Below are 56973 nucleotides of genomic sequence, written 5' to 3' on the forward strand. Positions count from 1 at the left end.
ACGGTGACGACGATCCGGCCGTCGCGCACGTGCGCCGCGTAGGTGTGGACGGGGTCGATGCCGGGCGTGGTGCATCGGCCGGTGTCGAACCTGAACGCGTACTGGTGCAGGGGGCATACGACGAGGTCGTGGTCGATCTGGCCGTCGGCGAGTGGTCCGCGCCGGTGTGGGCACACCGCGTCCAGTGCCCGGACGGTGCCGTCGCCGAGCAGGAACACAGCGATCTGCCGTCCTCCCACGGTGTAGGTACGGCCTTCGCCCGGTGTCAGATCGGTCAGCGTGCCCACCTCGTACTCCCGCGCGGTGGTCCGGTTCTCGGTGGTGGTCATCGGACCGGCACCTGCGGCAGCGGGAGCAGCGGCAGCGCGGGACGGAACTGCGCCGGCGACTTCTGGGCCGTCCGTTCGAGCCAGGGGTCCCGGTATGCCGCGACGGCGGCGCCGATGCGTTCGTCGAGTCCGGTCACGATGTCCTCCTCGTCGCGGACCAGCAGCGCCTGGAGCCGGTCGATGCCGATGCGGGGCACGAAGTCGTAGGTCCGCTCGAGCCATCCGGCGTTCTCGCGGTAGTACTGAATGAACCGGCCGGCCAGGGCGAGGACGTCGTCACCGGACACGGGGCCGGCGAGCAGGTCACCCTTGCGGATGTGGGCGCCGGCGGCGCCGCCGACGTAGATCTCCCAGCGGCCGTCGCCGACCGCGACGACACCGAAGTCCTTGCACAGTGCTTCCGAGCAGTTGCGGGGGCATCCGGCCACGGCGAGTTTCAGTTTGGCGGGAGTCTCGAGTCCCTGGAAGCGTTCCTCGAGGGCGATGCCGAGTGCGGTCGAGTCGCCGAGGCCGAAGCGGCAGAAGTCGCTGCCGACACAGGTCTTGACGGTGCGGAAGCTCTTTCCGTAGGCGTATCCGGAGGGCATGTCCAGGTCGGCCCACACCTTGGGCAGGTCCTCCTTGCGGATGCCGAGCAGGTCGATGCGCTGGCCGCCGGTAACCTTGACCATCGGCACGTCGTACTTGTCGGCGACGTCGGCGATGCGCCGCAGCTGGGCGGGTGTGGTAACCCCGCCCTTCATCTGCGGCACCACGGAGAAGGTGCCGTCGCGCTGGATGTTGGCGTGGACGCGGTCGTTGATGAACAGCGCACCCCGTTCGTCGACCCAGTCCGGACCCCACACGGTGCGCAGCAGAGACGCGAGCGGCATCTTGGCGGTGGCCTCCTCGCGGCCGCCGGGGGCGAGTTCGGCGAAGACCTGGGAGACCGCACGCAGCTCGCGGCGACGGATCTCGGCGATCAGGTCCGGTTTGGTGAGCGGGATGCACGGCACGTACCAGTTCGCGGCGGGGTCCTCGGCGAGGGCGCCGCCGGCGGCGCAGGCGACGATGTCGGCGACCAGGCTCTTGCACGAGCCGCAGCCCTTCCCGGCCCGGGTGCCGGCGCACACCTGCGCGAGGGTGCCGGCGCCGGCGCGGACGCAGGCGACGATGTCGCCCTTGCTGACGCCGTTGCAGTTGCACACCGGGGTTTCGTCCGGCAGGTCGGCGGCGACGTCGGCGCCCTGCGGGTCGCCGAGGTCGAACAGCAGCGCCGCGCGGTCGGCGGGGATCTCGATCCTGCCGTCGAAAGCCTGGGTGAGGGTGGTGGCTCTGCTCACGTCGCCGAGCAGCATGGCGCCGACGAGCCGGTCGTCGCGCACGACGATGCTCTTGTAGACGCCGCTGCGCGGATCGAAGAACTGGACGAACTCGTCGTCTTCGTGTTCGGGTCCCTTGATGCCCATCGCGACGACGTCGATGCCGGCGACCTTGAGGGCGGTGCCGGTGCGCGAGCCCTCGTACGCGGCGTGGGGATTCGTTCCGGTGAGATGTTCGGCGAGGACGACGGCCTGTTCCCAGACGGGTGCGACGAGGCCGTACACCTCGCCGCGGTGCTGGGCGCATTCGCCGACGGCGTAGATGCTCGATTCTTCTTCGCAGCGCAGCTGGTCGTCGACGACGATGCCGCGTTCGACGACGAGGCCGCCGGCGCGGGCGAATTCGGTGTTGGGGCGGATGCCGGCGGTGACCACGACCATGTCGGTGTCGAGGACGGTGCCGTCGGCGAAGTGCACGGCGGTCACGGCGCCGCGGTCGTCGCGCAGGACGGCGGTGGTGCGGGTGCCGGTGTGCACGGCGATGCCGAGCCGTTCGATTTCGGTGCGCAGTACCCGTCCGCCGCGCTCGTCGAGTTGCTGGTTCATCAGGTGGGTGGGCGAGTGCACCACGGTGACGGTCAAGCCCTGGGTGCGCAGCCCGTAGGCGGCTTCGAGACCGAGCAGGCCGCCGCCGACGACCACGGCCCGGACGTCGTCGTGGGCGTCGGCCATCTGCAGCATGCCGTTGGTGTCGGAGAGGGTGCGGAAGCCGAAGACGCCGCGGCCGAGCCGTCCGTCCGGTTCGCGCAGCCCGTCCATGTTGGGGAAGAAGGTGTTCGATCCGGTCGCGACGACGAGCAGGTCGTAGGGGACCTGCCGGCCGGACTCGCACGTGACGGTCTTGCCGAAGCGGTCGAGACGGGTGGCGCGGTCGCCGGCGTACAGGGTCACGCCGTTCGCGCGGTACCAGCTCATGGGATTGAGGACGAGGTCGTCGTCGACGTCGGCCTGGCCGGCCAGCACGTGGGAGAGCATGATCCGGTTGTAGTTGCCGTACGGCTCGTCACCGATCATGGTGATGTCGAACTGGTCCCGGCCGCCGCGCGCGAGGATCTCCTCGACGGTACGGGCGCCGGCCATGCCGTTGCCGACGACGAGCAGGCGCCGGCGCGGGCCGTGGTGGTGCGACGCGGTTGGGGTCATGCGTCCAGGGTTGCCGGGGGCGGTGACGGCTCGGCGGCACCGGGGTTACGCAGCGGTCAGGAAGTGCTCACTGCCGCTGGGGTGAGGATGTCAGCGGGAGGGGGAGTCGCGGCGCGGCATCGCCAGCGGGGCGACGACGGCGAGCACGAGGGCGGGCACGACGAAGCTCGCGACCGGGGCTGCAGCGTAGAGGGGGGTCAGTGCCAGCGGGGCGACGGCGCCGCCGGAGAACCGGAACGCCTGCACCACCGAGACGGCGCCGCCGCGGTTGCGGCCCGAGGAGCCGAGGACGGCGGCGTTGACCCCGACGAGCACGCACTGGGAGGCGATCCCGGCGACGAACCAGGCGGCCGCGACCAGCCACAGCAGTCCGGCGGTGCCGACGACGACGACGAGACCGGCGCCGGCGAGGGCGCCGAGCAGCACGGTGCGGGCGGCGCCGATGCGGTCGATGAGGGTGCCGACGCGGCGGGCGGTGAGGATGCCGGCGACGCCGAAGCCGGTCAGGAGCAGCCCTCGTTGCGTGGGGGTCAGGCCGAAGACGTCCTCGGCGCGGAAGGCGAGCAGGAAGTTCAATCCGCCGAGGGCTCCCCAACCGAGCAGGGCGACGACCCCGATGCGCACCACGTCGGGGCGCAGCGCGTCGCGCAGCCGTGGCGGTGCCTCCCCGGTGGGCGCGGTCAGCTGCCCGGGCAGGCCGATCACGGCGAGGACGGCGGCGGCCGCGGCGATCACGACGAACGCCCACCGCCAGTCGACCTCGGCGGCCAGCCCCCCGACGAGCGGGGCCGAGGTCTGTCCGGCAGCCTGCATCGCCCCGAACAGGCCCAGGGCGCGGCCCAGTCGTGCCCGCGGGACGAGCGCGGCGAGCGCGGCGAGCAGCAGCGGGGTGGTGAAGGCGTTGGCGACGCCCTGCAGGGCCCGGGATGCGAGCAGCAGGCCGAGGGTGGGGGCGAGCGCGGACGCCAGCGACGCGACGGCGTAGACGATGTACGCGGTGCGGACGGTGCGGACCCGTCCCCACCGGGCCCCGAGGGTGCCGGAGACGAGCATGGTCAACGCGAACGGCCCGAGATAGGCGGTGAGGGTGCTCGCGGCCGCGCCGGCGCTCACGCCGGTGGAGGCGCCGATCTCCGGCAGCATCGACGCCACGACACCGCCGCCGAAGGGGCCGAGGAATCCTCCGGCGTAGAGGGCGGCACGCGGCAGCGAGGCGCGTGCCGCCCTCACTGGGTGAAGCCGCCCGGGCCTCGCCGCCGCAGGTAGCGTTCGAACTCGGCGGCGAGGGCGTCGCCGTCGATCTTGGCGATGACCTCGGAGATGTCCGATTCGGCGTCGCCGCGTTCCTCGAGGGCGCGAACGTATTCGGCGATCTCCTCGTCGTCCTCGGTCATCGCGGTGACGGTCTGTTCCCATTCCTCGGCGAGGACCGGCAGTTCGCCGAGCGGGACCTCGAGGTCGAGGACGTCTTCGACGCGGCGCAGCAGCGCGACGGTGGCCTTGGGGTTGGGGGGTTGCGAGACGTAGTGGGGGACGGCGGCCCAGAACGACACGGCGGGCACGCCGGCGCGGACACACGCGTCCTGCAGGACCCCGGCGATGCCGGTGGGCCCTTCGTACCGCGAGCCTTCCAGGTTGAATCGTTTGGCGGCGTCGGTGCTGTAGGCGGTGCCGGTGACGGGGACGGGCCGGGTGTGGGGGGTGTCGGCGAGCAGGGCGCCGAGGATGACGACGGTGTGCACGCCGATCTCGTCGGCGAGTTCGATGATGGCGTCGCAGAAGCTGCGCCAGCGCATGTTGGGTTCGATGCCGCGCAGCAGCACGACGTCGCGCTCGCTGCCGGGGGGTGAGCACACCGACAGGCGGGTGGCGGGCCATTCGATCTCGCGGGTGACGCCGTCGACGAGCCGCACCATGGGACGGTTGACCTGGTAGTCGTAGTAGTCCTCGGAGTCCAGTTCGGCGAACGGTTCGGCGTCCCAGATGAGCTCGAGGTGTTCGACGGCGCCGCTGGCCGCGTCACCGGCGTCGTTCCACCCTTCGAAGGCGGCGACCAGCACCGGGTCACGCAGGGTCGGCACGTCCGGTTCCGGGGTCTCGGCGAACTCGCTTGCACTCACCTGTCCAGCCTACGGCGAGAGCCGGACGGGCCGCCCACTAGTCTGGAGCGCATGTCCACCCCATTGCACTCTGCCTTGCTCGATGCGCTCTCGCAGCGCGTTGTCGTGGGAGACGGGGCGATGGGCACGATGTTGCAGGCCGCGGATCTGAGTCTGGACGACTTCCGCGGCCTCGAGGGGTGCAACGAGATTCTCAACGACTCCCGGCCCGACGTCATCCGGGGGATCCACCGGGCGTACTTCGAGGCCGGAGCGGATGCCGTTTCCACCAACACCTTCGGTTGCAACCTGCCCAACCTCGCCGACTACGACATCGCCGATCGCATCCGGGACCTGTCCGAACGCGGCGCCCGCCTGGCCCGGGAGGTGGCCGACGAGATGGGTCCCGGCCCGGACGGTACGGGACGGTTCGTGCTGGGCTCGATGGGTCCGGGCACGAAGCTGCCCACCCTCGGTCATGCCCCGTTCGCCGTGTTGCGTGACGCCTACACCGAGTCCGCGCTGGGGATGCTCGACGGCGGCGCCGACGCCATCCTCGTCGAGACCTGCCAGGACCTGCTGCAGGCGAAGGCCGCGATCGTCGGCAGCCGCCGCGCGATGGAGCGGTCCGGCCGGCGCATCCCGATCGTCACGCACGTGACGGTGGAGACGACCGGCACGATGCTGCTCGGCAGCGAGATCGGGGCGGCCCTGGCGGCGCTCGAGCCGCTGGGCATCGACCTGATCGGGCTGAACTGTGCCACCGGCCCGGAGGAGATGAGCGAGCACCTGCGGCATCTGTCCAAGCATGCCCGGCTCCCGGTGTCGGTGATGCCGAACGCGGGCCTGCCGGTGCTCGGGGCGAACGGCGCCGAGTACCCGTTGACCCCGGAGGAACTGGCGCAGGCACTGAGCGGGTTCGTCGCCGAGTTCGGGCTGGCGCTGGTCGGCGGCTGCTGCGGCACCACCCCCGAGCACATCCGGCAGGTTGCCGAGGCGGTGCGCGAGACCGAGCGCGCCGAACGCGATCCCCGGCCGGAGCCGGGCGTGTCGTCGCTGTACTCGGCGGTGCCGTTCGAGCAGGACTCGTCGATCCTGATGATCGGTGAGCGCACCAACTCGAACGGGTCGAAGGCGTTCCGGGAGGCGATGCTCGCCGGGGATCATCAGAAGTGCCTGGACATCGCGAAGGATCAGATCCGCGACGGCGCGCACCTGCTGGATCTGAACGTGGACTACGTGGGCCGCGACGGCGCCGCCGACATGGCGGATCTGGCGAGCCGGCTGGCGACGGCGTCGACGTTGCCGATCATGATCGATTCGACGGAGCCGGACGTGATCCGGGCCGGTCTCGAGCATCTCGGGGGCCGGTGCGCGGTGAACTCGGTGAACTACGAGGACGGCGACGGCCCGGGTTCGCGATTCGAACGGATCATGGAGCACGTGGTCGAGCACGGTGCCGCGGTGGTCGCGTTGACGATCGACGAGGAGGGCCAGGCGCGTACCGCCGAGCACAAGGTGCGCATCGCCGAGCGGTTGATCGCGGATCTGACCGGCAACTGGGGCCTCGGCGAGGAGGACATCATCGTCGACGCCCTGACGTTCCCGATCTCCACCGGGCAGGAGGAGGTCCGCCGGGACGCCATCGAGACGATCGAGGCGATCCGCGAGATCAAGCGCCGGCATCCGCGGGTGCACTTCACCCTCGGCATCTCGAACGTGTCGTTCGGACTGAACCCGGCGGCACGGCAGGTGCTGAACTCGGTGTTCCTGCACGAGTGTGTGCAGGCGGGGCTGGACACGGCGATCGTGCACGCGTCGAAGATCCTGCCGATGGCGCGGATCCCGGACGAGCAGCGGGAGACGGCGCTGGATCTGGTGTACGACCGACGGCGCGAGGGATACGACCCGCTGCAGAAGCTGATGACGCTGTTCGAGGGGGTGTCGGCGGCGTCGTCGCGCGAGTCCCGCGCGCAGGAGCTCGCCGCGCTGCCGCTGTTCGAGCGGCTCGAGCGCCGGATCGTCGACGGCGAGCGCAACGGGCTCGAGGCGGACCTGGACGAGGCGATGCAGACGACGCCGCCGCTGGCGATCATCAACGACACGCTGCTGTCGGGGATGAAGACAGTCGGGGAGCTGTTCGGCTCGGGGCAGATGCAGCTGCCGTTCGTGCTGCAGTCCGCCGAGGTGATGAAGGCGGCGGTGGCATACCTCGAGCCGCACATGGAGTCCACCGGCGACGAGGGCAAGGGCCGGATCGTGCTGGCCACCGTCAAGGGCGACGTGCACGACATCGGCAAGAACCTCGTCGACATCATCTTGAGCAACAACGGCTACGAGGTGGTCAACCTCGGCATCAAGCAGCCGATCGCGACGATCCTGGACGCGGCCGTGGACAAGAACGCCGACGTGATCGGCATGTCCGGGCTGCTGGTGAAGTCGACCGTGGTGATGAAGGAGAACCTCGAGGAGCTCAATCACCGCGGGGTGGCGGAGCGGTTCCCGGTGCTGCTCGGCGGTGCCGCGCTGACCCGCTCGTACGTCGAGAACGACCTGGCCGAGATCTACGAGGGTGAGGTGTCCTACGCGCGCGATGCGTTCGAGGGGCTGCATCTGATGGACCGGGTCATGGCCGTCAAGCGCGGCGAGGGCCCGGCCCCGGACAGCCCGGAGGCGGTCGCGGCGAAGGAGAAGGCCGCCGAGCGCAAGGCGCGGCACGAACGGTCCAAGCGGATCGCGGAGAAACGCAGGGCCGCCGAGACGCCGGTGGAGGTGCCGGAGCGTTCCGATGTGGTCGCCGACCTCGAGGTGCCCACCCCGCCGTTCTGGGGCACCCGGGTGGTCAAGGGTGTGGCGCTGGCCGACTACGCGGGCCTGATCGACGAGCGGGCGTTGTTCCTGGGGCAGTGGGGGCTGCGCGGGCAGCGCACCGGGGACGGGCCCACGTACGAGGAGCTGGTGGCGAGCGAGGGCCGGCCGCGGCTGCGGTACTGGCTCGACCGGCTGTCCACCGAGGGCATCCTGGCGCACGCCGCGGTGGTGTACGGGTACTTCCCGGCGGTGTCGGAGGGCGACGACGTGGTGGTGCTGGCCGAGCCGCACCCGGATGCCGCCGAGCGGTACCGGTTCACCTATCCGCGCCAGCAGCGCGGCCGGTTCCTGTGCATCGCCGACTTCGTGCGGTCGCGGGCGGATGCGCGCGCGAAGGGGCAGGTGGATGTGCTGCCGTTCCAGCTCGTGACCATGGGGCAGCCGATCGCGGACTTCGCGAACGAGTTGTTCGCGGCGAACTCCTACCGGGACTACCTGGAGGTGCACGGCATCGGCGTGCAGCTGACCGAGGCGCTGGCCGAGTACTGGCACCGGCGGGTCCGAGAGGAGCTGGTGCTCGCCGGCGGTCACAACCTGGCCGAGGAGGATCCGGCGGACGTGGCCGAGTTCTTCAAGCTGGGCTACCGCGGGGCGCGGTTCGCGTTCGGCTACGGGGCGTGCCCGAACCTCGAGGACCGCATCAAGCTGGTCGAGTTGCTCGAACCGGACCGGATCGGGGTGGAGCTGTCGGAGGAGCTGCAGCTGCATCCGGAACAGTCCACCGACGCGTTCGTCCTGCATCACCCCGAAGCGAAGTACTTCAATGTCTAGCGCGGTGGCCACGTCGACGCTGCGGGCAGTCCTGTGGGACATGGACGGCACGCTGCTCGAATCGGAAACGTTGTGGGACATCGGGATGCGGGAGTTGTCGCTGCACCTGGGCGGGCCCATGACGGACGAGACCCGGCGGGCGACGATCGGCGCGTCGAGCGCGTTCGCGTTGCAGACGGTGTTCGCCTCGCTCGATCTCGTCCCAGACCCCGACGCCCTGGTCGCGGCGAAGTCGTGGCTGTACGGGCGCATGGGGGAGCTGTTCGCGCAGGGGCTGCCGTGGCGGCCCGGGGCCCGCCGGACGCTGGGGGCGGTGCGCGCCGCCGGGCTCGGGTCCGCGCTGGTGACCAACACCGACCGGGCGTTGTGCGAGTTCGCCCTGGACACGTTGGGGCGCGAGCACTTCGACCATTCGGTGTGCGGTGACGAGGTGCCGGCCGGCAAGCCGGATCCGGCGCCGTACCTGCGGGCGGCGCAGCTGCTCGGTCTCGACCCGGCGCAGTGCCTGGCGGTGGAGGACTCGCCCACCGGGGCGGCGGCCGCGGAGGCCGCCGGCTGCACGGTGCTGGTGGTGCCGTCGTTGACGGACGTGCCCGGCTCGCCGCGGCGGGTGTTCCGGGCGAGCCTGGAGGACGTGACCGTCGCGGACCTGCACGCGCTGCACCGGCCGGGGGCCGGCTGAGGTGGCGATCCCGAAGATCGTGTTGTTCTACCGGTTCACGCCGCTGGCCGATCCGGAAGCGATCCGGTTGTGGCAGCACACCCTGGCGGCGTCGCACGCGCTCACCGGCCGCATCCTGATCTCCGAGCACGGCATCAACGCCACCGTCGGCGGCGACATCGCCGACGTCAAGCGGTACGTGCGGGGCACCCGGGCGTATGCGCCGTTCGCCGAGGCCGATGTCAAGTGGTCGGACGGGACCGGGCGGGACTTTCCGCGCCTGTCGGTGCGGGTGCGGCCGGAGATCGTGACCTTCGGGGCGCCGCACGAGGTGAAGGTGGACGAGCACGGGGTGGTCGGCGGCGGGGTGCGGCTGTCGCCGCACGGGCTGCACGAGTTGCTCGGCGAACGCGGTGACGAGGTGGTGTTCTTCGACGGGCGCAACGCGTTCGAGGCGGAGATCGGCCGGTTCCGTGGGGCGGTGGTGCCGGACGTGGCGACCACCCGCGAGTTCGTGTCGGTGCTCGACAGTGGCCGCTACGACCATCTCAAGTCGCGGCCGGTGGTGACCTACTGCACGGGCGGGGTGCGCTGCGAGGTGCTGTCCGCGCTGATGCGCAACCGCGGGTTCGAGCAGGTGTATCAGCTCGACGGCGGCATCGTCCGCTACGGCGAGACGTTCGGCGACGACGGGCTGTGGGAGGGTTCGCTGTACGTCTTCGACGGCCGGATGAACGTCGACTTCTCGGACGCGGCGGCGGTGCTGGGGCGCTGCACGGTGTGCGGGACCCCGACGTCGCGCTACCGCAACCACCCGGAGATCAACGGCCGGGAGCTGAGCCTGGTGTGCGAAGCGTGCGTGCCGGACCCGGCCGGGCCCTGACCGTGGCCGCGCCGCCGCTGCCGGTGCGTGACGGTCTCGGCCCGGACCGGCTGCGGCTGCCGGTGACCGATCCGGCCCGCACGATCCTGGGGTTCCTGCACCGCGCCGAGCCCGGTGAGGACTGGCAGCGCCACGCCGCGGCCGGGGAACTCGTCGACGAGCACGGCCGGCCGGTGACCGAGGACACCGGTTATCAGCCGGGCCGGTTCGTGTACTTCTACCGGGAGCCGCCGCCGGAGGTGCCGGTGCCGTTCCCGGTGACGGTCCTGCACCGCGACGAGGGACTGGTCGTCGTGGACAAGCCGCATTTCCTGGCGACGATCCCGCGGGGCGCACACATCCGGGAGACGGTGGTGGTGCGGTTGCGCCGCGACCTCGGTCTGCCGGATCTGGTGCCGGTGCACCGGCTGGACCGGATGACGGCGGGCGTGCTGCTGTGCACCGTCGACCCGGGGTTGCGGGGGCCGTACCAGCAGCTGTTCGAGCGGCAGCGGGTGCGCAAGGTGTACGAGGCGATCGCCCCCTACCGGCCCGGGCTCGAGTTCCCCCGCACCGTGCGCAGCCGGATCCGGAAGCGGCACGGGGAGCTCACGGCCGTGGAGGAACCGGGCGAGGCCAACTCCGAGACGTGGATCGAGCTGGTGGAGCGGCGCGGCGCGCTGGCCCGGTACCGGCTGCATCCGCGGACCGGGCGCACCCATCAGCTGCGGCTGCACCTGAACTCGCTGGGGGCACCGATCGTGGGGGACAACTTCTATCCGCGGCTGCGGCGCCGCGCGCCGGACGACTTCTCCGATCCGTTGCGCCTGCTGGCGCGGACCGTCGAGTTCGACGATCCGCGCACGGGGCGGCGGCGCCGGTTCGACAGCGGCCTCACCCTCGGGTTCTGACGAGCCGGGCCGGGTCGGCGGGGCACTGGGTGCGGGAGCGTGCCGCGGTCGTGAAACAATGAATCCCCGTGAAGACCTTCGATTCCCTGTTCGCCGAGCTGTCCGAGCGTGCCGTCACCCGTCCCGAGGGGTCCGGCACCGTCGCCGCCCTCGACGCCGGGGTCCATGCCCAGGGCAAGAAGGTGATCGAGGAGGCCGGTGAGGTGTGGATCGCCGCCGAGTACCAGAGCGACGAACAGCTGGCGGAGGAGATTTCGCAGTTGCTGTACTGGGTGCAGGTGCTGATGGTCGGGCGGGGACTGAAGCTCGAGGACGTCTACAAGCATCTGTGACGGCGCGCCGCCGGGCTGTTGCCCGTGGCCGGCCGTCGTGCCCGCGAGACCTCCCGCACGTTTCCCCGCCCCTTGGTGTTCGCACCGTCGCCGAAAGGACCGTCCATGCTGCGCGTCGCAGTTCCGAACAAGGGCTCGTTGTCCGAGTCCGCCGCCGAGATCCTGCGGGAGGCCGGATACCGGCGCCGCACCGACTCACGCGATCTGACCGTCATCGACCCGGTCAACGACGTCGAGTTCTTCTTCCTGCGGCCGAAGGACATCGCCATCTACGTCGGGTCCGGTGAACTCGACCTGGGGATCACCGGCCGGGATCTGGCGCTGGATTCGGCGGCGCCGGTCACCGAGCGTCTCGCGCTGGGATTCGGGTACTCCACGTTCCGGTACGCGGCGCCCAAGGGCCGGGACTGGAAGGTCGAGGATCTGGCCGGTCTGCGGATCGCCACGTCGTATCCGAACCTGGTGCGCCGAGACCTGGCGGCGCGGGGGATCGAGGCGACGGTGATCCGGCTCGACGGTGCGGTGGAGATCTCCATTCAGCTCGGGGTCGCCGACGCGATTGCCGACGTCGTCGGCTCCGGGCGGACGCTGCGCCAGCACGATCTGGTGGCGTTCGGCGAGTCGCTGTGCGACTCGGAGGGTGTGCTGATCGAGCAGGAGGGCGCGAGCCGCGGGGATTCGGTGCGCAACCAGCTCGTCGCCCGCATCGAGGGCGTGGTGTTCGCGCAGCAGTACGTGATGCTCGACTACGACTGCCCCAAGCCGGTGCTCGCGGAGGCCGTGCAGATCACGCCGGGGCTCGAGTCGCCGACGATCTCCCCGCTGGCCGACGACTCGTCGGTGGCGGTGCGGGCGATGGTGCCGCGCAAGGGCCACAACGCGGTGATGGATCGGCTCGCCGAGATCGGGGCGCGGGCGATCCTGGCGACGGACATCCGGTCGTGCCGCGCGATGCGCGGCGTCGAGTAGCCGCGGCCGGGCGCCCGGCGCGTCAGCGCCCGGGGCAGGTGCCGGGGGCGGCGGTGTCGGCGAGACGCTGTTCGGTCCAGGTGAGCAGGTCGGGTACGAGGGGGGAGTCCTCGGCGACGAGCCCGAGGTGGTCCCGCCCGGGATAGCTGCGGTAGTCCAGAGCCCAGTTCTCGGCGCAGCGGTCGCGGACGTAGCGGTCCTGCACGGCGGCGGTCACGAGGGGGTCGGTGGCGCCCTGCGCGAGCAGGACGGGCACGGTCATCGGGCCGGTGGGGACGTTCTCCGCGAGGCGACGGCCGAGGGGGCCGGTGGTGGGGTCGGTGCGCAGCACGGGCCGGTCGCGGGTGAGCGAGAGTGCCGACAGGACCGAGACGTAGACGGCGGGTTCGGACAGGCACCTCGTCGCCATCTCGCGCACGAGGGTGCGGGCGGCGGGCCGGATGTAGGTGTCGCCGTCGACGTCGTCGTAGACCGCGGTGTAGGCGGCGAGGACGTACGAGGCGAACACACTGCCGCCGGGAACGGTGTCGAGACTGGTGGTCAGCGCGACGGTGTCGCTGGCGGGGGCCATCGCGGCGACCCCGGCGACGGGTGTGTCCGGGGCGTAGGTGGGGGCGAGCAGCCCGGCCCACAGGGCGGCGTGCCCGCCCTGCGAGTGCCCCCACACGACGGTGTCGTCGGCGAGGTCGAGGTCGTCGAGCTGGTGGGCCGCGCGCACAGCGTCGAGCACCGAGCGTCCTTCGCCCTGCCCGATCAGGTACGGGTGCGGGCCTGCGGTGCCCAGGCCGACATAGTCGGTGGCCACCAGGACCCAGCCGCGGTCGAGGAGCGCGGATCCGGCGGGCAGGGCGCCGGCGCCGAGCGGGTCGTCGAGGAGGGTGGGCGCGCAGGGTTCGGCGAAACCGGTGGTTCCGTGGGCCCAGGCGATCACCGGTCGCGGTCCGGGCGGGGTGTTCTTCGCGACCACGACCAGGGCGCTGGCCACGGCGGGCTGGTCGTCGTCGCGGGTGGTGGTGTAGAGGATGCGCCAGGCCTCGGCGCCGTCGGGGACGGCGCGGGTGAACGGTTCGGCGCGCAGCAGCGCGCCGGGATGACCGGGCACCTGGTCCGGCGCGGTGTAGAACGCGTCGACGACGGGGGAGCCGGCGCGCAGGCGGACCGCCACGCCGGCCGCGGCGACGGCCACGAGCAGCGCGAGCACCGCCACGGCCGGTCGCCGGTACCGGGCCGGGGTGCGGCGCGGCGCCGTTGCGGTGGGGTCGGGGGTGCGGCCGCCGAGGGCGGCGAGTCCGTCGCCGATGCGGGCGAGGCCGAAGAACACGGTGCGGATGCCGAACAGGAAGGCGACGACGAGGAGCGTGACGTCGGGCCAGCGCCAGGCGAGGACACCGAAGACGATGTCGGCCAGGCCGAGGACGGTGGTGGTGAGTCGCTCGTCGAGGTCGCCACGGACGGCGCGGACCAGACGTAGGGCGCCGCCGACGACGAGGGCGAGCGCGACGGCGGGGGCGAGCAGATCCAGGGCCCGGCCGAGCCAGGCGAGGACGACGATGCCGAACCCGATCCAGGCGAGTGCGGTGGCGGTGGCCGCCGCCCCGGCCTGGGAGCGGTACGCGGCGAGGAGGTCGGCGGTGCCGGCGGTGATCGCGGCCAGCCCGATGAGCAGGCCCAGCGCGGACAGTGAGGTCAGCGGTCTCGTCGTGAGGAGCAGGCCGAGCAGCAGGCAGACGAGTCCGAGGAGCACGGACGTCCACCACGGTGCCGCGCGCAGCGCGGCGGTGGCGGCGCGGGCTCTGCGGCGGGGGCCGGTCGTGGGCATGTCGTCCTCCCTGACGCCGACCGAAATGTCCGGTCGAGTGTGGCACGATCGGCGGGCGCCCGCCCGGTGATCGGGGGTCGACGACTAGGCGCGGTCAGCGGGGGCGGACCTGCACGGTCTGCGCGATCCGTCCGACGGCGCCGTCCTCGTCGTAGAGCACGCCGGCGGTCATGCCCACCCCGTCCGGGCCGGTGGAGGTCTCGGCGCTGATGCCGACCCATTCGCCGGTCGGTTCCCGGAACAGGTGCACGGTCAGGTCGGTGTTGAGGAATGTCCACTCGGCGGGGTCGAGTTTGGACCCGACACCGTTGGCGACGTCGGCGACGGTGAACAGCCGCTCGACGGGGGTGGGGGATTCGCCCTCGACGAGGGCGACGTCGGTGCGCAGCCACGCGGCCGACGGCCCGGGCGCCCCGATGGGGGTGATCGTGCGCCAGTCCAGGGTGCGCACGAACCCGGTCTGCCAGAAGTCGGCGTCGGGGTGTTCGACGGTGCCGCGAGCGGGGGGTGGCAGCGGCGCGTCGGCGGCGTGGGCGACCGCGGGCAGTTCGGTGGTCTGCATGCGCCAGGCGGTGCCGCGGGCCACGGCCCGGGCGGTGCCGTCGGGGCCGGCGGCCCACAGTTCGGCGACGACGAGTTCGACCTTGCGGCCGGGGCGGTCGATGCGGGTGCGGACCTCGATCTCGGTCAGCGGCACCGGGCCGAGCAGTTCGACGCAGATGCGGGTCAGTCGGGCGTCGGGGCGGCGGCCGTGGCGGTCGAGGGCGCGGGCCAGCAGCGCCGACGGCGGGGCGCCGTGCTGCATCGTCGGTGCCCACGTGCTGACGGTGTGCGCGGTGGGTTGGAAGCGTTCGATGTCGGCGCCGGGGTTGCTGCCGTCGATCGGCACGAAGTACGCCGCGTCGCTCACTCGTTCGTCTCCTCCTCGGTGCGCCCCGCACCGGCGTGTTCGTCCGGTGGGTCCGGATAGGGCGGGGCGGTGCCGCCGAATGCCGGGCACCGCACCCGATGATCGCACCACCGGCACAGCGGTCCCGGGTTGGGCCGGAAGTCGCGTGCGTCGGTCGCGGTGCGCACGGCCGCCCAGAGGGCGCGCACGGTGGTTTCGAAGCGGCGCAGCTCGTCCTCGTCGGGGGTGTAGTCGAGCACCTGTCCGTCCGCGAGGTACAGCAGCCGCAGCCGCGCCGGCACCACCCCCCGGGTGTGCAGCATCACCAGGGCGTAGAACTTCAGTTGGAACAGCGCCGCCGCCTCGCCGTCGGGCCGGGGGGATCGGCCGGTCTTGTAGTCGACCACGCGCAGCAGGCCCTGCGGGGAGATGTCGAGCCGGTCGACGAAGCCGCGCAGCCGCGGCCCGTCGTCCAGGTCGGTCTCCACCCGCAGCTCGCACGCCTCGGGGGTGAATCCGGTGGGGTCTTCGAGGGTGAAGTAGCGGGCGAGCAGGGTGCGGGCCTTGGCGAGGAACCGGTCGCGCTGGTCCTCGCCGATCACCTCGGCGAGGGCGGGTTCGTGCTCGACGAGCCGCTGCCAGGCCGGTGCCACCAGTTCGGTGGCCGGCGCGGGCAGCCGGTCGGCGGCGGGCAGGGTGAACAACGCTTCGAGGGCTGCGTGGACGAGGCTGCCGCGCAGCTGGGCTCGCGACGGGATCTCCGGGATGCGGTCGATGGCCCGGAACCGGTAGAGCAGGGGGCAGCGTTTGAAGTCGGCGGCACGGGACGGCGACAGCGCCGGGGGCCGCGGCGCCGCGGGCCGGTCGTCGGTGGGGGGCGTGGTCGCGGCCGGGTTCACACCTGGCAGGGTATGGCCCGGGACCGACACGGTGTCGGTACCGCTGGAGCGGACGAAGGTGGATACGGCGATGGCAGCAGGTGGACTCGGGCGCAGCGGACCGTTCGAGGTCGGTGACCGGGTGCAGCTCACCGACGCCAAGGGCCGCAAGTACACGGTGGTGCTCGAGGCCGGTAAGGAGTTCCACACCCACCGCGGTGGGATCCTGCACGACGCGCTGCTCGGCGCGGACGAGGGCAGCGTCGTCACCTCCACGAACGGCACCCCGTATCTGGCGTTGCGGCCGCTGCTGACCGATTATGTGCTGTCCATGCCGCGTGGAGCGCAGGTGATCTACCCGAAGGATGCCGCGCAGATCGTGCACGAGGGTGATGTGTTCCCCGGTGCCCGGGTGCTCGAGGCCGGTGCCGGTTCGGGCGCGCTGACCTGTTCGCTGCTGCGGGCGGTGGGACCGACCGGCCGGGTGGTCTCCTACGAGGTGCGCGAGGATCACGCCGAGCACGCGGTGCGCAACGTCGAGACCTTCTTCGGGCAGCGTCCCGAGAACTGGGATCTGACGGTGGGGGACGTCGCGGACTACGACCTGGACCGGCACGGTCCGGTCGACCGGGTGGTGCTGGACATGCTGGCCCCGTGGGATGCGCTGCCGACGGTGGCGAAGGCTCTGGTGCCCGGTGGGGTGCTGATCGTGTACGTGGCGACGGTGACTCAGCTGTCGAAGGTGGTCGAGGCGCTGCGGGAGCAGACCTGCTGGACGGAACCGCGGTCGTGGGAGTCGATGGTGCGCGGCTGGCACGTGGTGGGTCTGGCGGTGCGGCCGGAACACCGGATGCAGGGGCATACCGCGTTCCTGGTCAGCGCCCGCCGGCTCGCCGAGGGCACCGTCACGCCGAAGCCGCAGCGCCGGCCGAGCAAGGGCTGATCCGGGCCGGGCGCCGAGGGCTCGGTCACGGGCAGGTCAGGGACCCCATCGCCAGGATCTGGCAGGTGCTCTCGTCCGCCAGGTGCCAGGTTCCGTCCGCCCGCTCGAACGTCAGCGGTATCGGGGCGCCGCCGTGCGGGCCGGTGACCTGCGCGGTCGCCGTGACCGTGTCGCCGTCGACAGCGGCGACGGTGTCGACGTCGGCGGTGAGTGGGTAGCCGGCGAGCATCCCGTTGAACTGTTCGAGCAGCGCGGCCCGTGCCGCGCCGTTCTCGACGATCGCGGTCTTGTCGGCCGCGGGCACCGCCGGGTCGAAGAACGTCGCCAGCACGGCGTCGAGTTCGGCCGCGGACGCCGCGGCGGACGGGGCCGGGGTGGACGACCTGTCGGCACCGGTGGAGTCGCCGGTGCCGCAGGCCGGCAGCGCGGTCAGGGCGGTGGCGGCGACGGCGGCAGCTGCCCACCTGGTGCGAGTGGTCACGGAAGTCCTTTCGACCCGACTGGGAGAAAGGCAAGGCTAACATCGGTCGCGGCGTCGCGGGTTGCCGCCGCCGTGAGGAATCCGACACGCATTCGCAGCATGCCGATTTCGCGTCGCACCACACAGTGGGCCGTCTGCCGGTAGCGTGGAATGACCGATAGTGGAGGGAGTCGCACATGAGCTCGACAGAGAACCCGGATTCGGTTGCGGCGGCACAGGAACTCGAAGCGCTGCGCGCCGAGGCGACCGCCCTGCGGCGGCGGCTCGTCGAACCGTCCGAACAGGTCCGTGACCTCGAGGCCCGGATCGACTCCCTGACCGTGCGCAACGGCAAGCTGATGGACACCCTCAAAGAGGCCCGCCAGCAGCTGATCACCCTGCGCGAGGAAGTCGACCGGCTCGGTCAGCCCCCCAGCGGTTACGGGGTGCTGCTCGGCATCTACGACGACCAGACCGTGGACGTGTTCACCTCCGGCCGCAAGATGCGGGTCACCGTGTCCCCGAACCTCGAACCCGATTCCTTCGTCTCCGGGCAGACGGTCCGGTTGAACGAGGCGCTGACCGTCGTCGAAGCCGGCGGCTTCGAGCGGGTCGGGGAGATCACCACCTTGCGCGAGGTCCTCGACGACGGCACCCGCGCCCTCGTGGTCGGACACGCCGACGAGGAACGCATCGTGTGGCTGGCCGCGCCGCTGGCCGCCGCGGCGGCTGCCGCGGCCGGCATCGTCGAGGTCGGCGAGGGCGACGACGACACCGAAGCGTCGTTCAAGCTGCGGCCGGGCGACTCGCTGCTGGTCGACAGCAAGGCCGGGTACGCCTTCGAGCGCATCCCCAAGGCCGAGGTCGAGGACCTCGTCCTCGAGGAGGTTCCCGACGTCGACTACAACGACATCGGTGGCCTCGGCCGGCAGATCGAACAGATCCGCGACGCGGTGGAACTGCCGTTCCTGCACAAGGACCTGTTCCGTGAGTACGCGCTGCGCCCACCCAAGGGGGTGCTGCTGTACGGCCCGCCCGGCTGCGGCAAGACCCTCATCGCCAAGGCCGTCGCCAACTCGCTCGCCAAGAAGATCGCCGAGGCCCGTGGCGAGGATTCGAAGGAGGCCAAGTCCTACTTCCTCAACATCAAGGGCCCCGAACTGCTCAACAAGTTCGTCGGCGAGACCGAACGCCACATCCGGTTGATCTTCCAGCGGGCGCGGGAGAAGGCGTCCGAAGGCACCCCGGTGATCGTGTTCTTCGACGAGATGGACTCGATCTTCCGCACCCGCGGCTCCGGGGTGTCCTCCGACGTCGAGACCACGGTGGTGCCCCAGCTGCTGTCGGAGATCGACGGTGTCGAAGGTCTCGAGAACGTCATCGTGATCGGCGCGTCCAACCGGGAGGACATGATCGACCCGGCGATCCTGCGGCCCGGCCGGCTCGACGTGAAGATCAAGATCGAACGGCCCGACGCCGAGGCGGCACTGGACATCTTCTCCAAGTACCTCACCGAGGGGCTGCCGGTGCACGCCGACGACCTCGCCGAGTTCGGCGGGCACCGCGGTGCGTGCGTGCGCGCGATGATCGAACGGGTCGTCGACCGGATGTACGCCGAGAGCGAGGAGAACCGCTTCCTCGAAGTGACGTACGCCAACGGCGACAAGGAGGTCCTGTATTTCAAGGACTTCAACTCCGGGGCGATGATCCAGAACATCGTCGACCGCGCCAAGAAGTACGCGATCAAGTCGGTGCTCGAGACCGGGGCCCCGGGCCTGCGGGTGCAGCACCTGCTCGACTCCATCGTCGACGAGTTCGCCGAGAACGAGGACCTGCCCAACACCACCAACCCGGACGACTGGGCACGGATCTCCGGCAAGAAGGGCGAACGCATCGTCTACATCCGCACCCTGGTCACCGGTAAGAACGCCAGCGCCAGCCGGGCGATCGACACCGAGTCCAACACCGGCCAGTACCTGTGACGCCGTCCCGGTGGGGCCGCCGCGTGGAGCGGTGGCCCCACCGGGACCCGACGCGACCGGCAGGAGGGTGAGCGTGCCGCTGCCCCGTGCCCTCGCCCGGTTCAACCGGGTGGTCACCAACCGGCTCGCCCGGCCCGTCGCCGGGTACCTGCCGGGCACGGCGGTCGTCGAGCATCGCGGCCGGCGCAGCGGACGCCGCTACCGCACCCCGGTGCTGGTGTTCGGCCACGCCGGCGGCTACCGCATCGCGCTGACCTACGGTCCCCGGACCGACTGGGTGCGCAATGTGCGTGCCGCGGGCGGCTGCACCCTGCACCACCGCGGCCGCCGCATCGACCTCGTCGACCCCGTCGTCGGTCGCGACCCGGCGGCGGGCTGGGCGCCGCCCGGGGTCCGCCGGGTCCTGCGCGCGACCGGCTCGGTGGAGTTTCTCGACACCACCGTCGCCCCGCCGTCCACCCGTCCCGGCCCGCCCGGCCCGGCGCCGATCGCCTAACCTCGACGTCATGCAGCGGATCATCGGCATCGAGGTCGAGTACGGGATCTCCTCACCCAACGAGCCCACAGCGAACCCGATCCTCACGTCCACCCAGGCGGTGCTGGCGTACGCGGCCGCCGAGGGCGTGCCCCGCGCCAAGCGCACCCGCTGGGACTACGAGGTCGAGTCCCCCCTGCGCGACGCCCGCGGCTTCGACCTGGGCCGGTTCAACGGCCCGGCCCCGGTCATCGACGCCGACGAGGTCGGCGCCGCCAACATGATCCTCACCAACGGTGCCCGGCTCTACGTCGACCACGCCCACCCGGAGTACTCCGCGCCGGAGGTCACCGACCCCCTCGACGCGGTCATCTGGGACAAGGCCGGCGAACGAGTGATGGAGGCCGCCGCCCGGCACGCCTCGAGCGTGCCCGGAGCGCCGCGCCTGCAGCTGTACAAGAACAACGTCGACGGCAAGGGCGCCTCGTACGGCACCCACGAGAACTACCTCATGGCCCGCGACACCCCGTTCTCGGCGGTGGTCGCCGGGTTGACCCCGTTCTTCGTCTCCCGGCAGGTGATCACCGGTTCCGGCCGGGTCGGCATCGGCCAGTCCGGCGACGAGGCCGGCTTCCAGCTGTCCCAGCGCGCCGACTACATCGAGGTCGAGGTCGGCCTCGAGACCACCCTCAAACGGGGCATCATCAACACCCGCGACGAGCCGCACGCCGACGCCGACAAGTACCGGCGCCTGCACGTGATCATCGGCGACGCCAACCTCGCCGAGATGTCGACTTACCTCAAGGTCGGCACCACCGCGCTGGTGCTGGATCTGATCGAGGCCGGCGTGGACCTGTCGGATCTGCAGCTGGCGCGGCCGGTCACCGCCGTGCACCACATCAGCCACGATCCCACGCTGCGCAAGACCGTGGCCCTGACCGACGGCCGGGAGCTGACCGGTCTGGCCCTGCAGCGGATCTACCACGAGCGGGTCGCGAAGTTCCACGACGGCACCGACGACAAGCGGGTCCGTGACATCCTCGACAAGTGGGCGATGGTCCTCGACCTGCTCGAACGCGACCCCATGGACTGCGCGCACCTGCTGGACTGGCCGGCGAAACTGCGCCTGCTCGAGGGGTTCCGCAACCGGGAGGGCCTGGCGTGGTCGGCGCCGCGGCTGCACCTGGTGGACCTGCAGTACTCCGACGTGCGCCTGGACAAGGGCCTGTACAACCGGCTCGTCGCCCGCGGCTCGATGGAGCGCCTGGTCGCCGAGCAGGATGTGCTCGACGCGGTGCACACCCCGCCGTCGGACACCCGCGCGTTCTTCCGCGGCGAATGCCTGCGCCGGTTCGGCGCCGACATCGCCGCCGCCAGCTGGGACTCGGTGATCTTCGACCTGGGCGGCGAATCCCTGGTGCGCATCCCCACCCTCGAGCCGCTGCGCGGCAGCCGCGCGCACGTCGGCAAACTGCTCGACTCGGTGGATTCGGCGGCCGCACTGGTCGACGAACTGACCAGCTGACCCGCCCGGGCGGGCGCGACACGCGCGTAGTCGCGCGGAGTGTCGCATCTGCTCGGTAGGGTGGAGGTCCGAGCAGTCGGTGCTCGCGCCGGTCGCGGCCGGGGCGGGCACCACGAACGAACGAGGAGGTCGACCGCTATGGCTCAGGAGCGGACCACACGCGGTGGCGGAGGCGACGACGACGAGGTCGTCGGCGACGGCGGTGCCGGTCAGGAACGACGCGAGAAGCTCGCGGCCGAGACCGACGACCTGCTCGACGAGATCGACGACGTGCTCGAGGAGAACGCCGAGGACTTCGTGCGTGCGTACGTGCAGAAGGGCGGCCAGTGACAGCGGAGCGTTCGCCGATCCCGTTCCCCGTCCACGCGCCGCACATGCCGTTCGGTTCGCCGCTGTCCTCGTTCTCCGACCACCTGCGCCTGCACGCGCCGGAACTGCTGCCGGAGAATCGTCCCGGGCTGCGCGGCGCCGATGCGGATATCGCCCCGCACGGCACCACGATCGTCGCGGTGACGTTCGCCGGCGGGGTGCTGATCGCCGGTGACCGGCGCGCCACCATGGGCAACATGGTCGCCAGCCGGGACGTGCAGAAGGTGTTCGTCACCGACAGCTACTCCGCGGCCGGGATCGCCGGCACCGCCGGCCTGGCGGTCGAGCTCGTGCGCCTGTTCGCGGTGGAACTCGAGCACTACGAGAAGATCGAGGGCGTCCCGCTGACCTTCGACGGCAAGGCCAACCGGTTGTCGTCGATGGTGCGCGGTAACCTCGGGGCCGCGATGCAGGGGCTGGCGGTGGTGCCGCTGCTGGTCGGCTACGACCTCGAGGCGCCGGACCCGCAGCACGCCGGCCGGATCGTGTCCTACGACGTGGTGGGGGGCCGTTACGAGGAGCGGGCCGGCTACCACGCGGTCGGCTCGGGTTCGTTGTTCGCCAAGTCGTCGCTCAAGAAGCTCTACCGCGCCGACGCGGACGAGGCGGCGGCGCTGCGCACCGTCGTCGAGGCCCTCTACGACGCCGCCGACGACGACACCGCCACCGGCGGCCCGGACACCGCCCGCGGCATCTATCCCACGGCGGTGGTCATCACCGCCGACGGCGCCGTCGAGGTGCCGGAGCAGACGTTGTCGGAGCTGGCCCGCACCGTCGTCGCGGACCGCACCGTCACCGAGTCCGGGCAGGGAGGTGCGCTGTGACGCTGCCGTACTATGCGTCCGCCGAGCAGATCATGCGCGATCGCTCGGAACTGGCGCGCAAGGGCATCGCGCGGGGCCGCAGCGTGGTCGTGCTGATCTATGCCGACGGGGTGGTGTTCGTCGCCGAGAACCCGTCGAAGGCCCTGCACAAGGTCAGCGAACTGTACGACCGCATCGGGTTCGCCGCGGTCGGCAAGTACAACGAGTTCGAGAACCTGCGGCGCGCCGGGATCGTGCACGCCGACATGCGCGGCTACTCCTACGACCGGCGCGATGTGACCGTGCGGTCGCTGGCCAACGCGTACGCCCAGACTCTGGGCACCATCTTCACCGAGCAGCCCAAGCCGTACGAGGTGGAGATCTGCGTCGCCGAGGTCGGCCGCGCCGAGTCCGCCGACATCGCGCAGCTGTATCGCATCACCTACGACGGGTCGATCGTCGACGAACCGCAGTTCGTGGTGATGGGCGGGCACACCGAACCCATCGCCACCGCGTTGCGTGAGTCGTACCGGCCGGGGCTGTCCCTCGCCGAGGCGGTGCAGGTCGCGGTGCAGGCGTTGCAGCAGGTGCCCGCCGCCGGGCCCGAGAACGGCACCCGGGTGCTCGGCCGCGCCGAACTCGAGGTGGCGGTGCTCGAGAAGGCCCGTCCGCGCCGCGCGTTCCGCCGCATCACCGGCGTCGCGCTCGACCAGTTGCTGCCCGGCAGTGACACCGCGCCCGGCAGCGACACCGGGCCGGGCAGCGACACCGCCGGAGCGGACGGAGCGGAGCCCGCTCAGGGTTCCTGATCGACGGGCCGGTAGACGGTCAGCGCGCCGGGGGCGCTGCGGAATTCGAACCGCGTGCCCTCGGCGAGGACCTCACCGTCGGTGGCCAGGGCGACCCGCCCGTCGCGCACCCGCACCGACAGCGCCGGCGCATCGCGCCGCACGTGGATCGGCGACCCGGCGAGGCTGCCGGTGACCGCCGCCGCGAGCAGCCGCGTCCGCGACCAGTGCAGGTCGGCCCGCAGATACCGCACGTCCAGGGTCCCGGTGTCGAGACGGGGCCGTGACATCGGCACCCGATCGTCCGGCGCGTACCGCCCGTTGCCGACGAACAGCAACCACACCGCGGTGGGCACCCCGTCCAGGGACACCCGCAGCGGGCTGGCGGTCGCGAGGACCGCGGCCAGCGCCGCCGCGGCGGCCGGCCATTTACCGATCCGTGGTTCCCAGCGTTCGCGCAGCCGCACCGAGTCCGGATAGCCGCCCACGCTGGCGGTGTTGACAAACACCGGGCCACCGTCCGGGCCGGACCCGTCGGCACCGTCCGGGCCGGACCCGTCGACCTGTACCCGGCCGAGGTCCACCCGCTGGGCCTGTCCGTGCTCGATCGCGCGCACGGTCTGCTCGAGGTCGAGCAGACCGGCATCGCGCGCGAAGTGGTTCAAGGTGCCGCCGGGGAACACCGCCAGCGGCAGGCCGTGCGACGCGGCCGCGCCGGCCGCGGCCCGCACGGTGCCGTCCCCGCCGTGTACGCCGAGCGCCGCGGGGGCGTGCTCGGCGACGTGCCGGTCGAGTTGGACGGTGAACTCCTGGTCCGGGTCGAGGACGATCACCCGTGCCCGGGGCAGCGCCGCGGCGATCACGTCCGCGTCGTCGTCCCGGCCCGCGTCGGGATTGACCAGCACCAGCAGGTCCCGGCCCTCGGGGAGGGCGGGGGCCGGGGCGGGTGGGCCCAGCCGGGCGGGCTCTTCGGTGCGGACCGCCCACCAGCGGCGGGTGGCCAGGGCCACCGCCGTGCCGAGGGCGACGCCGGTGACCACGTCGGCCGGCCAGTGCACCCCGGTGTGCACCCGGGAGTAGGCGACCGCCGCGGCCACCGGCGCGAGCACGGCCCCCGTCAGGGGGGATTCGAGGGCCATGCCGGTGGCGAAGGCCGCCGCCGACGCCGAATGCCCGGACGGGAACGACGACGAGCGCGGCGTCGGCAGCGAGCGGCGCAGCGGCCCGTCCTGCCGGGCGGGGGGACGGCGGCGCGGCAGTAGCGGCTTGAGCACGCCGTTGGCCAGGGCGCTGGCCCCGCCCAGGGCCAGCAGGCCGCGGACGGCGCCGCGCCGGGGCCGTCCGCCGATCGCGGCGCACGCCGCGGCGCAGCCCAGCCACAGCCGACCGTGGTCGGCGGCGCGGCTCAGGCCCCGCAGCACGGGGTCGGCGGGGGAGGGCCGCAGGGCGGCGCTGCCGGCGAACAGGGACCGGTCCAGACGTGTCAGCGGGGCGTGGGTGAACATCACGGGTTCGACGGTAATCCCGTTGCGGCTCATGCTCGGTGATTCCGCGCGGTACTGTCGAAGTGTGCAGCGACGAATCATGGGCATCGAGACGGAGTTCGGGGTCACGTGCACCTTCCACGGGCACCGGCGGCTGAGCCCGGACGAGGTCGCCCGGTATCTGTTCCGTCGGGTGGTGTCCTGGGGGCGCAGCTCGAACGTGTTCCTCCGCAACGGGGCGCGCCTGTACCTGGACGTCGGGTCGCATCCGGAGTACGCCACGGCCGAGTGTGACGACCTTCTCCAGCTCGTCGAGCACGACCACGCCGGCGAGCGGGTGCTCGAGGAACTGCTGATCGACGCCGAGCAGCGCCTCGCCGAGGAGGGCATCGGCGGCGACATCTACCTGTTCAAGAACAACACCGACTCGGCCGGCAACTCCTACGGCTGCCACGAGAACTACCTCGTGGTGCGGGCCGGGGAGTTCTCCCGCATCTCGGACGTGCTGCTGCCGTTCCTGGTGACGCGGCAGTTGATCTGCGGTGCCGGGAAGGTGCTGCAGACCCCCAAGGCCGCCACGTTCTGCCTGTCGCAGCGCGCCGAGCACATCTGGGAGGGCGTGTCGTCGGCGACCACCCGGTCCCGGCCGATCATCAACACCCGCGACGAGCCGCACGCCGACGCCGAGAAGTACCGGCGGTTGCACGTGATCGTCGGTGACTCGAACATGTCCGAGACCACCACGATGCTCAAGGTCGGCTCCGCGTCGCTGGTGCTCGAGATGATCGAGGCCGGGGTGGCGTTCCGCGATTTCGCGCTCGACAACCCGATCCGGGCCATCCGGGAGGTCAGCCACGATCTGACCGGGCGCAGGCCGGTGCGTCTGGCCGGTGGCCGGCAGGCCAGCGCCCTCGACATCCAGCGTGAGTACCACGGCCGGGCGGTGGAGTACCTGCGCACCCGTGAACCCGATCCGCACGTCGAGCAGGTGGTGGATCTGTGGGGCCGGGTGCTCGACGCGGTCGAGTCGCAGGACTTCGCCAAGGTCGAAACCGAGGTCGACTGGGTGATCAAGCGCAAGTTGTTCCAGCGGTACCAGGACCGCTACGACCTGGAGCTGTCCGATCCGAAGATCGCTCAGCTGGACCTGGCGTACCACGACATCAAGCGCGGGCGCGGGGTGTTCGACCTGCTTCAGCGCAAGGGCCTGGCCACGCGGCTGACCGACGACGAGTCCGTCGACGCGGCCGTGCACACCCCGCCGCAGACCACCCGGGCGAAGCTGCGCGGGGACTTCATCGCCGCCGCACAGGACGCCGGCCGCGACTTCACCGTGGACTGGGTGCACCTCAAGCTCAACGATCAGGCGCAGCGCACGGTGCTGTGCAAGGACCCGTTCCGCTCGGTCGACGAACGCGTCGAACGGCTCATCGCCTCGATGTAGGAGTGCCCCGGGGTCGCCCGCCGGGGGGCGGCGTCCGGTAACCGGGTCGGCCGGCGGGCGGGGGATTAGGCTGCACCGCGTGGCGAATTCCAAAGTCGAGCGGCTGGTGAACCTGGTCATCTGCCTGTTGTCCACCCGCCAGTTCCTCACCGCCGAGAAGATCCGCGCCTCCGTCGCCGGATACGACGACTCGGGCAGCGACGAGGCGTTCAGCCGCATGTTCGAACGCGACAAGAACGAGCTGCGCGATCTGGGGATCCCCCTCGAGACCGGCATGCCGTCCCGGTTCTCCACCGTCGAGGGCTACCGCATCAACCGCGACGCCTACGAGCTGCCCGAGATCGAACTGACCAGCGCCGAGGCGGCGGCGGTCGCGGTGGCGGCGGCGCTGTGGGAATCGCCGGAGCTCACCTCCGCGGCGCAGGGCGCGCTGCTCAAGCTGCGCGCCGCCGGGGTGCAGGTCGATGCCGATCCGGCGGGCGCGATCACCGCGATGCCCACCCGCAGTCGCGGGTCCGAGCCGGTGCTGGGGCGGTTGCTCGCTGCCGTCGACGCGCGCCGCGCGGTGCGGTTCCGGCACCGCAGTTCCCCGACCGACCCGTGGACCGAACGCACCGTCGAGCCGTGGGGGGTGGTCACGGTGCACGGTCGCTGGTATCTGGTGGGGTTCGACCGGGACCGGGGGGCGCCGCGCACCTTCCGGCTCTCCCGGATCGACGACGACATCACGGAGTTCGGTCCGGCCGGGGCCGTGCGGATCCCCGAGGGGGTGGACCTGCGGGCGCACGCCCGCGCCGCCACCGTCGCCGGCGACGTGACCGGTCATGCCCGGGTGTGGGTCGCGGACGGGCGCGCCTTCGAGCTGCGCCGGCTCGGCACCGAGCACGAACGTCGCGTGGTGGGCGACCGGCCCGGCACCGTCCTGGACGTGCCGGTGCGGTCGTGGGAGTGGATCGGGCGGGTGATCGCCGGGCAGGGCGCCGACGCGCTGGTCCTCGACCCGCCGGAGTTGCGCGAGGAGGTGCGCCGCATCCTGGCCCGGGTGCTGGCCACCACGACGGCCGGCGCCGGTGCCGGTGCGAGCGGCGGCGTGGCCGCCGAGCGGGGGGAGAACCGATGAGCACACGTCTGTCCGGTCGGCTGACCCGGCTGCTGAACCTGGTGCCCTACTTCCTGGCCCATCCGGGGATCAGCGCCGCCGAGGCCGCGCGGGATCTCGGGGTCACCCCGAAGCAGATCATGGACGACCTGAATCAGCTGTGGGTGTGCGGGCTGCCCGGCTACGGTCCCGGCGACCTGATCGATCTGTCGTTCTCCGAGGACAGCATCGTGGTGACCTTCACCGCCGGGATCGACCGGCCGCTGCGGCTGACGTCCACCGAGGCCACGGCGCTGCTGGTGGCGTTGCGGTCGCTGGTGGAGATGCCCGGTGTGGTCGACCCCACCGCGGCGCTCGGGGCGATCGCCAAGATCGAGGCGGCGGCCGGCACGGCCGCGGCCACCGCCCGCCCACCGGCTCCCACACCCCCGGTCGCCGAGGACCCGGTGGCGGCGACGGTGCGTTCGGCCGTGCAGCACGGCCGGGCGCTGCACCTGACCTACTATTCGGCCTCCCGCGACGCGGTGTCCGAACGCGATGTCGATCCGATCCGCCTCGTGCTGGTCGGGGAGCAGACGTACCTGCAGGCCTGGTGCCGGGCCGCCGACGGGGTGCGGCTGTTCCGGTTCGACCGCATCGACGCCGCCACCGAACTCGACGAACCGGCGAATCCGCCCGAGCGGGCGCTGGACGGGGACGACCACCTCGACCTGTTCGCGGGGGACCCGGCGTTGCCGGCGGCGCGGTTGCGCATCGACCCCGGCTACGGGTGGCTGCTCGACTACTATCCGCTCACCGATGTGCAGGCCCACGAGGACGGCGTCGTCGACGCGGTGATGCACTACGCGTCGCTGGACTGGATGGCGCGGCTGACCGTCGGCCTCGGCGCGGGGGTGCGGGTGCTGGGCCCGCCGGAGCTGGTCGCGGCGGTGCGGGACCGGGCGCAGGCGGCGCTGACGGCGTACGACGCGCTGCCCGGGAACGGGGTGTGAAGCCGCTGCGAACTCCCTGTGAACGCCCCTGTGCGGCGCGCCGCGGCCGGGGTGGTCCGGTAGCATCGACGCCAGCAGATCAGTGGAGGTTGATAATGGGTGCAATGAGCCCCTGGCACTGGGCCATCGTCGCGATCGTCGTGATCATCCTGTTCGGTTCGAAGAAGCTGCCCGATGCGGCCCGCGGTCTCGGCCGGTCGCTGCGCATCTTCAAGAGCGAGGTCAAGGAGATGCAGAACGACGACGCGCGCCCCGCGCAGCAGCAGGCTCCGAGCCCGTTGCCGCCGGCCCAGGCGCCCGTGGAGCCGCAGCCGCAGCCGTCGCATCCCGAATCGCGTTCGGCCTGACCGCATTACCCTGACCGGGACATCCGCGCGGATGTCCCGGTCCTCCGCTGATCCCAGCGGCCGTGACAGGAGCTGAGAACCGCACCGTGCGCATCCCGTTCGATCCGCGTCGAAGCCGACGCAAGACCAATCCCGACGGCACCATGTCGCTGGTCGAGCACCTCTACGAACTGCGCACCCGCCTGCTCATCGCCCTCGCCGCGGTGGTCCTCACCACGATCGTCGGGTTCGTCTGGTACAGCACCAGCCTGTTCGGGCTGCCGAGCCTCGGCGAGATCCTGCGCGGCCCCTACTGTGATCTGCCGTCGTCCGCGCGCGCCGACATCAGCCCCGACGACAGCTGCCGTCTGCTCGCCACGGGGCCGTTCGAACAGTTCATGCTGCGGCTGAAGGTGGCGCTGACCGCGGGCATCGTGCTCGCCTGCCCGATCTGGCTGTACGAGCTGTGGGCGTTCATCACCCCCGGTCTGTATGCGAAGGAACGCCGCTACGCGATCGGGTTCGTCGTCTCCGGCGCGGCGCTGTTCGTCGCGGGCGCCGTCCTGGCGTACCTGGTGGTCTCGCACGCATTGTCGTTCCTGCTCACCGTCGGCAACGACGTGCAGGTCACCGCGCTGTCGGGCTCGGAGTACTTCGGGTTCATCATCAACCTGCTCGTGATCTTCGGGGTGTCCTTCGAGATCCCCCTCGTCATCGTCGCCCTCAATGCCGTCGGGGTGCTCAGCTACGCCAAGCTCAAGGCGTGGCGGCGCGGGCTGATCATGGCGATGTTCGTCTTCGCGGCCGTCGCCACCCCCGGCCAGGATCCGTTCTCGATGCTGGCGCTGGCCGCCGCCCTGACCCTGCTGCTCGAACTGGCCATCCAGATCGCCCGCCTCCACGACAAGCGCCGTGCCCGCCGCGACCGGGAACAGGGCTGGGGTGACCTCGACGACGACGAGAGCTCGCCGATCACACCGCCGGCTCCGGTGCCCGCGCCCACCTCCACGCCGCCGCCCGGGCCCGCGTCCGCCGACTACTCCGACACCCTCTAGTCGCCGCCTGTGACCGACTCACCCGACACCGGATCCACCGCGACCACGCTGCCGCCCCGGCTCGCCGAGTTCGCCGCCGAGCTGCCCTTCCCGCTCGACCCGTTCCAGGTGCAGGCCTGCCGCGCCCTCGAGGGCGGGCACGGTGTGCTCGTGTGCGCGCCCACCGGCGCCGGCAAGACCGTGGTCGGGGAGTTCGCCGTGCATCTGGCGCTGCGCGCCGGCAGCAAGTGCTTCTACACCACCCCCATCAAGGCGCTGAGCAACCAGAAGTACGCCGATCTCGTCGCCCGCTACGGCAAGGCCGCGGTCGGGCTGCTCACCGGGGATCAGTCCGTCAACCCGGACGCCCCGGTGGTGGTGATGACCACCGAGGTGCTGCGCAACATGCTCTACGCGTCCTCGACCACGCTGATCGGGCTGACCCACGTGGTGATGGACGAGGTGCACTTCCTCGCCGACCGGTTCCGCGGCGCGGTGTGGGAGGAGGTCATCCTGCACCTGCCCGAGGACGTGCGCCTGGTCAGCCTGTCCGCGACCGTCTCCAACGCCGAGGAGTTCGGCGACTGGATGGAGACCGTGCGCGGGGACACCACCGTCGTCGTCGACGAGGTGCGGCCCATTCCGCTGCACCAGCACGTCATGGTCGGCCCCCGCATCTTCGACCTGTTCGAATCCGCCGCACACCCCGACGCGGCGGACGGCACCGGCCGCCGCGGTGTCGTGGTCAACCGGGAACTCGTCGAGCAGGTGCGCCGCCGCGCCGCCCTCGACTCGGCCGGCCGGTGGGGCGGGCCCCGCGGACGCATCGGGTTCCGGCCGCCGCCGCGCCCGGAGGTCGTCGCCCGCCTCGACCGGGAGGGGCTGTTGCCGGCGATCACGTTCGTCTTCAGCCGCGCCGGCTGCGACGCCGCCGTCGGTCAGTGCCTGCGCGCCGGACTGCACCTGACCTCCGAGGACGAGATCGCGCAGATCCGGGCGGTCGTCGACGAGCACACCGGCGACCTGCCGCGCGCCGACCTCGAGGTGCTCGGCTTCCGGGAGTGGCGCGCCGCCCTCGAACGCGGCATCGCCGCCCACCATGCCGGCATGCTCCCGGCGTTCCGGCACACCGTCGAGGACCTGTTCGTCCGCGGCCTGGTGCGGGCGGTGTTCGCCACCGAAACCCTCGCCCTGGGCATCAACATGCCGGCCCGCACCGTGGTGCTCGAGAAGCTGGTCAAGTACAACGGCGAAACCCACGCCGAGCTCACCCCGGGCGAGTACACCCAGCTCACCGGGCGGGCCGGGCGGCGCGGCATCGACATCGAGGGCCACGCGGTGGTGCTGTGGCAGCCGGGTCTCGAACCCACCGACGTCGCCGGGCTCGCCTCCACCCGCACATTCCCGCTGCGCAGCTCGTTCCGCCCGTCGTACAACATGGCGGTCAACCTGATCGACGCGGTCGGCGCCGAACACTCCCGGGCACTGCTGGAACGGTCCTTCGCGCAGTTCCAGGCGGACAAGTCGGTCGTCGGCCTGACCCGTGGCATCGAACGCAACGAGAAGGCCCTCGCCAAGCTGCGCGACCAGCTCGGCGGCGAGGACGGTGAGATCCTCGACTACCTGCAGCTGCGCGAGGAACTGACCCAGCTCGAACGTGCCCGCGAACGCCAGGCGCGGCAGGACCGCCGGCAGGCGGCGGTCGCGTCGCTGCTCGCGCTGCGCCGCGGCGACATCGTCGCCATCCCCGGCGGCCGGCGTACCGGCCTGGCCGTCGTCCTCGAGACCGACACCGACGTCACCGACCCCCGGCCGCTCGTGGTCACCGCGGACGCCTGGTCCGGGCGGGTGTCGGCCGCGGACTTCCCGGCCCCGGCGACCGCGCTGGGCAAGCTCCGGCTGCCCCGGCACGCCGACGCCCGCACCGCCCGGGCCCGCCGGGACCTCGCGTCGGCGTTGCGCAGCACCGGGATCGCCGCGCCGCGCCGACCCAAGCGCGCCAAGAACGGCGACAGCCGCGAGATCGACACGCTGCGGCGGCGGCTGCGCCGCCACCCGGCCCACCAGCATCCCGACCTCGACCGTCTCGCCCGGGTCGGGGAGCGCTACAACCGGCTGGGCCGGGAGGTGGCCCAGATGCGCCGCCAGTCCGCGGCCACCACCAATTCCCTCGCGCGCACCTTCGAGCGGATCGTCGCGTTGCTGACCGAGCGGGGCTACCTCACCGCCGGCGACGATCCGTCGACCACCGAGGCGGGGGAGCGGCTCGCCCGCATCTACAGCGAGAGCGACCTGCTGGTCGCCGAATGCCTGCGCCACCAGGTGTGGGCCGGGCTCTCGCCCGCCGAGCTCGCCGCGGTCGTCTCGGCCGTGGTGTACGAGGCCCGCGTCGAGGAGGGCGCCACCGAGTACGGGCCGACCGGGCCGCTGCGTCGCGCGCTCGCCGACACCGTCCGTCTGTGCGGTCAGCTGCGCGCCGACGAGGTCCGCTTCAAGCTGCCCCCGACCCGGGAACCGGATCCCGGATTCGTCGACGCCATCTACACGTGGGTGAGTACCCAGTCGTTGACCGAGGCTCTGCTCGCGGCCGGCACCGCGGGACGTGACCTGTCGGCGGGCGATTTCGTGCGCTGGTGCCGGCAGGTCATCGATCTGCTCGATCAGATCCGCACCGGCGCCGTCGACCCGCAGATCGCCAAGACGGCCGCCCGCGCGATCGGCGCGATCCGGCGCGGTGTCGTCGCGGTCGATGCGGCGTGAGGACATCGCGTGTGGTTTGATACGCGCGCTGCCACACGGCTTCCTCGTGGTGGGTGGGGTGCTACGACTACGGTAATTGGACACAGCGAAGGCAGGTGGAGGCGACAATGAGCGGTCCGCACGACCCGCAGGATTCCGACGATTCGACCAAGCAGTGGGCGCCGTCACCCCCGCCGTCCTCCGGAGCCGAGCAGGGGCCGGAGCCGACTCAGGCGTTCGGCACGCCGCAGCAGGGGCAGGCTCCCGGCCAGTCGTGGGCCCAGCAGGGTCCAGGCCAGGCCCAGCCCGGCCAGCAGTGGGGGCAACCGCAACAGGGCCAGCCGCAGCAGGGCCAGTGGGGCCAGCAGCCCGGTCAGCCGCAGCAGGCGCAGTGGGGCCAGCAGCCCGGCCAGCAGTGGGGGCAACCGCAACAGGGGCAGCCGCAGCAGGGCCAGTGGGGACAGCAGCCCGGTCAGCCGCAGCAGGGGCAGTGGGGACAGCAGCCCGGCCAGCCGCAGCAGGGGCAGTGGGGACAGCAGCAGGGCCAGTGGGGGCAGCAGCCCGGCCAGCAGTGGGGAGCGACCGGCGCGAACCAATGGAATGCCGGTGCACCGCAGACGAAGTCGAAGACCGGCCTGATCGTCGGCCTGGCCGTCGCTGCGCTGGTGCTGATCGGGGCGATCATCGGCGCCGTCCTGCTCCTCGGCGGCACCGACACCCTCGACCCCGAGGCCGCGCAGGCCGGCGTCGAGAAGGTCCTCACCGAGTCGTACGGCGCCACCGACGTCTCCGACGTACGGTGCCCGGACGGTGAAGAAGTCAAGGCGGGCAACAGCTTCGAGTGCACCCTCACGGTGGACGGGCAGTTCCGGACCGTGACCCTGACCTTCACCGACGACGAGGGTACCTACGAGGTCAGCCGACCCAACTGAGCACGCCGGTCCGTCGCCCTCACACCCCGGCCACCGCCGCGGTCAACCGGGCGACGGACCGCCCGATCCCCAAGTCCTGCGCCAGCCGTTCGAGCCCTTCCGGATCGACCGGGGTCACCGGGATCGGGTCCGGCCGCGACACCCGGACCGGAGCGTCGGTGGCCACCCGCACCACCGGCACCGCCGCGTCCAGATACTCGCCGGCGTCGACCAGCTTGGCGCGCACCCCCTTCGCCAGTCCCGACGCCGGATCCGCGGCCGCCGCGCGCAGCGCCGCCAGCGACCCGTACTCCTGCAGCAGCGTCGACGCGGTCTTCTCCCCGACCCCCTTGACCCCCGGCAACCCGTCCGACGGGTCCCCGCGCAGCGCCGCCAGTTCGGCGTAGGCCGCTCCGGCCCGCGCGGGCGGAAGCCTGTACCGGGCGGCGACTTCCGCCGGACCGAACACCTCGGCCTTGGCCAGGCCCCGCCCCACGTACACCACCCGCACCGGCGCCGCGCCGTCGCGCACCACCTGCAGCAGATCCCGGTCCCCGCTGACCACCAGCACCGGATCCCGGGCCTCGCCGGCGGCGAGAGTGCCGATCACGTCGTCGGCCTCGAACCCGGCCGCCCCGGCGGTGGCGAGCCCGACCGCGGCCAGCACGTCGATGATCATCGGCACCTGCGGCGGCAGCGCCGCCGGCACCTCCTCGGCGGTGCCGTCCGACCCGGCCGCCACCCGGTGCGCTTTGTAACTCGGCACCGCCGCCACCCGGAACGCCGGCCGCCAGTCCAGGTCCAGGCACACCACCAGCCGCGCGGGCCGATGCTTGGTGATCAGCGACGCCACCATGTCGGTGAACCCTCGCACCGCGTTGACCGGGCGCCCGTCCGGGGCGGTGAGCGACTCGGGCAGCGCGTGGAACGCGCGGAACCACAGGCTCGCCCCGTCGAGCAGCATCAACGGGCCGGTGGGGGGCACGGGGGCGGCGGAGGCCGGCGTCGCAGTCACACCGGTCATCCTGCCAAACGCCACTACGCTGTCGGCATGAGTTCCCCCGAGCGCCGCTTCCCCGCCTCCGTGTACGCCGATCGCCTCGCCCGGGCCGCCGCCCTCGGTCACGACGCCGGTCTCGACGCGCTGCTCGTCACCCCCGGCCCGGACCTGCGCTACCTGCTCGGCTCCCGAGCGGAATCGTTCGAGCGGCTCACCTGCCTGGTGATCCCCACCGCCGGCGGCCCCGCCTCCGTCGTCGTCCCACGCCTCGAGCTGGCCTCCCTCACCGACTCCGCCGCCGCGGACCTGAACCTGCCGGTCCACGACTGGGTCGACGGGCAGGACCCGTACGCGCAGGTCGCGGCGCTGCTGCCGGAGCGTCCGCGCACCGCGGTCGTCGACGCCATGCCGGCCCTGCACCTGGTGCCGCTCGCGACCCGGTTCGCGGTGCCGCCCGTGCTGGCGACCGAGGTGGTGCGGCAGCTGCGCATGGTCAAGGACGACGAGGAGGTCGCGGCGCTGCGCCGCGCCGGCGCCGCCATCGACCGGGTGCACGCGCAGATGGAACGGTGGCTGCGGCCCGGCCGCACCGAGGCGCAGGTCGCGGCCGACATCACCGCCGCGATCGTCGCCGAGGGCCACACCGAGGCCGCCTTCGTCATCGTCGGATCCGGCCCGCACGGCGCCGACCCCCACCACGAGGTCTCCGACCGGGTCCTCGAACCCGGCGACGTCGTGGTCGTCGACATCGGCGGCCCGGTCGAGCCCGGCTACTACTCCGACTCCACCCGCACCTACAGCCTCGGCGCGCCCCCCGACGACGTCGCGGCGAAGGTGGCGCTGCTCGAGGCGGCGCAGCGGGCGGCGGTCGACGCGGTCCGGCCCGGGGTCACCGCCGCCTCGATCGACGCCGCCGCCCGCGACGTCCTCGCCGCGCACGGCCTCGCCGAGGTCTTCGTGCACCGCACCGGGCACGGCATCGGGCTGTCCGTCCACGAGGAGCCGTACATCGTCGACGGCAACACCGATGTGCTGCGGCCCGGGATGGCGTTCAGCATCGAACCGGGCATCTACTTCCGCGGCGAGTGGGGTGCGCGCATCGAGGACATCGTGGTGGTCACCGAGGACGGCTGCGAGCCGCTCAACCACCGTCCGCACGGACTGACGGTGCTGCCGGGGTGAGCGGCCCTACTTGTCGAGCACCGAGCCCATCACCCGCTCGACGGTGATCTCCACCACCACCCGGGTCGGGTTGGGCCGCGGCGTCCGGTACCGCGCGGTGTAGCGGTGCACCCCCTCGGCGACGGCCTCCGGTTCCGTCCGCACCCGGGCGGGACCTTCGAGGGTGAGCCAGCGGCCCCGCTCGACCTGGCTGACGGCGCCGTACCCGCGGCGGTCGGCGTTGAGCGCCTTCTGCGAGGTCGCATTGGTGATCACCCGCACCACCCCGGCCTCCGGGTCCCACGTGAAGCCGACGGCCACCACGTGCGGGCTGCCGTCCTTGCGCAGCGTCGTGAGCGTGCCGAGATGGTATTCGGTGAGGAACTGCAACGCGGCGTCGCCGAGCGCGGCGGGGGTGCGGGCCATGCCTGCGACGGTAGCCGAACCCGGCCCGCGCGCCCCGCGGCGCCACCCGGCACACTGGTGCGGTGAGCAACGAGCAGGGTTCGATCGTCGTCTTCGGGGGCCGCAGCGAGATCGGGACGGCGGTGGCCGTCCGGCTGGCCCGCGGCCGCACCGTGGTCCTGGCCGCACGCCGCGCCGGCGATCTCGAGGCGCAGCGCCGCGCCGTGCTCGACGCCGGTGCCGCCGCCGTGCACACCGTCGAGTTCGACGCCGACCGGCTCGACACCCACGAGCAGACCCTCGCCGACCTCGCGATGCTGTACGGGCCGATCGACGTGGCGGTCCTCGCGTTCGGCATCCTCGGCGACCAGCACCGCGCCGAACACGACCCGGCACATGCCGTGGCGATCGTGCACACCGACTACGTCGCCCACGTGGCCCTGCTCACGGCGCTGGCGGCGCATCTGCGTGCCCAGGGGTCGGGTCGGATCGTGGTGTTCTCGTCGGTGGCGGGGGTGCGGGTGCGCCGCGCGAACTATGTGTACGGCTCCGCGAAGGCCGGTCTCGACGGATTCGCCTCCGGCCTGGCGGATGCGCTGCACGGCAGCGGCGTGTCGCTGCTGCTGGTGCGACCCGGGTTCGTCGTCGGCCGCATGACCGAGGGTATGAGCCCCGCGCCGCTGTCGAGCACCCCGGACCGGGTCGCGGACGCGACGGTGACGGCGCTGCGCCGCGGCCGCGGCGAGGTGTGGGTGCCGGCGGTGCTGCGGCCGGTGTTCTTCGGGATGCGGCTGCTGCCGCGGCCGATCTGGCGGCGACTGCCGCGCTGACCGGCGCGGTCAGCGGCGGCGGGACTCGAGCAGCCGCAACCACACCTCGCCGACCGTCGGATACGCCGGTACCGCATGCCACAGCGTCTCGAGTGGCACCGCGCCGACCACCGCGACCGTCGCGGCGTGCAGCAGCTCGGCCACGTCGGTACCCGCGAACGTCGCCCCCACCACGGTGTCGGTGGCGCGGTCGACCACGAGGGCGGCGCGTCCGGTGAAATCGTCCCGCGCCAGCGCGGAGCCGGCCACGGCGATGTCGACCTCGAGCACCTCGACGTCGAGGCCGTCGGCGCGGGCGTCGGCCGCGGTGCGGCCCACGGCCGCGACCTCCGGGGCGGTGAACACCACCTGCGGCACCTGGCCGTGGTCGGCGCGCGCCCGGAACCGGGGCGCGTCGAGGGCACGTCCCTCGGCGCGGGCGGCGATCACGTCGCCGCACACCCGCCCCTGGTACTTACCCATGTGCGTCAGCGCGGTCCGGCCGGTGACGTCGCCGACGGCGTAGAGCCAGTGCCCGTCCACCCCGGCGACGCTCATGTGGTCGTCGGTGCGCAGCGGGCCGTCCCCGTCCCACCCGACCGTGTCGAGCCCGAGTCCGGTGGTCGCGGGCCGGCGCCCGGCCGCGACGATCAGCTCGTCGACCTCGACGGCGCCGCCGTCGTCGAGGCGCAGCCGCACCGGGCCGCCGTGGATGCGTCCGATGCCGGTGTCCGCGACGTCCGGGCGGGACACTTCCGCCGTCGTCGTGCCGAACCGCAGCCGGACGCCGTGCTCGCGCAGCGTCTCGGCGACGGCGGCGCCGGCGAACGGCTCGGTGCGGGCGAGCAGCCGGTGCCCGCGCACCAGCATCGTCAGATCCTCGGTGCCGAGCTCGCGCAGCCAGGTCGCGATCTCGCAGGCGACGACGCCGCCCCCGACGATCGCGGCGCGCCGCGGCACCTGGTGCAGGTTCGTCGCGTCCCGCGAGGTCCACGGCCGGGCCGCGCGCAGTCCCGGCACGTCGGGCACGGTCGCGGTGCTGCCGGTGGCCACCACCACCGCGTGTCGAGCCCGCAGCCGGCGCGGCTGCGGACCGTCCACGGTGACCTCGCACCGGGCGGTGAGGCGGCCGTGCCCGCGCACGACCGCGATCCCGGCGCCGCGCGCCCACTCGACCTGGGCGGTGTCGTCCCGGTTGTCGGTGAACGCGTCCCGGCGGGCGAGGACGTCGGTGACGTCGACGCCGTGGGCGGCGACCTTGGCGGCGACGCCGGGCATGTGCCGGGCCGCAGCGAGCACCTGGCCCGGGCGCAGCAGCGCCTTGCTCGGCATGCACGCCCAGTAGGAGCATTCGCCGCCGACGAGTTCGTGTTCGACCAGCACGGCGGTGCGGTCGCTGCCGGCGATCGCATAGGCGGCGGCGTTCTCCCCGGCGGGTCCGCCGCCGAGGACGACGACATCGAACACCTCGGACTCGGACCCGGCACCGATGCTCATGAGCCCACGGTAGGCCGCGTGCGGGTCGGGCGCGCCCGGAACGCGACCGCGGCCGCAGCGTCCCGCTCGGCTCAGTTCAGCTCGGGGGAGTCGGCGTCGAAGATCAGTCCCATCGGGGCGAGGACCCGCACCACCTGTTCGGCGGCCCATTCGTCGAGGTCGCACAGCAGCACCACCGACCACGGCGTCACCACCAGGGGACGATCCACGGCCGCGAGGAACTCCGCCATCCGCGCCGGCAGCACCGCCCCGGGCAGACCACCGCCGAGGGTGACCGCACCGTCGGGCTGGTCGAACCAGCCCACGGGCCGGGCCGGAGCCGGCGGGCGCGGCACCGGCGGCGCCGACGGCTCCAGGCCCAGGGCGGCGAGGGTGGCGGCGACCCCGGCCCGGTGGGGCCGCTGCGCCGCCGCGATCAGCGTCTCGACGACGTCGCCGGGCGCCAGGCGCACCCCGGTGTCGGTGCCGTCGAGCAGCAGCGCCCACCGTCGGTCGGGCAGCGCCGCCGCCCCCACCTCGGGGGCCAGGGCCGCGATGTCGCCGCTGCCGTCGTCGATCCCGACGACGAGGTCGCGGTCCGGCGCGGGCGCGGGGAGGCGACGATGCATCTCGGCGAGGATCTCCCGCACGTCGACGTGCCCGCCGCGGCGGCCGGACAGCGGCGAGGCGAGCAGGCGGCGTCGGTGCTGTCCGGGCAGGTCGAAGCCGTGGCCGGTCAGCTGCGCGGTGAGCTCGGCGCGGTTCCCGCGCAGCCCGAGACCGTCGGTGGTGAGGACCAGGTTGCCCCCGGCGTGTTCGTGGGCGAGGTCGGCGAGGAGCTGCAGCTGCGCCGCCGCGAGCCGGCCGCCGGGCAGGGACACCTCGACCAGGTCGGCGGGTTCATGAGCGTGCGGCATGGCCTCCAGGCTAGACGGCGGCGGTCGGCGCGGCCCGCCCGTCCGTAGGGTGTGGCCCATGACCCCGACCTTCGGCGACCTCGCCGCCGCGAAGTACGTGCTGCTGACCACCTTCCGCAGGGACGGCACCCCGGTGCCGACCGCGGTGTGGGCGGCCGCCGACGCCGACCGGCTGCTGGTGTGGACCGTCACCGACTCCTACAAGGTCAGGCGGTTGCGCCGCGATCCGCGGATCACCGTCGCGGTGTGCGACGCGCGCGGCACACCGCGCAGCGACGCGGTGCCCGGCACCGCCACGGTGCTCGACGCGGCCGGCACCGAGCGGGCGCGGGCGGTGATCGCCCGCAAGTACGGGATCCTGGGGTGGCTCACGGTCAAGGGCAGTGTGCTGCGCCGCGGGCGCGCCGGCACCGTCGGGCTCGCCTGTGTCGTCGAGGCGGGCGAGTCCGCCCCGGAGCCCGGTCCCGGCCGGTGAGCGGAGACCGGCGGGGCCCGGGTCGCCGCGGGGTCAGCGGGCGCGGCTGACCGACGACATGTGGAAGTCGGGGATCCGCAGCGGCGGCATCGCGGTGCGGGTGAACCAGTCCTTCCATTCCCGCGGCAGGGTGCGCTGCGTGCCACCGGCCTCGGTGGTGCGCCGCAGCAGATCCAGCGGGCTCTCGTTGAACCGGAAGTTGTTCACCTCCGCCGTCACCGCACCGTCCTCGACCAGATACACGCCGTCGCGGGTCAGTCCGGTCAGCAGCAACGTCGCCGGGTCGACCTCCCGGATGTACCACAGGGTCGTCAGCAGCAGTCCCCGCTCGGTGCGGGCCACCATCTCGTCCACGCCGGCCGTGCCGCCGCCGGTCAGGAGCAGGTTCTGCCCGGGCGCGGCGGCCGGCGCCCCGAACTCGGCGGCGGCGGCCCGCGGGTACGCCAGCGCGTGCACCGTGCCCGCCCGCACCCAGTCGACCCGCGCGAGGTCCATGCCGTTGTCGAACACCGACACCGAGTTCGACGAGGCGGTGGCCGTGACGAACGGCGCGTACTCCAGGCCGGGGGCGGCGGGATCGGAGAACAGCGTCAACGGCAGCGCGGTGAGCCGTTCGCCGACGCGGGTGCCGCCGGGCCGCGACAGCGCGGTGTGCCCTTCCTCGGCGCCGCGGCCCTCCATCGACCACATCAGGTAGATCATCAGGTCCGCCACCGCCGACGGCGGCAGCAGCGTCTCGTAGCGCCCGGCCGGCAGCTCGACGGTGCGGCGCGCCCAGTCCAGCCGCCGCGACAGCTCCGCCAGCAGGGACGGGGTGTCGACATCGGTGAAGTCGCGGGTGCCGGCCCCGGCCCACGCACTCGGCCCGGTCAGCCCGCCCCGTTTGCCGTTGATCTCCACCGATCCCTCCGGCTCGGTGAACCGGCGCCGCACCCCGCTCGAGGTGCCCAGCCAGGTCGTCGAGATCCGGTGGTGGGCGAAGCCGTAGAGCTGATCGGCGCCGTCGAAGCCGGCGGCGAGATCGTCGACGAGCCGCCCGAACACCGTGATGTCGGTCCCGGCCGCAGCGTCGGCCCAGTCGCCGGGCTCGCCGTCCCCCCCGACGAGCGGCACCGCGTCCTCGGCCGGGGCCGCCGCCGCGGCCGCCGCCACCGCCGCCTGCACGGTCGGGGCGATGTCGGCCGGGTCGACGCTGCTCGATGTCACCACCCCGACCCGGGTGGTGTCGCCGCGCAGGACCGCGATCACCGTCCAGCTGCGGGAACGAGAGATCCCGTTGGTGGTCATCGAGTTGCCGGCCCACCGCAGCGACGCCTCGCCGGTGTCGGTGACCAGCACGATCGTCTCGTCGGCGGTCGAGCAGCGCAGCGCCCGCTCGAGCTGTTCCTGCGCCTCGATCATCGCCGGCCCTCCGCGCGGGTGTTGAGGACGTTCACCGACCGCAGCAGCGCCGACGGGCAGCCGTGGCTGACCGGGGCGACCTGCCCGGGCTGGGCCTTGCCGCAGTTCACGGCGCCGCCGAGTTGCCACGTCGACGGCCCGCCCACCGCCTCGAGCGAGCCCCAGAAGTCGGTCGTGGTGGCCTGGTAGGCCACATCGCGCACCTGCCCGGCGAGCGTGCCACCCCGGATCCGGTAGAACCGCTGGCCGGTGAACTGGAAGTTGTAGCGTTGCATGTCGATCGACCAGGACTTGTCGCCGACGACGTAGAGCCCGTCGTCGACGCGGGCGATGAGCTCGGCGGTGGTGGTGTCGGCCGCCGGGTCCGGTTGCAGCGACACGTTCGCCATCCGCTGGATCGGCACGTGATGCGCCGAGTCGGCGTACGAGCAGCCGTTCGAACGCGGCAGGCCCAGCCGCGGCGCGAACACCCGGTCGAGCTGGTAGCCGACCAGCATCCCGTCCCGCACCAGGTCCCAGGACTGGGCGGCGACCCCGTCGTCGTCCCAGCCGACGCTGGCGAGCCCGTGCGCGACGGTGCGGTCCGCCGTCACCTGCATCACGTCGGTGCCGTAGCGCAGCGTGCCGAGCCCGTCGGGGGTGGCGAACGAGGTGCCCGCGTAGGCTGCCTCGTACCCGATGGCCCGATCGTATTCCGTTGCGTGCCCGATCGATTCGTGAACCGTCAACCACAGGTTGGTGGGGTCGATCACCAGGTCCGTCGGCCCCGCCTGCACGCTGGGGGCCGTCGCCTTCTCCGCCAGCCACCCGGGGATCTGCGCCAGCTCCGCACTCCAGTCCCAGTGCGCGTCGCCGGCCGCATACTCCCAGCCCCGCCCCACCGGTGGGGCGAGGGTGCGCATCGTCTCGAACTCGCCGGTGCGCCGGTCCACGGCGGTCGCCTCGAGCTGCGGGGCGATCCGGACCCGCTGCTGGGTGATCGCCGAGCCGGCCAGGTCCGCGTAGAACGTCTGCTCCTTGACCTGGACACAGTTCGCCGTCACATGATCGACCTCGTCGGCGTCGAGCAGGTGCCGGGAGAACTCCGCCAGCCGCGCCACCTTCTGCGCGGTGGGCACCGTGAACGGGTCGATCTCGTACGACGAGACCCACACCGCGTCCGCGTAGACCGGCTCGTCGGCGAGCTCGACCCGGTCCCGGTTCAGCGCCCGCAACGTCCGGGCCACCTCGATCGCCTGCCGCGCCGTGGCCGCCGCGACGGCCGGGCTCAGCTCGGCGTGCGAGGCGAAGCCCCAGGTGCCGTCGACCACCACCCGCACGGCCAGCCCGGTGTCGACGCTGTCGACGGCGGCCTGCACGGCGCCGTCCCGCAGGCTCAGCGACTGGCTGTGCACGCGGTGCACCCGCAGATCCGCGTGGGAGGCACCGGCGGCGCGGGCGGCGGACAGCGCCGCGTCCGCGAGTGTCCACAACGGCAGGGCGAGGAAGTCGGCGTCGACGGTGCTCACGGGCACCACCGTACTGGGTCGCACCCGGCGCGCCGGCTCACCCGAACTGCTGCCAGCCCAGACGCACCACCATCACCAGCACCACGACCAGCAGCACCGCCCGCACGAATCCCGCGCCGCGGCGCAGCGCCGTCCGCGACCCGGCGACCGCGCCCGCGATGTTGCACACCGCCAGCGCCAACCCCAGCGACCACCACACGTACCCGGCCGCCGCGAAATACACCAGCGCCCCGAAATTGGACCCGAGGTTGATCACCTTCGCCATCGCCGCCGACCGCACGAACTCGGTGCCGAGCAGCGTCGCGAACGTGATGATCAGGAACGTGCCGGTGCCCGGGCCGAGCAGGCCGTCGTAGAAGCCGATCACCGCGGCCGCGGTCAGCACCACCAGGACCGTGCGCCGCGCCGTCGGGGGTTCGTGCACCAGGGTCGTGCCGACCTGCGGCCGCAGCGTCACGAACACCGCGACCGCCACCAGCACCACCATCACCATCGGAACGAACAGGTCCTTGTCGATCCGCGAGACCGTCGCCGCGCCCGCCGCCGCCGCGACCGCGGCCAGGACCGCCGCCGGAGCCAGGACCGGCCACTGCAGCCGGATCCGCCGCGCGAAGGTCACCACCGCCGCGCCGGTGCCGCAGATGGCGGTGAGCTTGTTCGTCGCCAGCGCGGCCGCCGGTGTCAGCTGCGGGGAGACGACGAACAGCGCCGGCAACAGGATCAACCCGCCCCCACCGACGACGGCGTCGACCCACCCGGCGGCGGTCGCCGCCGCCATCAGAACCGCCCAGTCGCCCGCACCCACGCGGCCATTCGATCACAGCGGCCGGGAGCAAAACCGCGGCGCCGTTCGTTGAGCGGGTATGACCGCCGCACCGTTCCCGGCAGCTGGAAGGATCACCCCATGATCGCGCTGCTGTTCCTGGCCTACGTCGTCGTCGAGATCGGGGCGCTGGCGTGGCTCGGGTCCACCCTGGGCATCGGCACGACCATCCTGGTGTTCCTCGGGGTGAGCGTCCTCGGGTACCTGGTGCTCGCCGCGCAGGGCCGGCGTGCCCTGCAGAACCTGGGCCGGGTCCGCAGCGCCGCCGGCGCGGACCGGGCCCTGACCGACGGCGCGCTGGTCGGTGTCGGGGCCGGGCTCGTGCTCGTACCCGGACCGGTGACCAGCGCCGCGGGGATCCTGCTGCTGCTGCCCCCGACCCGCGCGCTGCTGCGCCCGCTGGTGCGGGCGCTGGCCGCCCGCCGGGTCGCCGCCTCCGTCGCCCGGGGCGGCACCTTCCGCGGGGAACGCGTCGTGATCGTCGACGGCGAGGTCGTCGAGCACACCGTGGTCGGCCCGGCCCGCCTCGACAGCCCCGCCTCCGGCGCCGGGACCGTGCTCGAGGGCGAGATCGTCGACCCCCCGCACCGTCCGCGCCTGCCGTAGCGGGGCACACTGGGTAGCCGTGAAGTCCCCCGCACCGCGCACTCAGCTTCTCGTCGGCGGCCGCATCTACAGCGCCAGCGCCCCCGACGCCACCTCGATGGCCGTCACCGACGGGCAGATCGTGTGGGTGGGGGAGGACCGGCCCGGCCGCGCCCTGCACCCGGACGCCGAGATCGTCGAGCTCGGCGGGGCGTTCGTCGCACCCGCCTTCGTCGACACCCACGTGCACGTCACCGCGCACGGCCTGGCCCTGACCGGTCTCGACCTGTCCGGCACCCGGTCCCGCGACGAGGCGCTGCACCGGGTGCGCGACCACGCCGCCCGTCACGCCGGCGCCGTGGTGTGGGGGCACGGCTGGGACGAGACCCGCTGGCCGGACCCCGCCGCCCCCACCACCGACGACCTCGACGCCGCCGCCCCCGGCCGCGCCGTCTACCTCACCCGCGTCGACGCCCACTCCGCGGCCGCCTCCACCGCGCTGCGCGCCGCCACCGACCTCGCCGGACTCGACGGCTACCACCCGCAGCGGCCGCTGACCGCGGCCGCGCACCACGCGGTCCGCGCCGCCGCCCGCGCCCTGCTCACCCCGGACGAACGGGCCCGGGCCCGGGCCGCCGCCCTCGACGACTACGCGGCCCACGGCATCGTCGCCGTGCACGAGTGCGGCGGCCCGGACATCGCCGGCCGCGACGACTTCGCCGAACTGCTCGCCACCGACCACGGGGTGCAGGTCCGCGGCTACTGGGGAGAGGCCGTCACCACCGCCGAGCAGGCCCGGGCGCTGCTCACCGCCACCGGCGGGCACGCCCTCGGGGGCGACCTGTTCGTCGACGGCGCCCTCGGCTCCCACACCGCGTGGCTCACCGCGCCGTACACCGACCGCCCCGACTGTTGCGGCACCGCCTACCTCACCGTCGAACAGATGGCCGCGCACCTGCGGGCCTGCACCGAAGCCGGCATCCAGGCCGGCTTCCACGTCATCGGCGACGCCGCCGTCGACGCCGCGGTGCAGGCGTTCGCCGCGGTCGCCGCCGACCTCGGCGGCCCGGCCGTCGCGGCCCGCGGACACCGGCTCGAACACCTCGAGATGGTCACCGCCGCGCAGGGCGAGCGGCTCGGCAGCTGGGGTGTGATCGCCAGCATGCAACCGAGCTTCGACGCGCTGTGGGGCGGACCGGACCGGCTCTACGCCACCCGCCTCGGCGCCGGCCGCGCCGCCGCCCTCAACCCGTTCGCCCCGCTCGCCGCGACCGGCATGTCCCTCGCGTTCGGCTCGGACGCGCCGGTCACCGCGGCCCGGCCGTGGCCGATGCTGCGCGCCGCCGTGCACCACCGCACCCCGGGCAGCGGGATCTCCCCCCGCGCCGCGTTCGCCGCCGCCACCCGTGGGGCGTGGCGCGCCGGCGGGGTGCGGGACGGAATCGCCGGCACCCTCGATCCCGGGGCACCCGCGTCGTACGCGGTCTGGGACGCGGGCGAACTCGTGATCAGCGCACCGAAGGACAGTGTGCAGCGCTGGTCCACCGACCCGCGATCGCGGGTGGCGCCGCTGCCGAACCTCGAGCCGGGCACGCCCGACCCGGTGCTGCTGCGCAGCGTGCACCGCGGCCGCGTCGTGTACGCCCGGTGATCGGCGCGCGCGCCGCCGCCCGGCCGGTGGTGGTCCGCAGCGTCGCCGCCGTCACGGCGGGGCTGCTGTTGTTCGCGAGCTTCCCGCCGCGTCCGCTGTGGTTCCTCGCGCCGCTGGGCATCGCCCTGCTCACCGGGGTGCTGGGGGCGCCGGCGCTGCGCCGCCGTGCCGGTTTCGGCTACGGCTGTCTCGCCGGCCTGGGATTCTTCGTGCCGCTGCTGCCGTGGGTCGGGGAGTACGTGGGCCCGGTGCCGTGGCTGGCGCTCGCCGCCGCCGAGGCGGTCTTCGTCGGCCTGTTCGGGGTGGTCGCGGTGCAGGTGCGGGCCCTGCCGGGGGCACCGGTGTGGATCGCGGCCGGCTGGAGCCTGACCGAGTACCTGCGGGCGAGCGTGCCCTTCGGGGGGTTCCCCTGGGGCCGGCTCGCGTTCGGGCAGCCGGACGGGCCGCTGGTCGGTCTCGCCGCGGTCGGCGGTGCGCCACTGGTGTCGTTCGCGGTGGCGCTGACCGGCACGGGACTGTGGGCGTGCGCGCGGGCCGGGCGGCGTTACGCCCGCGGGCACCGGGAGAAGTCACCGCTGCTGCGGGCCGCGGCGACGACCGTCGCCGCGCCGCTGCTCGCCCTGGCGACCTGGCCGGCGCTGCCCGCCCCCGAGTCGGGCGAGCGCACCGTGACGGTCGCCGCGATCCAGGGCAGCGTGCCGCGGCTGGGTCTGGACTTCAACGCCCAGCGCAAGGCCGTGCTGAACAACCACGTGGCGCGCACCTTCGAGCTGGCCGATCGGGTGCGGGCAGGCACCGCGCCGCGCCCGGACGTGGTGATCTGGCCGGAGAACGCCTCCGACATCGACCCGTTGCGCAACCGCGACGCCGCCGCCGACATCGGCGCCGCGGCGGCCGCGGTCGGCGCCCCGATCCTGGTGGGCGCCGTGCTGGTCAACGGGGACGGCACCACGACCAACTCGGTGATCGTGTGGGATCCGGCGACCGGGCCGGGGGAGCGGCACGACAAACGCATCATCCAGCCGTTCGGCGAGTACCTGCCGTACCGCTCGTTCTTCCGGCTGTTCTCCGACTACGCCGATCGGGCCGGGCACTTCGTGCCGGGCAGCGGCGACGGCACCGTCCACGCCGCCGGCATCCCGATCGGGGTGGCCACGTGCTACGAGGTGGCGTTCGACCGGGCCCTGCGGGACTCGGTGCGCGCCGGCGCGCAGCTGCTGGCCGTGCCCACCAACAACGCCACGTTCGGCGACACGGAGATGACCTACCAGCAGCTGGCGATGTCCCGGGTGCGGGCCGTCGAGCACGGCCGCGCTGTGGTGGTGGCCGCCACGAGCGGGGTCAGCGCCGTGGTCGCGGCCGACGGCACGGTCACCGCGCGCAGCGCCCTGTTCGTGCCCGAGGTACTGGTGGCGCAGGTGCCGCTGCGCACGACGGCTACGCTGGCTACTCGGCTCGGACCGATCCCGGAGCTCGTGCTCTGCGTCGGGGCCGTCGCCGCCGTCGGCGTGGCGCTGGTGCGCACACGCGGGCGGAGCACCACCGTGCCGGCCGCAGCCGGCACCGCGAGATGACCGGCCGCCGGCCGGTGCGACAGGAAGGACCTTCGATGGCAGCGGCGACGCCGGCCGGGAACGACAGCGCGCCGAGCGCCCGGACCCTGGTGATCATCCCGACGTACAACGAACGTGACAACATCGGCCTGATCGTCGGCCGGTTGCACGCCGCGCTGCCGCACACGCACGTGCTGATCGTCGACGACGGCAGCCCGGACGGCACCGGAGACGTCGCCGATCGTCTCGCCGCGGCGAGCGAGGGCCGCATCCACGTGATGCACCGCACCGAGAAGAACGGTCTCGGGGCCGCCTACATCGCCGGTTTCCGATGGGGACTCGAGCGTGGCTACACCGTGCTGGTGGAGATGGACGCCGACGGCAGCCACGCCCCCGAGCAGCTGCACCTGCTGCTCGAGGAGATCGACGCGGGCGCCGACCTGGTGCTCGGCTCGCGGTACGTGCCCGGCGGCACGGTCGTGAACTGGCCGTGGCATCGGGAGGTGCTCTCCCGCGGCGGCAACATCTACTCGCGGCTCGCGCTGGGGGTGCGGATCCACGACATCACCGGCGGCTACCGCGCCTACCGGCGTGAGGTGCTCGAGCACCTCGATCTCGCCGCGGTCGCCTCGCACGGCTACTGCTTCCAGGTCGACCTCGCCTGGCGGGCCGTGCAGGCCGGGTTCGCGGTCGCCGAGGTGCCGATCACCTTCACCGAGCGGATCATCGGCGAATCGAAGATGAGCGGCAGCATCGTGCAGGAGGCCCTGATCAAGGTCACCGTGTGGGGCGTGCGCAACCGGTGGACGAAACTGCGCGGCCTGCTGCGCCGCTGAGCCGCGCGCGGGCGGGGGTGGACGGTCGACGACCGGCCACCCCAATTCGGGCGGCGGGGCTCATTCGGCGTTCTTGACCTCGATCTTCTTCCCGGCCTCCTGCTGTTCGGCCAGACCGATCGAGACGGTGAGGATGCCCTTGGCGTAGGACGCCTCGACGTCGTCGTCCTTCGCACCCGGCGGCAGGGTCACCGAACGCCGGAACGAGCCGTAGTGGAACTCCGAGCGTCCCCCCTCGGATTTCTCCTCGGTCCGTTCGGCCGTGATCTCGAGCTGTCCGGCGTTGATCGAGACGTCGATGTCCTTCTCCGGGTCGAGGCCGGGCAGCTCGGCCCGCACGACGTACCGGCCGTTCTCGACACGGTCCTCGACCCGGATGAGGTTGCCGCCGAGAGCGGGACGTAGACCGGCGAAGGGGAAGGCGTCGAAGAACTCGGACAGGTCCGGGAACACCGAACGGGAACGGCGCGCTGGCACAGTGGACATGTCTGCTCCTCTCCTGGAAGCGGATCCACGGAAGGTGGTTCCGTGTCCATTCGACTCTGTGCGGGGCGCAACCGACAGGGCCGGAAGTCCCGACCCCCCGCACCCCGAACGTTCGAACCCGGGACGTTATCCAAACGATCGTTCGCACTCACCGGACGCAGGCTACGAACGTTCGTCGGCCGGGTCCGGGTCGGGTCGGCCGCGTTCGCGCCGCAGTTCCGCGACCTGCATCCGCAGCTCGGCGATGTGGACCCGCGCCTCGCGCAGCTGGGTGGCCCGCTCGTCGGCCAGTTCGGCCCGCACCATCGCGAGATCGGCCTCGAGTTCGGCCACCCGCTGCCAGGCCTCGGCGGCCGAGCGCAGTGCCTCGTCGCGTTCGGTGCGCAGCCGGGTCGCCGCGAGGTCCACCGCCCCGGGGCCGGCCGTGCGGGGCGGATCCGGGACGGCGCCGAGGCGGGTGTCCGCGCGCTCGGGCGGCGACTGGGGCGCCGGCCGGGGTGGGTCGGGGGTCGCTGCCGGTGGTGCCGGGGTGGCGGTCCGGCGCTGGCGTTCGCGCCAGGCGCGCGCACGTTCGGCGCTGTTGGCGTACTGCTTGCGGCGGCCGCCCGTCGCGGGGGTTTCCCCGATCGGTGTGCCGGGCGACGAGGATGCATCGCTCACCACCGCAGATTACCAGGGCGAACCCGCCTCGAACGTTCGAGGGACGACGCCGGATCACGACTCGGGTATCATTCCGAACGTTCGAATCGTTCGTTCGATATCGATCGTTCTACCAGGTGACGGGCAGTTCGTCCGCGACGCCCAGTTCGGCGCACAACCGGCGGATCGCACTGCAGTCCTGCACCACCCGCCGCGGGGGCGCCGCGGCCACGTCCGCGAGCATCTCCCGCCCACCCGGAACGCGCTCCGCGTCCACGACGGCCGCCCAGGTGCCCAGATCCGAGCCGGTGAACGCCTCGATTCCCGCAGCCAGGGCCGCGAGCAGCTGCGCCCGGTCGCCGGGCACGAGCTCGGTGAACACCATCTTCAGCAGTTCCGCGGCGAGGGAGGCGTGACTGAGTTCGTCCCGCCGGTGCAGCGCCACCGTCGTGCGGTTGACCGGCTGCAGGTCCGCATCCTCGGTCATCAGACCGAGGAACGCGCTGATGGAGGTCTCGGCGACGGTGGTGAACGCCAACCGGACCAACGCCTGTGCCCGCGGATCCGGCGCCGCCGCCACCGCCGCCCGGTGCTCGCGCACGGTCCGGCACGGGGGCAGCGCCGACTCGGGCATGCGCCAGCCGCGGCGGCGGCGGATCACCGCGCTCGCGTTCAGGTGCATGAGGGTGTGGTACTGCTCGTCGACCATCGCCTGCAGCACGCCCGTGGTCACGGTGTCCGACGGTCCGACCTCGAAGAAGTCCGTCGTGATCAGCGCGAAACCGGGGTTGACCACGTACTGCTCGATGTCCATGACATTTTTGTTGTACGCAATCCAGCCCCAGCCGCGCAGCCGGGCCCGGTGCTCCTCGTCCAGGGCGCGGTACCCGGGGTGGGCGTGGAACGGCACGAGCTCGTCCGGGAAATCCAGCCGGCCCGGATCGAACAGCTCGTCCAGATCCGGTTCACTCTTCTTGACCGTGGCGCGCCGCCCCCACGACCGGGCCAGCCCCCGCACGACGGCGCTCTCGACGACGTCGTGCGGATCGTGGGCGGGCAGCGCGGGCGCGAGCAGCGGACCCTGCGAGGCGGGCAGTTCAGGCTCGGCCATGACGGCTCTCCGTTTCCTCGTGCGTCAGCTCCGCGAACAGTTCCGCACACAGCTCACGGTACCGGTCGGTGTCCGCCCCCAGCGGCGTTCCCGCCCGGTCCAGCAGGTCCGCGAACCCGGCCACCGATCCGGTCTCGACCACCGCCTCGAGCTCGTCGAGGGAGGCCCGCAGCGCCGACCGGGCGGCCGCCGCGTGCGGATTGCCGGCCTGCACGTCGAGATACACCTCGGGGGCGCCGCCGGCGATCCGCGCCAGCAGCGCCCGCAGCAGCACGTGGGGCGGCGGGGCGGTCGCGGCGGCCATGGACGGGGGCACCCCCAGCCGCCCCAACGCCAGCCCGAACGACAGAACGGCCGCGTGCGTGGCCGCCTGGGTGGCCGCCGCGACCCGGTCGTGGTCGTCCGCCGTCATCCGCACCACCCGCGCCCCCCACCGGTCCAGCGCCGCGAGCAGCGCGTCGACGGCCGGGCCGGGCCGGTACTCGACCGCGGCCACCGGCCGCCCCGCCATCCCCAGCGCCGGAGCGAACATCGGGTTCAGTCCGACACACTGCGCGGGCCACCCCCGCTCGCGTCCCGCCCGCGCCCACGCCGACTTCACCGACAGCGTCTCCACCAGCACCGCGTCCGGCGACAGCAGCGGACCGAGCCGGGCGGCGGCCGCCAGCGCCGTGGCCTCGGGCACGGCCAGCACCAGCATCGACGCGCACCGCACCGCGTCCCGCACGGCCGCGGTGGGGGCGGTGACATCGTCGCGCAGTGCACCGGGATCGTCGCCGGCGGCCGGGTCGACCACCAGCACGGCGGCGCCGTCGCGGCGCAGCGCCTCACCCAGCATCCGGCCGACCGCGCCGGCACCGCCGACGACCACGACGAGGCCGGTCGTGTCGCTCACGCGGGGGGACCGTCCCCGGCGGGGTCGTTCATCGACAGGGTCCGGCGCATCGCCACCGCCTTGACCATCGTTTCCTCGAGTTCGTCCGCCGGGTCCGACAACGCGACGATGGCGCCGCCGATGCCGAAGCCCACCTCGTGCTCGGTGGCGACCATGGTGCGGATGACGATCGACAGGTCCGCCGCTCCCGTCGGGGACAGGTAGCCCAGCGCACCCGAGTACACACCGCGGGGGCCGTCCTCGAGCTTGTCGATGATCTCCATGGTGCGCAGCTTCGGCGCCCCGGTCATCGATCCTCCCGGGAAGGCGGCCCGCACGCAGTCCACCGCGGTCGCATCCGGACGCAACGTCCCCCGCACCGTGGAGACCAGCTGGTGCACCGCCGCGTACGTCTCGACGTCGAACAGCTTCGGCACGTGCACCGAGCCGGGTATGCACACCCGCGACAGGTCGTTGCGCACCAGGTCGACGATCATCAGGTTCTCCGACCGGTCCTTCTCGCTGTCGAGCAGGCTCTGCCGCAACGCCCGGTCCGCGTCCTCGGTGGTGCCGCGGGGCCGGGTGCCCTTGATCGGCTTGGATTCGACCACCCCGTCCGGGCCGATCCGCAGGAACCGCTCCGGCGAGGCACTGAGCACCGACACCTCGGGGAACCGCAGCAGGGCACTGTACGGGGTCGGGCTCAGTTCGCGCAGCGTCTCGTAGGTGCGCAGGGGATCGACACGGCGCTCCACGGTCGCCGCATTGGTCAGGCACACCTCGTACGTCTCGCCGCTGCGGATCTCGGCGATCGACTGGGCGATCAGCTCGAGGTAGCGCTGCGGCTCGTGCCGCAACCGTACCCGCGGATCCTGCTCCGCCCGCACCAGCGGGGCCGCGACCGGCGCCGCGGCGGACTCGGCCAGGGATTCGAGCACGGCAGCGGTCGCGTCGAACCATGCGGTCGTGGCCGGCTCCCCGGCCCGCTCGCTCAGCGCCAGCAGGTAGCAGCAGCGTGTCTCGTGGTCGAGGACCACGGCGCGGTCGGCGAAGACCATCGCCGCGTCCGCGATGGGGGAGGTGTGCACGAGCTGCCCGCCGGTGTCGGCCTTGAGTTCGTACCCCAGGTAGCCCACGTAGCCCAGGGCGAACGCGAACGGCAGGTCGGCGCGCCGGGCGACCGTGCGCTCGGCGAGGCGGCGGTCGATGTGGTCGAAGAAGGTGGTGTGGAACTCGGCGGTCGGGTGCCCGGCGCGCTGTTCCCGCACCAGGGTCTCGGCGACGCTGTAGGTGACGAACTCGGCGCGCGGACCCGACCCGTCCCCGAGGATGGAGAACCGCGAGTTCGGTTCGGTGGCGGCGCTGCCGTCGAGCCAGAAGCTGTGCGGGCCGTCGGCGAACAGCGTCTCGAACACCCGCTGCGGGTCGGGGTGGTGGTCGATCCGGCGGCTTTCGAGGATCAGCGCGGGCGGCGGTGCCGCCGGCGCGGGCGGCGGGACCGGCTCGGGGGGGTGCGGCCGGGCCGGGGTCGCGTCGCGGAAGTTCGCCAGCAGCTCGCGGCCGTATTCGGTGCAGATCGACTCGGGGTGGAACTGCACCCCCCACAGCGGCCGGGTCCGGTGGGCGACCCCCATGAGGAGCCCGTCCTCGGTCCAGGCGACGGCCTCGAGGTCGTCGGGCACCCGGTCGACGACCAGCGAGTGGTAGCGCACCGCCGCGAACGGGGAGGGAATGCCGGCGAACAGTCCGGTGCCGGTGTGCCGGATCCGTGACAACCGGCCGTGCACCGGCTGCGGTGCCCGCACCACCTCGCTGCCGAACAGGTTGCACAGGCCCTGATGACCGAGGCACACCCCGAGCACGGGCAGACCGGAGTCGAGCAGGGCGTGCGAGCTGATCCCGAAGTCGCGGGCCCGGTCGGGGCGGCCCGGCCCGGGGGAGACGACGATGTTGTCGAACCGGTCCAGATCCAGGGACTCCCACGGGGTGTCGTTGCTGACGACCGTGGGCGGAACACCGTTGACCTCGGCGAGCAGGCTGTAGAGGTTGTAGGTGAACGAGTCGTAGTTGTCGATCAGCAGGGTGCGGATCGAACCGGGGGGCGGCGGCGCGGCCATGACCGGTCTCAGGTCCGGGTCTCGCGCAGTTCGGCCGGTGCCGCGCCGGGACCGTCGATGATCAGGTCCTCGACCCGGCACGCCTCCGCGATGAGCAGCGCGTACAACGAATGCAGGAATTCCGGCGACATGTCGTTGCGGTGCGCGTAGGACTCGGCGCGGGCATGCACGACCTGCATCCGGCCCGGCTGCAGCATCGGGATGGCATGCCGCTGTTTCAGGTGCGCGATGCGGGCACAGATGCGCAGCCGGTCGCGAACGGTGTCGAGGAGCCGGGCATCGACCCGGTCGAGTTCGGTGCGCAGCCCGTCGAGCAGGTGGTCCGGTGCGGATTCGGCGGTGGCGCCCGCCGGGTGGTCGTTGCTGTTGTCCATTGCGTTTCGCCCCCTGTACCGCGTCCCGAAACCCCAGTGGGTCATTCCGTTTCGCGTCGTCCGAGGTCGCCGGTCCGAGAATCCGGCCGGTGTTCGATCATGATGACACGCGGGCGGAGCCGCTGTCGGCGTTTGATCTATTTGTGCCGTGCGTGCAACACGGCCGACCCGGCAGGACGCGCACCGCCCCCTCGGTACGCAGGAGGCCGCCCCCGGGACGGATCCCGGGGGCGGCCTCGTGCGTACCGGTCGACCCGGTGTCAGGCGCCGCGCCGCTTGGTCTTGAGCAGTTCGAGACGCTCCTTGAGCAGCTCGTCGAGCTCGTCGATGGAGCGGCGTTCGAGCAGCATGTCCCAGTGGGTGCGCGGCGGCTTGACCTTCTTCGCCTCCGGTGCCGCGCCTTCGACCAGGGTGCCTTCCAGGCCGTTCTTGCAGATCCAGGTGCCGGGGATCTCCGCCTCGTCGGCGAACGGAACGTCGAACTCCTCGCCGTTGTCACAGCGGTAGCGGGCGATCCGCCGCGGCGCCAGATCGTGGTCACGGTCGGTCTCGTAGCTCACCGCCCCGAGCCGGCTGCCTCGCAGTACACGATCTGCCATGGTGGTGTCCTCTCTTGTGTGCTCCGCCCGGTGCGCTCGCCTCCGGGGCGAACGCGCGTCCACAGTGCGGTCGACATCGGCGGATGCCGGCCACTTCTGTCAACGCACACGCGGTCGAATCGGTTCCCGACCGCCCCGCGGTCGTGGGCGCGGGTGAGTCTACCGCCCCGGCCGCGGTGGCTCCGGCGGGCGGTAGGGTGTGCGGCCATGACCGGACGTACCCGTGAACCGGAGAACTGCCTCTGGTGTGGCCGTCCGGTCGCCGACGCCCCGCTCGGGCGGCGCCGCCGCTATTGCCGCCGGTCGTGCCGCCAGCGGGCCTACGAACAGCGCACCCTCACCCGGGAAGCGGGCCTGCCGGAGGACGCGGTGGTCCTGACCGCCGAGGAGGCGAGCGCCGTCGCCGACCGTGCCTTCGAGGTGCGGTGCGCGGCCGAGGACGTCGCGACCGCGGTGGGTGAGGGCGCCGGTCCGGCGGAACTGGCGGCCCTGTGCGACGAGCTGGTGCGCCTGGCCCGCGCCGCCGAACGACTCCGCTGAGCCGGCCGCCTCAGGCGAAGAACGCTCCCATCGTGTACACCACCTGGCAGAAGGTGCCGTCGACGTACTGCACGGACCCGAACAGCGCCGACAGCACCGGGCCGGTGCCGGTATCGAGGGTCTTCGACAGCTGCGGCACCCCGCCCACGGTGTCGTCGAGGGTGTCCACGCCGCCTCGGAAGTTCTCCATGTTCAGCCACACGAACTTCAGGTCGGCCCGCGCGGGCAGGGTGGGGATCGTGGGGGAGACGAAGATCTTCAGCTGGCCGATCTGCACCGGGGGCACCGCGTTGGGGCCCGGCTGGGCCCAGCCGGTGGTCATCGCGTACGGGGTGAAACCGCCGCCGCAGCCGAGCCCGAACGTGGGGGCGGGCTGCATGAACGGCTGCGGGGTGTTGCGCGGGGGCGGCTCGAACAACGCCGGGCTGCGGGCCGCGTCGAGCAGCGACTCCACCGCCCGCAGCGCCTCGGGGGACTCCGCGGCCGCGGCGGCGCGCAACGCGTCCGGCGGCAGCCCCGGGGGGTCGGGTTCCGCGACGGCGTGAGCGGGCACGGCCACCGCTGCAGCGACCGCGGCCGCGGCGGTGAGCGAACGAACGGTCCATCGGCGCTGCTGCATCCAGAGCTCCTCGAGGATGGGACGGGCACGGGCGACGGCGTGGTCGGCTCGACAATAGGGGGGCCGGGGCCGGCGCGGGCCGTTTCCGGAAACCGGACCGAAAAGCGGGTCCCGAAACCGTGATTCGAGCGCATCCGGTGACCGGAGCGCGATGGAACGGTAACAATCTCCCGTCGATCCGCCGTCGAGACGGCCACGGACCCCCGCCCAGGTCTCGACTCGGGAACGATGCGGCCCCGGGGGTCGATTTTTCGCTCCGGTTTCGGGTCGGGACGTCGGCGCGGTGGTCTAGCTTGAGGGAGCGCCCGCTGTCACATCTTCGAGGGCGCGGACGATCGAAGGGGTGAGGGCTACAGCCACGTCGATCCGATCGAGAGGTTTTCCTGCACGGTGCCGGGGGGTGCCAGGACATCACTGGAATCACTTTCGTGAAGGGGAGTTCGTTGCAAGAGCGGCTGCACATTCCGCCCGGGGCCTTCGCGTTGTCGTCCGCCCAGCGTTCGATCTGGGTCGCGCAACAGCTGGCACCCGAGGTCCCCGTCTGCATCGCCCAGTACGTCGACCTGTCCGGAGACCTCGATCTGGATCTGCTGCGCGCCGTCGCACACGAGGCCGCTCGCGAGTTCCAGTCGCCGTACCTGCGCGTCGTCGAGGTCGACGGCGAGCCCTACCAGTACGTCGATCCGGACCTCGACCGCAGCGACGTCCCCCTGCTCGACTTCTCCGATGCCCCGGACCCGATGACCGCGGCGCAGCAGTGGATGAACACCGACTACGCCACCCCGGTCGATCTGGCCCACGACCCGCTGGTGAACATGACGATCCTGCGGATCGGCGAGCGACGACACCTGTGGTACAGCCGGATCCACCACGTCGCCCTCGACGGTTTCGGCGCCATGACGATGGTCAACCGGATCGCCGCCCTGTACTCGGCGGCCCACGAGGGCCGGGCCCCCGAACCACCCACCGCCGCCGACCTGTACGCCCTCTACCAGTCCGACCTCGACTACCGCGGTTCGGGCCGGTACACGAGCGACCGGGACTACTGGATCGAGCGGGTCGCCGGGCTCGAGGACGGATCGACCCTGGCGCGGCGGACGGCCCCGACCGCCGCGCGCAGCACCCTCGACAGCGTCACCCTGCCCGACGACCTGGTCGCGCGGTTGACCGACGCGGACGCCGCGAGCGGATCGTCGGCGGCCGCGACGGTGGTCGCGGCGTTCGCGTGCTACCTCTCCCGGATCACCGGCCGCGCCGACGTGATGCTCAACCTGCCGGTGTTCGCGCGGACCACCGTGGCGGCGAAGCGATCCGGCGGCATGCTCGTCAACACCGCGCCGCTGCACATCCGCCTCGAGGACGACGACACCCGCGGTGACCTGGTGCACCGCGCCCAGCTGGAGCTGACCGGTGCGCTGCGCCACCAGCGGTTCAGCCTCGAGGACATCCGCCGCGAGAGCGGCACCGCCGGCCGGGTCCACAGCTACGGCGGGCCGATGATCAACGTGATGCTCTTCCGGCAGGAGATCGCGCTCGGCCCCATCCGCGGCGAATTCCACATCATGACCTCGGGCCCGGTCGAGGACCTGCTGGTCAACATCTATCAGAGCGGCACCCCCGCCCGGACCTTCCTGGATTTCCGCGGCAACCCCAATCAGTACGAGCCCGGTGAACTGCGCGAGCACCACGGTCGCTTCCTCGAGCTGTTCACCGGGTTCCTGCGGGCCGAACCGGACACGCCGGTC

The 56973-nt window shown here is 72.7% G+C and carries 54 protein-coding genes (3 of these 54 cut by a window edge); 30 read left to right on the forward strand and 24 right to left on the reverse strand.

From position 1 onward, the window contains the following. Positions 1 to 7, forward strand: partial view of a DUF4436 family protein gene (locus AC2IPW_RS12530; protein WP_289382304.1) — the 3' portion only. It extends 845 nt beyond the left edge of the window; the window shows 7 of its 852 coding nt (coding positions 846-852); its start codon lies off the left edge, out of view; its stop codon occupies positions 5 to 7. Here AC2IPW_RS12530 and AC2IPW_RS12535 read toward each other — a convergent pair. The 4 genes from AC2IPW_RS12535 to AC2IPW_RS12550 form a co-directional block, all read right to left on the reverse strand. Further along, on the reverse strand, positions 1 to 329 hold the 5' portion of the coding sequence (locus tag AC2IPW_RS12535) for a Rieske (2Fe-2S) protein (protein ID WP_486376943.1). Its footprint begins 7 nt before the window's first position; the window shows 329 of its 336 coding nt (coding positions 1-329); the start codon lies at positions 327 to 329; its stop codon lies beyond the left edge, outside the window. The two genes, AC2IPW_RS12530 and AC2IPW_RS12535, sit on opposite strands and share 14 nt — an antisense overlap. Next, positions 326 to 2833: a nitrite reductase large subunit NirB gene (gene nirB / locus AC2IPW_RS12540; RefSeq protein WP_486376944.1), complete on the reverse strand. Its 2508-nt coding sequence runs from the start codon at positions 2831 to 2833 to the stop codon at positions 326 to 328. Before nirB ends, AC2IPW_RS12535 begins: the two co-directional genes overlap by 4 nt. Positions 2834 to 2923: 90 nt before the next feature. Next, entirely contained in the window at positions 2924 to 4063 is a 1140-nt protein-coding gene (locus tag AC2IPW_RS12545; RefSeq protein WP_371383267.1) for an MFS transporter, read from the reverse strand. Then, the gene (locus AC2IPW_RS12550; RefSeq protein ID WP_054374821.1) at positions 4060 to 4953 is read right to left on the reverse strand and encodes a PAC2 family protein; all 894 of its coding nucleotides are present in this window, start codon (positions 4951 to 4953) and stop codon (positions 4060 to 4062) included. Before AC2IPW_RS12550 ends, AC2IPW_RS12545 begins: the two co-directional genes overlap by 4 nt. Before the next feature lie 51 nt (positions 4954 to 5004). Here AC2IPW_RS12550 and metH point away from each other — a divergent pair, with 51 nt between their 5' ends. From metH to hisG, 6 genes are all read left to right on the forward strand, one after another. Further along, positions 5005 to 8574, forward strand: coding sequence for a methionine synthase (gene metH, locus AC2IPW_RS12555; RefSeq protein ID WP_486376945.1), 3570 nt, complete (start codon positions 5005 to 5007; stop codon positions 8572 to 8574). Beyond that, complete coding sequence (locus AC2IPW_RS12560; RefSeq protein WP_450121667.1) at positions 8567 to 9256, forward strand: HAD family hydrolase; 690 nt, start codon at positions 8567 to 8569, stop codon at positions 9254 to 9256. The genes metH and AC2IPW_RS12560 overlap by 8 nt, the downstream gene beginning before the upstream one ends. A gap of 1 nt (position 9257) precedes the next feature. Further along, positions 9258 to 10118: an oxygen-dependent tRNA uridine(34) hydroxylase TrhO gene (gene trhO / locus AC2IPW_RS12565; protein WP_486376946.1), complete on the forward strand. Its 861-nt coding sequence runs from the start codon at positions 9258 to 9260 to the stop codon at positions 10116 to 10118. A gap of 2 nt (positions 10119 to 10120) precedes the next feature. After that, complete coding sequence (locus AC2IPW_RS12570; RefSeq protein WP_486376998.1) at positions 10121 to 11008, forward strand: pseudouridine synthase; 888 nt, start codon at positions 10121 to 10123, stop codon at positions 11006 to 11008. 68 nt (positions 11009 to 11076) lie between these two features. Beyond that, positions 11077 to 11340, forward strand: a complete 264-nt coding sequence (locus tag AC2IPW_RS12575) for a phosphoribosyl-ATP diphosphatase (RefSeq protein WP_003937712.1) — start codon at positions 11077 to 11079, stop codon at positions 11338 to 11340. Positions 11341 to 11445: 105 nt separating this feature from the next. Then, the gene (gene hisG / locus AC2IPW_RS12580; protein ID WP_486376947.1) at positions 11446 to 12309 is read left to right on the forward strand and encodes an ATP phosphoribosyltransferase; all 864 of its coding nucleotides are present in this window, start codon (positions 11446 to 11448) and stop codon (positions 12307 to 12309) included. 22 nt (positions 12310 to 12331) lie between these two features. Here hisG and AC2IPW_RS12585 read toward each other — a convergent pair whose 3' ends face one another. The 3 genes from AC2IPW_RS12585 to AC2IPW_RS12595 form a co-directional block, all read right to left on the reverse strand. Beyond that, positions 12332 to 14128 (reverse strand): lipase family protein, encoded by a 1797-nt coding sequence (locus tag AC2IPW_RS12585; protein ID WP_486376948.1) that lies wholly within the window; start codon positions 14126 to 14128, stop codon positions 12332 to 12334. A 94-nt stretch (positions 14129 to 14222) separates the two neighbouring features. Then, positions 14223 to 15038 carry a thioesterase family protein gene (locus AC2IPW_RS12590; RefSeq protein WP_289381584.1) on the reverse strand — a complete coding sequence of 272 codons (816 nt, stop codon included), beginning with the start codon at positions 15036 to 15038 and terminating at the stop codon, positions 14223 to 14225. Then, positions 15035 to 15916, reverse strand: coding sequence for a RecB family exonuclease (locus tag AC2IPW_RS12595; protein WP_486376949.1), 882 nt, complete (start codon positions 15914 to 15916; stop codon positions 15035 to 15037). Before AC2IPW_RS12595 ends, AC2IPW_RS12590 begins: the two co-directional genes overlap by 4 nt. 70 nt (positions 15917 to 15986) lie before the next feature. Here AC2IPW_RS12595 and AC2IPW_RS12600 point away from each other — a divergent pair, with 70 nt between their 5' ends. Further along, positions 15987 to 16838 carry a tRNA (adenine-N1)-methyltransferase gene (locus tag AC2IPW_RS12600; RefSeq protein ID WP_054374826.1) on the forward strand — a complete coding sequence of 284 codons (852 nt, stop codon included), beginning with the start codon at positions 15987 to 15989 and terminating at the stop codon, positions 16836 to 16838. Positions 16839 to 16863: 25 nt separating this feature from the next. On the opposite strand, the gene AC2IPW_RS12605 is transcribed toward AC2IPW_RS12600, so the two are convergent. Next, positions 16864 to 17319, reverse strand: coding sequence for a WKL family lipoprotein (locus AC2IPW_RS12605; RefSeq protein WP_416063592.1), 456 nt, complete (start codon positions 17317 to 17319; stop codon positions 16864 to 16866). A gap of 176 nt (positions 17320 to 17495) precedes the next feature. On the opposite strand from AC2IPW_RS12605, the gene arc reads away from it, so the two are divergent. The 6 genes from arc to prcA all read left to right on the forward strand — a co-directional run bounded on the left by arc (position 17496) and on the right by prcA (position 23261). Beyond that, positions 17496 to 19280, forward strand: a complete 1785-nt coding sequence (gene arc / locus AC2IPW_RS12610) for a proteasome ATPase (protein ID WP_416063593.1) — start codon at positions 17496 to 17498, stop codon at positions 19278 to 19280. Between the two features lie 73 nt (positions 19281 to 19353). Next, positions 19354 to 19776 (forward strand): nitroreductase family deazaflavin-dependent oxidoreductase, encoded by a 423-nt coding sequence (locus AC2IPW_RS12615; protein ID WP_486376950.1) that lies wholly within the window; start codon positions 19354 to 19356, stop codon positions 19774 to 19776. A gap of 10 nt (positions 19777 to 19786) precedes the next feature. After that, entirely contained in the window at positions 19787 to 21280 is a 1494-nt protein-coding gene (gene dop, locus AC2IPW_RS12620; RefSeq protein ID WP_054374829.1) for a depupylase/deamidase Dop, read from the forward strand. A 138-nt stretch (positions 21281 to 21418) separates the two neighbouring features. Continuing rightward, a complete protein-coding gene (locus AC2IPW_RS12625; RefSeq protein WP_003937722.1) occupies positions 21419 to 21610 on the forward strand; it encodes a ubiquitin-like protein Pup in 192 nt (63 codons plus the stop codon). 44 nt (positions 21611 to 21654) lie between these two features. After that, positions 21655 to 22473, forward strand: a complete 819-nt coding sequence (gene prcB / locus AC2IPW_RS12630; protein ID WP_052033997.1) for a proteasome subunit beta — start codon at positions 21655 to 21657, stop codon at positions 22471 to 22473. Next, positions 22470 to 23261 carry a proteasome subunit alpha gene (gene prcA / locus AC2IPW_RS12635; protein ID WP_416063595.1) on the forward strand — a complete coding sequence of 264 codons (792 nt, stop codon included), beginning with the start codon at positions 22470 to 22472 and terminating at the stop codon, positions 23259 to 23261. The genes prcB and prcA overlap by 4 nt, the downstream gene beginning before the upstream one ends. Here the strand turns inward: prcA and AC2IPW_RS12640 are convergent. Then, positions 23249 to 24745 (reverse strand): bifunctional phosphatase PAP2/diacylglycerol kinase family protein, encoded by a 1497-nt coding sequence (locus AC2IPW_RS12640; protein ID WP_486376999.1) that lies wholly within the window; start codon positions 24743 to 24745, stop codon positions 23249 to 23251. The two genes, prcA and AC2IPW_RS12640, sit on opposite strands and share 13 nt — an antisense overlap. A gap of 64 nt (positions 24746 to 24809) precedes the next feature. Between AC2IPW_RS12640 and pafA the strand changes: the two genes are divergently transcribed. The 7 genes from pafA (at position 24810) to AC2IPW_RS12675 (ending at position 33290) form a co-directional block, all read left to right on the forward strand. After that, positions 24810 to 26168, forward strand: a complete 1359-nt coding sequence (gene pafA / locus AC2IPW_RS12645; protein ID WP_003937216.1) for a Pup--protein ligase — start codon at positions 24810 to 24812, stop codon at positions 26166 to 26168. Positions 26169 to 26247: 79 nt separating this feature from the next. Then, positions 26248 to 27288, forward strand: coding sequence for a helix-turn-helix transcriptional regulator (locus AC2IPW_RS12650; protein ID WP_054375313.1), 1041 nt, complete (start codon positions 26248 to 26250; stop codon positions 27286 to 27288). Next, on the forward strand, positions 27285 to 28259 hold the full coding sequence (locus tag AC2IPW_RS12655; RefSeq protein ID WP_371383273.1) for a helix-turn-helix transcriptional regulator: 975 nt from the start codon (positions 27285 to 27287) through the stop codon (positions 28257 to 28259). The genes AC2IPW_RS12650 and AC2IPW_RS12655 overlap by 4 nt, the downstream gene beginning before the upstream one ends. A 95-nt stretch (positions 28260 to 28354) precedes the next feature. Further along, positions 28355 to 28606, forward strand: coding sequence for a Sec-independent protein translocase subunit TatA (gene tatA / locus AC2IPW_RS12660; protein WP_054375311.1), 252 nt, complete (start codon positions 28355 to 28357; stop codon positions 28604 to 28606). 86 nt (positions 28607 to 28692) lie between these two features. Next, a complete protein-coding gene (gene tatC / locus AC2IPW_RS12665) occupies positions 28693 to 29640 on the forward strand; it encodes a twin-arginine translocase subunit TatC (RefSeq protein WP_486377000.1) in 948 nt (315 codons plus the stop codon). A gap of 9 nt (positions 29641 to 29649) precedes the next feature. Next, complete coding sequence (locus AC2IPW_RS12670; RefSeq protein ID WP_486376951.1) at positions 29650 to 32379, forward strand: DEAD/DEAH box helicase; 2730 nt, start codon at positions 29650 to 29652, stop codon at positions 32377 to 32379. A gap of 107 nt (positions 32380 to 32486) precedes the next feature. Beyond that, on the forward strand, positions 32487 to 33290 hold the full coding sequence (locus AC2IPW_RS12675) for a DUF4333 domain-containing protein (RefSeq protein ID WP_486376952.1): 804 nt from the start codon (positions 32487 to 32489) through the stop codon (positions 33288 to 33290). Positions 33291 to 33309: 19 nt separating this feature from the next. Here the strand turns inward: AC2IPW_RS12675 and AC2IPW_RS12680 are convergent, their stop codons facing one another. Further along, the gene (locus tag AC2IPW_RS12680) at positions 33310 to 34293 is read right to left on the reverse strand and encodes a 5'-3' exonuclease (RefSeq protein ID WP_486376953.1); all 984 of its coding nucleotides are present in this window, start codon (positions 34291 to 34293) and stop codon (positions 33310 to 33312) included. Between the two features lie 27 nt (positions 34294 to 34320). On the opposite strand from AC2IPW_RS12680, the gene AC2IPW_RS12685 reads away from it, so the two are divergent. Then, entirely contained in the window at positions 34321 to 35451 is a 1131-nt protein-coding gene (locus AC2IPW_RS12685; RefSeq protein WP_486376954.1) for a M24 family metallopeptidase, read from the forward strand. 6 nt (positions 35452 to 35457) lie between these two features. Here AC2IPW_RS12685 and AC2IPW_RS12690 read toward each other — a convergent pair whose 3' ends face one another. Beyond that, positions 35458 to 35856, reverse strand: coding sequence for a PPOX class F420-dependent oxidoreductase (locus AC2IPW_RS12690; protein WP_486376955.1), 399 nt, complete (start codon positions 35854 to 35856; stop codon positions 35458 to 35460). A gap of 62 nt (positions 35857 to 35918) precedes the next feature. Here AC2IPW_RS12690 and dprE2 point away from each other — a divergent pair, with 62 nt between their 5' ends. Continuing rightward, positions 35919 to 36665 (forward strand): decaprenylphospho-beta-D-erythro-pentofuranosid-2-ulose 2-reductase, encoded by a 747-nt coding sequence (gene dprE2, locus AC2IPW_RS12695; RefSeq protein WP_003937226.1) that lies wholly within the window; start codon positions 35919 to 35921, stop codon positions 36663 to 36665. A gap of 9 nt (positions 36666 to 36674) precedes the next feature. Here the strand turns inward: dprE2 and AC2IPW_RS12700 are convergent, their stop codons facing one another. Beyond that, complete coding sequence (locus AC2IPW_RS12700) at positions 36675 to 38141, reverse strand: dihydrolipoyl dehydrogenase family protein (protein WP_003937227.1); 1467 nt, start codon at positions 38139 to 38141, stop codon at positions 36675 to 36677. Positions 38142 to 38212: 71 nt separating this feature from the next. After that, positions 38213 to 39037, reverse strand: a complete 825-nt coding sequence (locus AC2IPW_RS12705; protein WP_003937228.1) for a precorrin-3B synthase — start codon at positions 39035 to 39037, stop codon at positions 38213 to 38215. Positions 39038 to 39095: 58 nt separating this feature from the next. Here AC2IPW_RS12705 and AC2IPW_RS12710 point away from each other — a divergent pair, with 58 nt between their 5' ends. Next, entirely contained in the window at positions 39096 to 39512 is a 417-nt protein-coding gene (locus AC2IPW_RS12710; protein ID WP_003937229.1) for a PPOX class F420-dependent oxidoreductase, read from the forward strand. Between the two features lie 33 nt (positions 39513 to 39545). Here the strand turns inward: AC2IPW_RS12710 and AC2IPW_RS12715 are convergent, their stop codons facing one another. The 3 genes from AC2IPW_RS12715 to AC2IPW_RS12725 are packed head-to-tail and all read right to left on the reverse strand — an operon-like array spanning position 39546 to position 43226. Next, positions 39546 to 40913, reverse strand: a complete 1368-nt coding sequence (locus tag AC2IPW_RS12715; protein WP_486376956.1) for a metallopeptidase TldD-related protein — start codon at positions 40911 to 40913, stop codon at positions 39546 to 39548. After that, positions 40910 to 42421, reverse strand: coding sequence for a TldD/PmbA family protein (locus tag AC2IPW_RS12720; protein ID WP_486376957.1), 1512 nt, complete (start codon positions 42419 to 42421; stop codon positions 40910 to 40912). Before AC2IPW_RS12720 ends, AC2IPW_RS12715 begins: the two co-directional genes overlap by 4 nt. Before the next feature lie 37 nt (positions 42422 to 42458). Continuing rightward, a complete protein-coding gene (locus AC2IPW_RS12725) occupies positions 42459 to 43226 on the reverse strand; it encodes a TSUP family transporter (RefSeq protein WP_003937232.1) in 768 nt (255 codons plus the stop codon). Positions 43227 to 43325: 99 nt separating this feature from the next. Between AC2IPW_RS12725 and AC2IPW_RS12730 the strand changes: the two genes are divergently transcribed. Genes AC2IPW_RS12730 through AC2IPW_RS12745 form a run of 4 tightly spaced genes read left to right on the forward strand, consistent with a single transcriptional unit; the run spans position 43326 to position 47869 of the window. Further along, the gene (locus tag AC2IPW_RS12730) at positions 43326 to 43850 is read left to right on the forward strand and encodes an FxsA family protein (protein WP_003937233.1); all 525 of its coding nucleotides are present in this window, start codon (positions 43326 to 43328) and stop codon (positions 43848 to 43850) included. A 19-nt stretch (positions 43851 to 43869) separates the two neighbouring features. After that, a complete protein-coding gene (locus tag AC2IPW_RS12735) occupies positions 43870 to 45480 on the forward strand; it encodes an amidohydrolase (RefSeq protein ID WP_003937234.1) in 1611 nt (536 codons plus the stop codon). After that, entirely contained in the window at positions 45477 to 47054 is a 1578-nt protein-coding gene (gene lnt / locus AC2IPW_RS12740) for an apolipoprotein N-acyltransferase (RefSeq protein WP_003937235.1), read from the forward strand. Before AC2IPW_RS12735 ends, lnt begins: the two co-directional genes overlap by 4 nt. Positions 47055 to 47089: 35 nt before the next feature. Next, entirely contained in the window at positions 47090 to 47869 is a 780-nt protein-coding gene (locus tag AC2IPW_RS12745) for a polyprenol monophosphomannose synthase (RefSeq protein WP_486376958.1), read from the forward strand. A gap of 60 nt (positions 47870 to 47929) precedes the next feature. Here the strand turns inward: AC2IPW_RS12745 and AC2IPW_RS12750 are convergent, their stop codons facing one another. From AC2IPW_RS12750 to AC2IPW_RS12780, 7 genes are all read right to left on the reverse strand, one after another. Further along, entirely contained in the window at positions 47930 to 48355 is a 426-nt protein-coding gene (locus tag AC2IPW_RS12750; protein WP_003937237.1) for an Hsp20/alpha crystallin family protein, read from the reverse strand. Between the two features lie 162 nt (positions 48356 to 48517). Further along, entirely contained in the window at positions 48518 to 49015 is a 498-nt protein-coding gene (locus AC2IPW_RS12755) for a hypothetical protein (RefSeq protein ID WP_486376959.1), read from the reverse strand. 109 nt (positions 49016 to 49124) lie between these two features. Further along, a complete protein-coding gene (locus AC2IPW_RS12760; RefSeq protein ID WP_486376960.1) occupies positions 49125 to 50105 on the reverse strand; it encodes an AurF N-oxygenase family protein in 981 nt (326 codons plus the stop codon). Next, entirely contained in the window at positions 50092 to 51000 is a 909-nt protein-coding gene (locus AC2IPW_RS12765; protein WP_003937240.1) for a prephenate dehydrogenase dimerization domain-containing protein, read from the reverse strand. The genes AC2IPW_RS12760 and AC2IPW_RS12765 overlap by 14 nt, the downstream gene beginning before the upstream one ends. After that, positions 50997 to 53096, reverse strand: coding sequence for an aminodeoxychorismate synthase component I (gene pabB, locus AC2IPW_RS12770; RefSeq protein ID WP_003937241.1), 2100 nt, complete (start codon positions 53094 to 53096; stop codon positions 50997 to 50999). The genes AC2IPW_RS12765 and pabB overlap by 4 nt, the downstream gene beginning before the upstream one ends. Positions 53097 to 53104: 8 nt before the next feature. Next, positions 53105 to 53470: a chorismate mutase gene (locus AC2IPW_RS12775; RefSeq protein ID WP_003937242.1), complete on the reverse strand. Its 366-nt coding sequence runs from the start codon at positions 53468 to 53470 to the stop codon at positions 53105 to 53107. 260 nt (positions 53471 to 53730) lie between these two features. Next, positions 53731 to 54069, reverse strand: a complete 339-nt coding sequence (locus AC2IPW_RS12780) for an RNA polymerase-binding protein RbpA (protein ID WP_003937243.1) — start codon at positions 54067 to 54069, stop codon at positions 53731 to 53733. Between the two features lie 207 nt (positions 54070 to 54276). Here AC2IPW_RS12780 and AC2IPW_RS12785 point away from each other — a divergent pair, with 207 nt between their 5' ends. Further along, the gene (locus AC2IPW_RS12785; protein WP_003937244.1) at positions 54277 to 54609 is read left to right on the forward strand and encodes a hypothetical protein; all 333 of its coding nucleotides are present in this window, start codon (positions 54277 to 54279) and stop codon (positions 54607 to 54609) included. 10 nt (positions 54610 to 54619) lie between these two features. On the opposite strand, the gene AC2IPW_RS12790 is transcribed toward AC2IPW_RS12785, so the two are convergent. Next, a complete protein-coding gene (locus AC2IPW_RS12790; protein WP_003937245.1) occupies positions 54620 to 55228 on the reverse strand; it encodes a hypothetical protein in 609 nt (202 codons plus the stop codon). A gap of 443 nt (positions 55229 to 55671) precedes the next feature. Here AC2IPW_RS12790 and AC2IPW_RS12795 point away from each other — a divergent pair, with 443 nt between their 5' ends. Then, positions 55672 to 56973 carry the 5' portion of a non-ribosomal peptide synthase/polyketide synthase gene (locus AC2IPW_RS12795; RefSeq protein ID WP_486376961.1) on the forward strand. Its footprint extends 20712 nt past the window's final position, so 1302 of the gene's 22014 nt are visible here — the first part of the coding sequence; the start codon lies at positions 55672 to 55674; its stop codon lies beyond the right edge, outside the window.

The organism is Rhodococcus sp. NS-SX18 (assembly GCF_057367935.1).

Bases quoted from the DNA above. Each gene is read 5' to 3' on its own strand.
- nirB (WP_486376944.1), bottom strand. From the start codon at position 2,833: ATGACCCCAACCGCGTCGCACCACCACGGCCCGCGCCGGCGCCTGCTC.
- metH (WP_486376945.1), top strand. From the start codon at position 5,005: ATGTCCACCCCATTGCACTCTGCCTTGCTCGATGCGCTCTCGCAGCGC.
- AC2IPW_RS12560 (WP_450121667.1), top strand. From the start codon at position 8,567: ATGTCTAGCGCGGTGGCCACGTCGACGCTGCGGGCAGTCCTGTGGGAC.
- hisG (WP_486376947.1), top strand. From the start codon at position 11,446: ATGCTGCGCGTCGCAGTTCCGAACAAGGGCTCGTTGTCCGAGTCCGCC.
- AC2IPW_RS12585 (WP_486376948.1), bottom strand. From the start codon at position 14,128: ATGCCCACGACCGGCCCCCGCCGCAGAGCCCGCGCCGCCACCGCCGCG.
- AC2IPW_RS12600 (WP_054374826.1), top strand. From the start codon at position 15,987: ATGGCAGCAGGTGGACTCGGGCGCAGCGGACCGTTCGAGGTCGGTGAC.
- arc (WP_416063593.1), top strand. From the start codon at position 17,496: ATGAGCTCGACAGAGAACCCGGATTCGGTTGCGGCGGCACAGGAACTC.
- dop (WP_054374829.1), top strand. From the start codon at position 19,787: ATGCAGCGGATCATCGGCATCGAGGTCGAGTACGGGATCTCCTCACCC.
- AC2IPW_RS12625 (WP_003937722.1), top strand. From the start codon at position 21,419: ATGGCTCAGGAGCGGACCACACGCGGTGGCGGAGGCGACGACGACGAG.
- prcB (WP_052033997.1), top strand. From the start codon at position 21,655: ATGCCGTTCGGTTCGCCGCTGTCCTCGTTCTCCGACCACCTGCGCCTG.
- AC2IPW_RS12640 (WP_486376999.1), bottom strand. From the start codon at position 24,745: ATGTTCACCCACGCCCCGCTGACACGTCTGGACCGGTCCCTGTTCGCC.
- AC2IPW_RS12655 (WP_371383273.1), top strand. From the start codon at position 27,285: ATGAGCACACGTCTGTCCGGTCGGCTGACCCGGCTGCTGAACCTGGTG.
- tatA (WP_054375311.1), top strand. From the start codon at position 28,355: ATGGGTGCAATGAGCCCCTGGCACTGGGCCATCGTCGCGATCGTCGTG.
- AC2IPW_RS12675 (WP_486376952.1), top strand. From the start codon at position 32,487: ATGAGCGGTCCGCACGACCCGCAGGATTCCGACGATTCGACCAAGCAG.
- AC2IPW_RS12680 (WP_486376953.1), bottom strand. From the start codon at position 34,293: ATGACCGGTGTGACTGCGACGCCGGCCTCCGCCGCCCCCGTGCCCCCC.
- AC2IPW_RS12685 (WP_486376954.1), top strand. From the start codon at position 34,321: ATGAGTTCCCCCGAGCGCCGCTTCCCCGCCTCCGTGTACGCCGATCGC.
- AC2IPW_RS12690 (WP_486376955.1), bottom strand. From the start codon at position 35,856: ATGGCCCGCACCCCCGCCGCGCTCGGCGACGCCGCGTTGCAGTTCCTC.
- AC2IPW_RS12700 (WP_003937227.1), bottom strand. From the start codon at position 38,141: ATGAGCATCGGTGCCGGGTCCGAGTCCGAGGTGTTCGATGTCGTCGTC.
- AC2IPW_RS12705 (WP_003937228.1), bottom strand. From the start codon at position 39,037: ATGCCGCACGCTCATGAACCCGCCGACCTGGTCGAGGTGTCCCTGCCC.
- AC2IPW_RS12710 (WP_003937229.1), top strand. From the start codon at position 39,096: ATGACCCCGACCTTCGGCGACCTCGCCGCCGCGAAGTACGTGCTGCTG.
- AC2IPW_RS12715 (WP_486376956.1), bottom strand. From the start codon at position 40,913: ATGATCGAGGCGCAGGAACAGCTCGAGCGGGCGCTGCGCTGCTCGACC.
- AC2IPW_RS12730 (WP_003937233.1), top strand. From the start codon at position 43,326: ATGATCGCGCTGCTGTTCCTGGCCTACGTCGTCGTCGAGATCGGGGCG.
- AC2IPW_RS12745 (WP_486376958.1), top strand. From the start codon at position 47,090: ATGGCAGCGGCGACGCCGGCCGGGAACGACAGCGCGCCGAGCGCCCGG.
- AC2IPW_RS12750 (WP_003937237.1), bottom strand. From the start codon at position 48,355: ATGTCCACTGTGCCAGCGCGCCGTTCCCGTTCGGTGTTCCCGGACCTG.
- AC2IPW_RS12760 (WP_486376960.1), bottom strand. From the start codon at position 50,105: ATGGCCGAGCCTGAACTGCCCGCCTCGCAGGGTCCGCTGCTCGCGCCC.
- pabB (WP_003937241.1), bottom strand. From the start codon at position 53,096: ATGGCCGCGCCGCCGCCCCCCGGTTCGATCCGCACCCTGCTGATCGAC.
- AC2IPW_RS12775 (WP_003937242.1), bottom strand. From the start codon at position 53,470: ATGGACAACAGCAACGACCACCCGGCGGGCGCCACCGCCGAATCCGCA.
- AC2IPW_RS12780 (WP_003937243.1), bottom strand. From the start codon at position 54,069: ATGGCAGATCGTGTACTGCGAGGCAGCCGGCTCGGGGCGGTGAGCTAC.
- AC2IPW_RS12785 (WP_003937244.1), top strand. From the start codon at position 54,277: ATGACCGGACGTACCCGTGAACCGGAGAACTGCCTCTGGTGTGGCCGT.
- AC2IPW_RS12790 (WP_003937245.1), bottom strand. From the start codon at position 55,228: ATGCAGCAGCGCCGATGGACCGTTCGTTCGCTCACCGCCGCGGCCGCG.